47 protein-coding genes and 1 tRNA gene (1 of these 48 running past the window's edge) are annotated in these 57,671 nt (G+C 64.4%); 24 read left to right on the top strand and 24 right to left on the bottom strand.

Going from position 1 to position 57,671, the window contains the following annotated elements:
- Positions 1-320 precede the first annotated feature (320 nt).
- The 16 genes from nuoN to IX761_RS19275 form a co-directional block, all read right to left on the bottom strand.
- Positions 321-1,790 (bottom strand): NADH-quinone oxidoreductase subunit NuoN, encoded by a 1,470-nt coding sequence (nuoN, locus tag IX761_RS19200; RefSeq protein ID WP_194791136.1) that lies wholly within the window; start codon positions 1,788-1,790, stop codon positions 321-323.
- Positions 1,791-1,797: 7 nt separating this feature from the next.
- Positions 1,798-3,330 carry an NADH-quinone oxidoreductase subunit M gene (gene nuoM, locus IX761_RS19205; protein ID WP_194791137.1) on the bottom strand — a complete coding sequence of 511 codons (1,533 nt, stop codon included), beginning with the start codon at positions 3,328-3,330 and terminating at the stop codon, positions 1,798-1,800.
- A gap of 43 nt (positions 3,331-3,373) precedes the next feature.
- Positions 3,374-5,227: an NADH-quinone oxidoreductase subunit L gene (gene nuoL / locus IX761_RS19210; RefSeq protein ID WP_194791138.1), complete on the bottom strand. Its 1,854-nt coding sequence runs from the start codon at positions 5,225-5,227 to the stop codon at positions 3,374-3,376.
- On the bottom strand, positions 5,224-5,532 hold the full coding sequence (nuoK, locus tag IX761_RS19215) for an NADH-quinone oxidoreductase subunit NuoK (protein WP_008096201.1): 309 nt from the start codon (positions 5,530-5,532) through the stop codon (positions 5,224-5,226). The genes nuoL and nuoK overlap by 4 nt, the downstream gene beginning before the upstream one ends.
- 3 nt (positions 5,533-5,535) lie before the next feature.
- Positions 5,536-6,036 carry an NADH-quinone oxidoreductase subunit J gene (gene nuoJ / locus IX761_RS19220; RefSeq protein WP_023631348.1) on the bottom strand — a complete coding sequence of 167 codons (501 nt, stop codon included), beginning with the start codon at positions 6,034-6,036 and terminating at the stop codon, positions 5,536-5,538.
- A gap of 10 nt (positions 6,037-6,046) precedes the next feature.
- Positions 6,047-6,595, bottom strand: coding sequence for an NADH-quinone oxidoreductase subunit NuoI (gene nuoI / locus IX761_RS19225; protein WP_011534620.1), 549 nt, complete (start codon positions 6,593-6,595; stop codon positions 6,047-6,049).
- An 11-nt stretch (positions 6,596-6,606) separates the two neighbouring features.
- Positions 6,607-7,614, bottom strand: coding sequence for an NADH-quinone oxidoreductase subunit NuoH (gene nuoH / locus IX761_RS19230; RefSeq protein ID WP_194791139.1), 1,008 nt, complete (start codon positions 7,612-7,614; stop codon positions 6,607-6,609).
- Positions 7,611-10,325, bottom strand: a complete 2,715-nt coding sequence (gene nuoG / locus IX761_RS19235) for an NADH-quinone oxidoreductase subunit NuoG (protein WP_194791140.1) — start codon at positions 10,323-10,325, stop codon at positions 7,611-7,613. Before nuoG ends, nuoH begins: the two co-directional genes overlap by 4 nt.
- 133 nt (positions 10,326-10,458) lie before the next feature.
- Positions 10,459-11,820, bottom strand: coding sequence for an NADH-quinone oxidoreductase subunit NuoF (gene nuoF, locus IX761_RS19240; protein ID WP_194791141.1), 1,362 nt, complete (start codon positions 11,818-11,820; stop codon positions 10,459-10,461).
- Positions 11,817-12,314, bottom strand: a complete 498-nt coding sequence (gene nuoE / locus IX761_RS19245; RefSeq protein ID WP_194791142.1) for an NADH-quinone oxidoreductase subunit NuoE — start codon at positions 12,312-12,314, stop codon at positions 11,817-11,819. The genes nuoF and nuoE overlap by 4 nt, the downstream gene beginning before the upstream one ends.
- A 2-nt stretch (positions 12,315-12,316) precedes the next feature.
- Positions 12,317-14,098, bottom strand: a complete 1,782-nt coding sequence (nuoC, locus tag IX761_RS19250) for an NADH-quinone oxidoreductase subunit C/D (protein ID WP_046855041.1) — start codon at positions 14,096-14,098, stop codon at positions 12,317-12,319.
- A 79-nt stretch (positions 14,099-14,177) separates the two neighbouring features.
- Positions 14,178-14,855, bottom strand: a complete 678-nt coding sequence (locus IX761_RS19255; protein WP_008096180.1) for a NuoB/complex I 20 kDa subunit family protein — start codon at positions 14,853-14,855, stop codon at positions 14,178-14,180.
- A 9-nt stretch (positions 14,856-14,864) separates the two neighbouring features.
- Entirely contained in the window at positions 14,865-15,278 is a 414-nt protein-coding gene (locus IX761_RS19260) for an NADH-quinone oxidoreductase subunit A (RefSeq protein ID WP_028692461.1), read from the bottom strand.
- A 380-nt stretch (positions 15,279-15,658) separates the two neighbouring features.
- Positions 15,659-16,321, bottom strand: coding sequence for a lysoplasmalogenase (locus IX761_RS19265; RefSeq protein ID WP_194791143.1), 663 nt, complete (start codon positions 16,319-16,321; stop codon positions 15,659-15,661).
- Positions 16,322-16,586: 265 nt separating this feature from the next.
- A complete protein-coding gene (aceA, locus tag IX761_RS19270) occupies positions 16,587-17,912 on the bottom strand; it encodes an isocitrate lyase (protein ID WP_046855043.1) in 1,326 nt (441 codons plus the stop codon).
- A gap of 498 nt (positions 17,913-18,410) precedes the next feature.
- Positions 18,411-19,145, bottom strand: a complete 735-nt coding sequence (locus tag IX761_RS19275; protein ID WP_228533738.1) for a secretin N-terminal domain-containing protein — start codon at positions 19,143-19,145, stop codon at positions 18,411-18,413.
- A gap of 290 nt (positions 19,146-19,435) precedes the next feature.
- On the opposite strand from IX761_RS19275, the gene IX761_RS19280 reads away from it, so the two are divergent.
- On the top strand, positions 19,436-20,878 hold the full coding sequence (locus IX761_RS19280) for a SulP family inorganic anion transporter (RefSeq protein WP_194791145.1): 1,443 nt from the start codon (positions 19,436-19,438) through the stop codon (positions 20,876-20,878).
- 268 nt (positions 20,879-21,146) lie between these two features.
- Here IX761_RS19280 and fusA read toward each other — a convergent pair whose 3' ends face one another.
- Complete coding sequence (gene fusA, locus IX761_RS19285) at positions 21,147-23,258, bottom strand: elongation factor G (RefSeq protein ID WP_194791146.1); 2,112 nt, start codon at positions 23,256-23,258, stop codon at positions 21,147-21,149.
- A 67-nt stretch (positions 23,259-23,325) separates the two neighbouring features.
- Positions 23,326-23,754 carry a hypothetical protein gene (locus tag IX761_RS19290; protein WP_194791147.1) on the bottom strand — a complete coding sequence of 143 codons (429 nt, stop codon included), beginning with the start codon at positions 23,752-23,754 and terminating at the stop codon, positions 23,326-23,328.
- Positions 23,755-23,981: 227 nt separating this feature from the next.
- Here IX761_RS19290 and IX761_RS19295 point away from each other — a divergent pair, with 227 nt between their 5' ends.
- Entirely contained in the window at positions 23,982-24,284 is a 303-nt protein-coding gene (locus IX761_RS19295) for a hypothetical protein (RefSeq protein ID WP_110738050.1), read from the top strand.
- 3 nt (positions 24,285-24,287) lie between these two features.
- Here IX761_RS19295 and IX761_RS19300 read toward each other — a convergent pair whose 3' ends face one another.
- Positions 24,288-25,538 carry an aspartate aminotransferase family protein gene (locus IX761_RS19300; protein ID WP_194791148.1) on the bottom strand — a complete coding sequence of 417 codons (1,251 nt, stop codon included), beginning with the start codon at positions 25,536-25,538 and terminating at the stop codon, positions 24,288-24,290.
- A 188-nt stretch (positions 25,539-25,726) separates the two neighbouring features.
- Between IX761_RS19300 and IX761_RS19305 the strand changes: the two genes are divergently transcribed.
- From IX761_RS19305 to IX761_RS19325, 5 genes are all read left to right on the top strand, one after another.
- Positions 25,727-26,224 carry a PaaI family thioesterase gene (locus IX761_RS19305; RefSeq protein WP_194791149.1) on the top strand — a complete coding sequence of 166 codons (498 nt, stop codon included), beginning with the start codon at positions 25,727-25,729 and terminating at the stop codon, positions 26,222-26,224.
- 281 nt (positions 26,225-26,505) lie between these two features.
- Positions 26,506-26,892, top strand: a complete 387-nt coding sequence (locus IX761_RS19310; protein ID WP_194791150.1) for a DUF4398 domain-containing protein — start codon at positions 26,506-26,508, stop codon at positions 26,890-26,892.
- 11 nt (positions 26,893-26,903) lie between these two features.
- Positions 26,904-27,677 carry an OmpA family protein gene (locus tag IX761_RS19315; RefSeq protein WP_194791151.1) on the top strand — a complete coding sequence of 258 codons (774 nt, stop codon included), beginning with the start codon at positions 26,904-26,906 and terminating at the stop codon, positions 27,675-27,677.
- A 104-nt stretch (positions 27,678-27,781) separates the two neighbouring features.
- Positions 27,782-28,324, top strand: a complete 543-nt coding sequence (locus tag IX761_RS19320; protein ID WP_194791152.1) for a GNAT family N-acetyltransferase — start codon at positions 27,782-27,784, stop codon at positions 28,322-28,324.
- Entirely contained in the window at positions 28,321-29,016 is a 696-nt protein-coding gene (locus tag IX761_RS19325) for a glutathione S-transferase N-terminal domain-containing protein (RefSeq protein ID WP_194791153.1), read from the top strand. Before IX761_RS19320 ends, IX761_RS19325 begins: the two co-directional genes overlap by 4 nt.
- 224 nt (positions 29,017-29,240) lie before the next feature.
- Here the strand turns inward: IX761_RS19325 and IX761_RS19330 are convergent, their stop codons facing one another.
- Positions 29,241-30,839 carry an inorganic phosphate transporter gene (locus IX761_RS19330; protein WP_194791154.1) on the bottom strand — a complete coding sequence of 533 codons (1,599 nt, stop codon included), beginning with the start codon at positions 30,837-30,839 and terminating at the stop codon, positions 29,241-29,243.
- A 127-nt stretch (positions 30,840-30,966) separates the two neighbouring features.
- Between IX761_RS19330 and IX761_RS19335 the strand changes: the two genes are divergently transcribed.
- The 11 genes from IX761_RS19335 to IX761_RS19385 all read left to right on the top strand — a co-directional run bounded on the left by IX761_RS19335 (position 30,967) and on the right by IX761_RS19385 (position 46,403).
- Positions 30,967-31,353, top strand: a complete 387-nt coding sequence (locus IX761_RS19335; protein WP_194791155.1) for a DUF488 domain-containing protein — start codon at positions 30,967-30,969, stop codon at positions 31,351-31,353.
- Between the two features lie 41 nt (positions 31,354-31,394).
- Entirely contained in the window at positions 31,395-31,853 is a 459-nt protein-coding gene (locus IX761_RS19340; protein WP_194791156.1) for a GNAT family N-acetyltransferase, read from the top strand.
- 146 nt (positions 31,854-31,999) lie between these two features.
- Entirely contained in the window at positions 32,000-32,392 is a 393-nt protein-coding gene (locus tag IX761_RS19345) for a helix-turn-helix domain-containing protein (protein ID WP_194791157.1), read from the top strand.
- Between the two features lie 177 nt (positions 32,393-32,569).
- Positions 32,570-33,208: a UvrY/SirA/GacA family response regulator transcription factor gene (gene uvrY, locus IX761_RS19350; RefSeq protein WP_194791158.1), complete on the top strand. Its 639-nt coding sequence runs from the start codon at positions 32,570-32,572 to the stop codon at positions 33,206-33,208.
- 8 nt (positions 33,209-33,216) lie between these two features.
- Positions 33,217-35,040, top strand: a complete 1,824-nt coding sequence (uvrC, locus tag IX761_RS19355; protein ID WP_194791159.1) for an excinuclease ABC subunit UvrC — start codon at positions 33,217-33,219, stop codon at positions 35,038-35,040.
- A gap of 33 nt (positions 35,041-35,073) precedes the next feature.
- On the top strand, positions 35,074-35,634 hold the full coding sequence (gene pgsA / locus IX761_RS19360) for a CDP-diacylglycerol--glycerol-3-phosphate 3-phosphatidyltransferase (RefSeq protein ID WP_194791160.1): 561 nt from the start codon (positions 35,074-35,076) through the stop codon (positions 35,632-35,634).
- A gap of 64 nt (positions 35,635-35,698) precedes the next feature.
- Positions 35,699-35,774, top strand: a tRNA-Gly gene (locus tag IX761_RS19365).
- A gap of 168 nt (positions 35,775-35,942) precedes the next feature.
- Entirely contained in the window at positions 35,943-36,698 is a 756-nt protein-coding gene (locus IX761_RS19370) for an SDR family oxidoreductase (protein WP_194791161.1), read from the top strand.
- A 78-nt stretch (positions 36,699-36,776) separates the two neighbouring features.
- Complete coding sequence (locus tag IX761_RS19375) at positions 36,777-40,856, top strand: NEL-type E3 ubiquitin ligase domain-containing protein (protein WP_194791162.1); 4,080 nt, start codon at positions 36,777-36,779, stop codon at positions 40,854-40,856.
- 74 nt (positions 40,857-40,930) lie between these two features.
- Entirely contained in the window at positions 40,931-45,271 is a 4,341-nt protein-coding gene (locus tag IX761_RS19380) for an NEL-type E3 ubiquitin ligase domain-containing protein (RefSeq protein WP_194791163.1), read from the top strand.
- Positions 45,272-45,419: 148 nt separating this feature from the next.
- Positions 45,420-46,403 (top strand): AraC family transcriptional regulator, encoded by a 984-nt coding sequence (locus IX761_RS19385; RefSeq protein WP_194791164.1) that lies wholly within the window; start codon positions 45,420-45,422, stop codon positions 46,401-46,403.
- Here IX761_RS19385 and IX761_RS19390 read toward each other — a convergent pair.
- The 4 genes from IX761_RS19390 to dkgB all read right to left on the bottom strand — a co-directional run bounded on the left by IX761_RS19390 (position 46,391) and on the right by dkgB (position 51,239).
- A complete protein-coding gene (locus IX761_RS19390) occupies positions 46,391-48,313 on the bottom strand; it encodes a tyrosine-protein phosphatase (RefSeq protein ID WP_194791165.1) in 1,923 nt (640 codons plus the stop codon). The two genes, IX761_RS19385 and IX761_RS19390, sit on opposite strands and share 13 nt — an antisense overlap.
- Before the next feature lie 156 nt (positions 48,314-48,469).
- Complete coding sequence (locus IX761_RS19395) at positions 48,470-48,934, bottom strand: DUF1348 family protein (RefSeq protein ID WP_194791166.1); 465 nt, start codon at positions 48,932-48,934, stop codon at positions 48,470-48,472.
- A gap of 163 nt (positions 48,935-49,097) precedes the next feature.
- Positions 49,098-50,279: an MFS transporter gene (locus IX761_RS19400; protein ID WP_194791167.1), complete on the bottom strand. Its 1,182-nt coding sequence runs from the start codon at positions 50,277-50,279 to the stop codon at positions 49,098-49,100.
- Positions 50,280-50,435: 156 nt separating this feature from the next.
- Positions 50,436-51,239: a 2,5-didehydrogluconate reductase DkgB gene (dkgB, locus tag IX761_RS19405; protein ID WP_194791168.1), complete on the bottom strand. Its 804-nt coding sequence runs from the start codon at positions 51,237-51,239 to the stop codon at positions 50,436-50,438.
- A 355-nt stretch (positions 51,240-51,594) separates the two neighbouring features.
- Between dkgB and galU the strand changes: the two genes are divergently transcribed.
- From galU to IX761_RS19435, 6 genes are all read left to right on the top strand, one after another.
- Positions 51,595-52,434, top strand: a complete 840-nt coding sequence (galU, locus tag IX761_RS19410; RefSeq protein WP_194791169.1) for a UTP--glucose-1-phosphate uridylyltransferase GalU — start codon at positions 51,595-51,597, stop codon at positions 52,432-52,434.
- Between the two features lie 199 nt (positions 52,435-52,633).
- Positions 52,634-53,989, top strand: coding sequence for a glutathione-disulfide reductase (gene gorA / locus IX761_RS19415; RefSeq protein ID WP_194791170.1), 1,356 nt, complete (start codon positions 52,634-52,636; stop codon positions 53,987-53,989).
- 230 nt (positions 53,990-54,219) lie between these two features.
- A complete protein-coding gene (locus IX761_RS19420) occupies positions 54,220-54,918 on the top strand; it encodes a molecular chaperone (protein WP_194791171.1) in 699 nt (232 codons plus the stop codon).
- A gap of 164 nt (positions 54,919-55,082) precedes the next feature.
- Positions 55,083-55,646 (top strand): alkyl hydroperoxide reductase subunit C, encoded by a 564-nt coding sequence (ahpC, locus tag IX761_RS19425; RefSeq protein ID WP_194791172.1) that lies wholly within the window; start codon positions 55,083-55,085, stop codon positions 55,644-55,646.
- Between the two features lie 125 nt (positions 55,647-55,771).
- Entirely contained in the window at positions 55,772-57,334 is a 1,563-nt protein-coding gene (gene ahpF, locus IX761_RS19430) for an alkyl hydroperoxide reductase subunit F (protein WP_194791173.1), read from the top strand.
- 168 nt (positions 57,335-57,502) lie between these two features.
- On the top strand, positions 57,503-57,671 hold the 5' portion of the coding sequence (locus IX761_RS19435; RefSeq protein ID WP_194791174.1) for a hypothetical protein. 23 nt of this gene lie beyond the right edge of the window; the window shows 169 of its 192 coding nt (coding positions 1-169); it begins with the start codon at positions 57,503-57,505; its stop codon lies off the right edge, out of view.

Consider the following 57,671-nt stretch of genomic DNA (forward strand, 5'->3'; position numbering starts at 1 on the left):
GTCTGACGCTGCAAAGGGCAGACGAAGCACAGTGAATGATCTGTAGGAAAGCAACTGGGTCTATGTGCTGGAAAATGAGTCTCAAGCAGCGCAGTGCACTGTAGGAGCGGCCTTGTGTCGCGAAAGGGCCGCAAGGCGGCCCCAATATCTCGGCACCCTACACAATTGCCGGGGCTGCTACGCAGCCCTTTCCGACCGGTCCGGCGCCCCGGCAAGGCCGCTCCTACAGTGGCCTGCACTGCGCGGGAAGTCTGCGGGGTTGTTCCGGACGTAAAAAAACACCCCGCCGAGGCGGGGTGTCTTGTGCTGCTGTCAGCCGATCAACCGATCAGTTGCAGGCCAGCCTGTTGCACCATCTCCAGCAGTGGCTGCGGGTACACACCCAACACGAAGGCGAGGATGGCGATGGCCAGCAGCATCACGCCGCCGGTGCGCTGTTCCCACTTCAGCGGGGCGTCGTGGCGACGCAGGTTCGGCTCGACCAGGTACAGGGTGACCATCACGCGCAGGTAGTAGTACACGCCGATGGCGCTGCCCAGCACCAGGGCACCGACCAGCCACCACAGGTGCGACTCGACGCCGGTGGCGATGATGTAGAACTTGCCGATGAAGCCTGCGGTCAGCGGGATACCAGCCAGCGACAGCATCATCACGGTCAGTACCGCGGTCAGGTACGGGCGGCGCCAGAACAGGCCGCGGTACTCGTACAGGGCGTCGGCGTCACGGCCGGCGTACGGCGAGGACATCAGGGTGATCACGCCGAAGGCGCCGAGGCTGGTGATCACGTAGGTGACCAGGTACACACCCATGGCTTCCATGGCCAGGCCCTTGCTGGCGACCAGGGCGATGACCAGGTAGCCGAAGTGGGCGATGGACGAGTAACCCAGCAGACGCTTGAGGTTGCTCTGGGTCAGCGCCAGCAGGTTGCCGATCAGGATCGAGGCCACGGCGATGACCGCCAGGACGGTGCTCAGCACGCCGCTGCTGGCAGCAGGGGAGAGCATGAACAGGCGCACGACCACGGCGAACACCGCGACCTTGCTGGCGGTGGCCAGGAACGCGGCCACCGGCGCCGGGGCGCCTTCGTACACGTCCGGGGTCCACAGGTGGAAGGGTACCAGCGACAGCTTGAACGCCAGGCCTACCAGCATCATGCCCAGGCCCAGCTGAGCCAGCAGGCTTGGCATGCTGGTGGTGGCCAGGGCCTTGCCGATCTGGTCGAAGGTCAGGCTGCCGGCATCGGCGTACAGCAGGGCCATGCCGAACAGCAGGAAGGCGGAACCGGCGGCCGACAGCACCATGTACTTGATGCCGGCTTCCAGCGAGCGCTTGTTGAAGAACGCATACGCCACCAGGCCGTAGACCGGCACCGACAGCAGCTCCAGGCCGATGAACAGGCCCGCCAGGTGGTTGGCGCTGACCAGCACCAGGCCACCCAGTGCCGACATCAGCAGCAGCAGGTAAAGCTCTTCACGGTTGCCCGGGAAGCCCTTGGAACCTTCACCCAGGTAGGCGTGGGCAAGGGTCACGCAGGCCAGTGTCGCCACCAGCACGATGGCCATGTACAGGCAGGCGAACTTGTCGATGGTCACCAGCGACGTGACCGCCAGTGGCGCGACCTTCAGTGCCGGCAGGATCGACAGCAGGGCGAGATTGAGGCCCACGGTGGACAGCAGGAAGGTCTGCGAGTGGTTGCGCTTCCAGGCGATCGCCAGCATCACCACCACCGTGGTGAGGGTGGTGATCAGCATCGGCGCCAATGCGATGAAGTGTTGAGTGGTGAATTCCATAGCGCTCTTACCGGGCCGAAGCGAGTTGAGTGAAAGCGGAACCGAGCCACTGCTGCACACCGCTCATGGTGGCGGCAGAGGTGTCGAGGAACGGCTGCGGATACACGCCCAGCAGGATCAAGAGGCCAGCCAGGCCCAGCACCATGACCATCTCGCGGGTGTCCATGCCGGCCAGTACGGTGTCGCTCTTGCTTGGGCCGAAGTAGGCACGGTGGATCATGATCAGCGAGTAGACCGAACCGAACACCAGGCCGGTGGTGGCGATCACGGTGATCCACGGTACGTGGGCGAAGCTGCCGATCAGGATCAGGAATTCACCAACGAAGTTGCCGGTGCCAGGCAGGCCCAGCGACGCAGCGGCGAAGAACAGGCTGATGGCCGGAAGATACGCGATGCGGTGCCACAGGCCACCCATCTGGCGCATGTCACGGGTGTGCAGGCGCTCGTACAGCTGGCCGGACAGGATGAACAGCGCGGCGGCCGACAGGCCGTGGGCCAGCATCTGGATCACCGCGCCTTGCAGGGCCTGCTGGCTGCCGGAGTAGATGCCGATCAGCACGAAGCCCATGTGCGAGACGCTGGAGAAGGCGATCAGGCGCTTGATGTCGGTTTGCGCGAAGGCCAGGAAGGCACCGTAGAAGATACCGATCAGGCCCAGGGTCATGGCGATCGGCGCAAACTCCGCCGAGGCGTTCGGGAACAGCGGCAGGGCGAAGCGCAGCAGGCCGTAGGCCGCGGTCTTCAGCAGGATGCCCGCCAGGTCCACGGAACCTGCGGTCGGTGCCTGGGCGTGTGCGTCAGGCAGCCAGGAGTGGAAGGGTACTACTGGCAGTTTCACCGCGAAGGCGATGAAGAAGCCCAGCATCAGCACGTATTCCACGCCAGCCGGCAGTTCGGCCTTGAGCAGGTCGCTGTAGTTGAAGGTCAGCACACCGGTGGTGTTGTAGTTGACCAGCACCAGGCCAAGGATCGCCACCAGCATGATCAGGCCGCTGGCCTGGGTGAAGATGAAGAACTTGGTCGCCGCGTAGATCCGGGTCTTCTTGCCGTCCGACGAACTGTGACCCCAGAGCGCGATGAGGAAGTACATCGGCACCAGCATCATTTCCCAGAAGAAGAAGAACAGGAACAGGTCCAGGGCCAGGAACACACCGACCACGCCGCCCAGGATCCACATCAGGTTGAGGTGGAAGAAGCCGACGTGGCGCTGGATCTCTTTCCACGAGCACAGCACCGACAGCACGCCGAGCAGGCCGGTCAGCAGGATCATCAGCAGCGACAGGCCGTCGAGGGCCAGGTGCACGCTGATGCCGAAGCGCTTGATCCACTCGAACTTGTATTCGAGGGCCCAGTGCGGTTCGGCGCCCGGTGCCGGGGCCAGGGTGTAGTCGCCGTTAGCCCACAGCCACAGGCCGATGCCGAGCAGCAGGGACATGGTCAGCAGCGCGATCCAGCGGGGCAGGGTGGCGCCGAAGCGCTCGCCCAGCCAGCACAGGAGGCCGCCGATGAAGGGGATCAGGATCAGCCAAGGCAAAATCATGACGGGTTGGTTTCCTTTGGCAAAGTCGCAAGGTTCTTCATAGTCATACCGCAGCCACTACCACAGCGCCCAGCACCAGCACGGCGCCGACGGCGATCGAGGCGGTGTACCAACGCAGCTGGCCGGTCTCGGTCTTGCTCATGGCGACGTTGCCGCCGCGAGCCATGCGCGGGATCAGGCCGATGCTGCGGTCCACCGGGTCCTTGCGCAGGATGTGGCAGATCAGCAGGTACGGTTTGACGAACAGCTTGTCGTAGATCCAGTCGAAGCCCCAGGCGGCGAACCACCAGGCCGACAGGACGCGACCGATACCACTGTTGGCGATGGCGCTGACGAAGCGACGCTTGCCCAGGAACAGCACCGCGGCCAGCAGGATACCGGCGATGGCGATGGCGCCCGAGGCGATTTCCAGCGAGTGCTTGGCTTCGCCACCGGCATGGCCGGCGCTTTCAGGCAGCACGCCTGCCAGTGGCGGGTGGATCCAGGCGCCGATGAAGGTCGACAGCACGATCAGCACGCCCAGCGGCAGCCAGTGGCTGATGCCGTGGCCGGCGTGGGCTTCGGTCTTGGCTTCGCCGTGGAAGGCGATGAAGATCAGGCGGAAGGTGTACAGCGAGGTCATGAACGCACCGACCAGGCCGGCGTACAGCAGGCCGGTGTTGCCGCTGGCGAAGGCTTCCCAAAGAATTTCGTCCTTGGAGTAGAAGCCCACGGTCAGGATCGGCAGGGCGGCCAGGGCAGCGCCACCGACCACGAAGCTGGCATAGGCCAGCGGCAGCTTCTTCCACAGGCCGCCCATCTTGAAGATGTTCTGCTCGTGGTGGCAGGCGACGATCACCGCACCGGAGGCAAGGAACAGCAGGGCCTTGAAGAAGGCGTGGGTCATCAGGTGGAAGATCGCCGCGTCCCAGGCGCCAACGCCCAGGGCCAGGAACATGTAGCCGATCTGGCTCATGGTCGAGTAGGCGAGGATACGCTTGATGTCGGTCTGGACCAGGGCGGCGAAGCCGGCAAGAACCAGCGTGACACCGCCGACCACACCGACCAGGTGCAGGATGTCCGGCGCCAGCAGGAACAGGCCGTTGGTACGGGCGATCAGGTACACGCCCGCGGTCACCATGGTTGCCGCGTGGATCAGTGCCGAAACCGGGGTCGGGCCTGCCATCGCGTCGGCCAGCCAGGTCTGCAGCGGCAGCTGGGCCGATTTACCGACCGCGCCACCCAGCAGCATCAGGGTGGCCAGGACCATCCAGGTGTCACCGGCCTGGAACTTCTGCGGTGCCAGCACCAGCAGCTCCTGCACGTTCAGCGTGCCCAGCTGGGCGAACAGGATGAACAGGCCGATGGCCAGGAACACGTCGCCGATACGGGTGACGATGAACGCCTTGAGCGCCGCGTTACCGTTGTTGCGGTTGCTGTAGTAGAAACCGATCAACAGGTACGAGCACAGGCCCACGCCTTCCCAACCGAAGTAGATGAACAGCAGGTTATCGCCCAGCACCAGGAACAGCATGCTGGCGATGAACAGGTTGGTGTACGAGAAGAAGCGCGAGTAACCGGCTTCGCCACGCATGTACCAGGAGGCGAACAGGTGGATCAAAAAGCCCACGCCGGTGACCACACCCAGCATGGTGACCGACAGGCCATCCACGTACAGGGTGAAGTTGGGGGCGAAGCCGTCCACCGACATCCACTGCCACAGCAGCTGGCTGTACGCGCCGCCTTCAGGCGGGGCGACGTTGAACTGCCAGATCACGTAGGCGGCGATGGCCGCCGACAGGCCGACCGAACCGACGCCGATCAGCGCCGACAGGTTCTCGGACCAGCGGCCGCGCGAGAACGACAGCAGCAGGAAGCCGATCAGGGGGAATACGAACGTCAGGAAGATAAGGTTCATCCGCGCATCTCACTGGCAGCATCGATGTCGAGAGTGTGGAAGCGGCGATACAGCTGCAGCAGGATCGCCAGGCCAATGCTGGCCTCGGCGGCTGCCAGGCTGATCACCAGAATGAACATCACCTGGCCGTCGGGCTGGACCCAACGGGCACCGGCGACGATGAACGCCAGGGCAGAGGCGTTCATCATGACTTCCAGGCTCATGAGCACGAAGAGGATGTTGCGGCGGACCATCAGGCCAACCAGACCTAAGCAGAACAGGATGCCGGCGACCGCCAGACCATGCTCGAGAGGGATAGCACCCATGATTTACTCCTTCGCCTCGTTGCGGCCCAGGTGGAAGGCGGTGACGGCAGCGGCGAGCAGCAGCATCGAGGCCAGTTCGACCACCAGCAGGTACGGCCCGAACAGGCTGATGCCGACCTCTTTGGCGCTGACAGTGGTACCGCTGATGGCCGCACCCGACGGGGTGACGAACAGCACGTAGAGCAGCTCCAGCAGCAGCAGGGCGGCGAGGATCACCGGCCCCGCCCAGATGCCGGGCTTGAGCCAGCCGCGCTCCTGGGCGACCGAGGCCGGCCCGAGGTTGAGCATCATCACCACGAACACGAACAAGACCATGATGGCGCCGGCGTAGGCGATCACTTCCAGGGCGCCAGCGAATGGTGCACCGAGGGAGAAGAAGATCATCGCCACGGAAATCAGCGAGATGATCAGGTAGAGCAGGGCGTGCACCGGGTTGGTGCCGGTCACCACGCGCAGCGTGGAGACAACGGCGACACCGGATGCGAAGTAGAAAGCGAATTCCATCTTTCTGTCCTTATGGGAGCAAGCTCTTCACGTTGATCGGCTCGGCTTCGTTCTGTGCAGAGCCTTTCGGCTTGCCAGCGATGGCCATACCGGCAACACGGTAGAAGTTGTAGTCAGGGTTCTTGCCGGGGCCGGAGATCAGCAGATCTTCTTTCTCGTACACCAGGTCCTGACGCTTGAACTCGGCCATTTCGAAATCCGGAGTGAGCTGGATCGCGGTGGTCGGGCACGCTTCTTCACACAGGCCGCAGAAGATGCAACGCGAGAAGTTGATGCGGAAGAACTCGGGGTACCAACGGCCGTCCTCGGTCTCGGCCTTCTGCAGCGAGATGCAGCCGACCGGGCAGGCCACCGCGCAGAGGTTGCACGCTACGCAGCGCTCCTCGCCGTCGGGGTCGCGGGTGAGGACGATGCGGCCGCGGTAGCGCGGCGGCAGGTACACGGGTTCTTCGGGGTACTGCAGGGTGTCGCGCTTGCGGAACCCGTGGGAGAACACCATCACCAGGCTGCGCAGCTGAGTGCCGGTGCCCTTAACGATGTCGCCGATATACTTGAACATGGGTCAAATCCTCACTGGGCCGCGACGGCTGGCGTGTTGTAGAGCACGATCGCAGCGGTCACCAGCAAATTGATCAGGGTCAGCGGCAGGCAGAACTTCCAGCTGAAGTCCATCACCTGGTCATAGCGTGGGCGCGGGATCGAAGCGCGCAGCAGGATGAACAGCATGATGAAGAACGCGGTCTTCAGGGCGAACCAGAAGAACGGTACTTGCGGCAGCAGGTCGAACGGACCGTGCCAGCCACCGAAGAACAGGGTGACCAGCAGCGCCGAGATCAGGATGATGCCGATGTACTCGCCGACGAAGAACATGCCCCATTTCATGCCGGCGTATTCGATGTGGTAGCCGTCGGCCAGTTCCTGTTCCGCTTCCGGCTGGTCGAACGGGTGACGGTGGGTCACGGCGACGCCAGCGATGAAGAAGGTGCAGAAGCCGAAGAACTGCGGAATGATGAACCACAGGTTCTGGGCCTGGTATTCAACGATGTCGCGCATGTTGAACGAGCCCACCTGCACCACCACGCCCATCAGCGCCAAACCGAGGAACACTTCGTACGACACGGTCTGCGCCGAAGCACGCAAGCTGCCCAGCAGGGCGTACTTGTTGTTCGACGACCAGCCGGCGAACAGCACGGCGTACACCGACAGGCCGGCCATGGCGAAGAAGAACAGCAGGCCGATGTTCAGGTCGGCCACGCCCCAGCCCGGGGTGATTGGGATGATCGAGAAGCCGATCAGCAGGGCGCTCATGGCCACGACCGGCGCCAGGGTGAAGATCATCTTGTCGACGAAGGGCGGGTTCCAGTCTTCCTTGAAGAACATCTTCAGCATGTCGGCGGCGATCTGGAACATGCCGAACGGGCCGACCCGGTTCGGGCCGTAGCGGTCCTGCCACCAGCCCAGCAGGCGGCGCTCGACGAAGCTGAGCAGGGCGCCGCAGACCACCACGGCCAGCAGCACCACGATGGCCTTGACGACCTGAATGATCACGTCGATCACTTCGGGGGTGAACCAGCTCATTGTGCTGCCTCCTGCAGGCCTTCGACGGATGCACCGAAGATGGCGGGCGGAATGCCGGCCAGGCCTTTGGGCAACGCAACCAGGCCAGCGCCCAGTTCTTCATTGATACGCAGCGGCAGGCGCAGCGCCACACCGGCCACGTTCAGGCTCAGCATCGCGCCGTCGTTGACGCCCAGGCGGTCGGCTTCGGACTTGGCCAGGCCGACGTAGGCGGCCGGGATGCGCTCCTGCACCGGGGCGGCGCGCGAGGAGGACTCTTCGCTGCCGAACAGGTGGAAGAACGGTACCGCGGTCCAGGTGCCGCGCGCCGGGTTGAACGCGCCAGGGATGGCGGTGAACCAGCTCAGGCGGTCGCCTTGGGATTCGATCAGGCGCACGCCCGGGTCACCGGCACGCAGGTGGCCGCCGACCTCGTCCTGGAACTTGTTCCAGGCTTGCGGCGAGTTCCAGCCCGGCGACCAGGCGAACGGCACTTGCTGGCGCGGTTCGGCCGAGCCCGAGTAGCCTTCCATGGAGAAGGCGAACGCGGTGTCCTTGTCCTGCGGGGTACGTGGTTCGTGCACGCTGATGTTGGCGCGCATGGCGGTACGGCCGGAGTAGCGCAGCGGCTCACGGGCCAGTTTCATGCCCTTGATGCGGAACGCGGCGGAAGGCGCTGCGTTGACGATGCCGGCCAGTTGCGGGGCGGCTTCGGCGCAGGCGCTGGTGACGTGGTCCAGCTGGGTCCAGTCCACCGGCTTGTTGAGCAGGGTGGCACGCAGGGCGTGCATCCAGCGCCAGCCTTCGTGGATCTGGATGCTGCTGTCCAGGTACTGCGGGTCGAACACCTGGAAGAAGCGCTGGGCGCGGCCTTCCTGGCTGACCAGGGTACCGTCGCCTTCGGCGAACGAGGCGGCTGGCAGCACCAGGTGGGCGCGGTCGACCGTCGGGGTTTTCGAGTGGTCGGCAACGATCACCACCTTGGCGGCGGCCAGGGCGGCGTCGACCTTGGCGGCCGGTACGCGGGCGTACAGGTCGTTTTCCAGCACGACGATGGCGTCGGCCTTGCCGCTGATCACCGCGTCCAGCGCAGCGTCGATGGACTCACCGCCCATCATCGCCAGACCGAGGCTGTTGGCCTCAGGCACGACCAGGCTCAGCGAGCCGTTCTTCTCGCGCAGCTTGAGGGCCTTGGCGATGTTGGCGGCGGCTTCGATCAGCGCAGGATCTGCCAGCGAGGTACCGGCAACGACCAGTGGGCGCTGGGCAGCGACAAGGGCGTCGGCGATGCGCTGGGCCAGGGCCTTGGCTTCAGTGTCCAGGCCTTCGACGGCAGGGGCGCTCGGGTCGATGGCGTGGGCCACGGCGAAACCGATGCGGGCCAGGTCGGCAGGCGCGGCGTGCACACACTCTTCGGCCACGTCGTCCAGCTTGGTTTCAGCCAGCGAAGCGATGAACAGCGGGTACAGCGCGTGCTGGCCGATGTTCTTCACCGCAGCGTCCAGCCAAGGCTGTACGCGCATGGCGTCGGCCATGGCCTCGGCCTTGCCCTTGGTGGCCTGGCGTACGGCCAGGGCGACACGGGCGGCAGTTTGCGTGAGGTCTTCACCGAGCACGAACACGGCGTCGTGGTCTTCGATGTCGCGCAGGGTAGGGACGGGCAGTGGGCTGTTGTTCAGCACGTTCAGCGCCAGGCGCACGCGGGCCAGCTCACCGGCTTCCATACCCGAGTAGAAGTACTCGGCACCGACCAGCTCGCGCAGGCCGTAGTTGCTTTCGAGGCTGGCGCGGGGCGAGCCGATACCGACGATGGTGCGGCCGCGCAGCAGGTCGGCGGCCTTGTCCAGGGCGGCGTCCAGCGACAGTTTGCTGCCATCGGCCAGCAGCGGCTGGCGTGGGCGGTCGGTGCGGTTGACGTAGCCATAGCCGAAGCGGCCACGGTCGCACAGGAAGTACTGGTTCACCGAGCCGTTGAAGCGGTTTTCGATACGGCGCAGTTCGCCATAACGCTCACCCGGGCTGATGTTGCAACCGCTGGAGCAGCCATGGCAGATGCTCGGGGCGAACTGCATGTCCCATTTACGGTTGTAGCGCTCGGAGTGAGTCTTGTCGGTGAACACACCGGTCGGGCAGACCTCGGTGAGGTTGCCGGAGAACTCGCTTTCCAGCACGCCGTCTTCAACGCGACCGAAGTACACGTTGTCGTGGGCGCCGTATACGCCCAGGTCGGTGCCGCCGGCGTAGTCCTTGTAGTAGCGCACGCAGCGGTAGCAGGCGATGCAGCGGTTCATCTCGTGGGCGATGAACGGGCCGAGGTCCTGGTTCTGGTGGGTACGCTTGGTGAAACGGTAGCGGCGCTCGTTGTGGCCGGTCATTACCGTCATGTCTTGCAGGTGGCAGTGACCGCCTTCCTCGCACACCGGGCAGTCGTGCGGGTGGTTGGTCATCAGCCATTCGACGACGCTGGCGCGGAACGCCTTGGACTCGTCATCGTCGATGGAGATCCAGGTGCCGTCGGAGGCCGGGGTCATGCAGGACATGACGATACGACCACGGGTGTCGTTCTCGTCGGTGTACTGCTTGACCGCGCACTGCCGGCAGGCGCCGACGCTACCGAGCGCCGGGTGCCAGCAGAAATAGGGGATGTCGAGGCCGAGTGACAGACACGCCTGTAACAGGTTGTCCGCACCGTTGACTTCGAGCGCTTTGCCGTCTACGTGGATAGTGGCCATGGTTCAAAGTTCTTCGTTGGCCCGCGTGAGCGGGCGTGGCTAATGGAAATCGGTGGGCCTGCGGCTCAGCGCCAATCTTTGCGGCGAGCCTGCGAGGCCGACGGGTGGCACGGACCACCCGCGTTCTGTCTTTTTATGCGCCGACCACAATCGGCTTCGCCAGGTTCGGGCGCAGGGTGCCAGCGCTTTCTGGCGCCACACCGGCCTCGAACTCCGAGCGGAAGTACTTGATGGCACTGCCCAATGGCTCGACGGCACCCGGTGCGTGAGCACAGAAGGTACGGCCTGGGCCGAGGAAGTTGACCAGACCCAGCAGGGTCTCGATGTCTTCGGCGCGGCCTTGGCCGTTCTCCAGCGCGCGGAGCATCTTCACGCTCCACGGCAGGCCGTCACGGCACGGGGTGCACCAGCCGCACGATTCGCGGGCGAAGAACTCTTCCATGTTGCGCAGCAGCGACACCATGTTGACGCTGTCGTCCACCGCCATGGCCAAGCCCGTACCCATCCGGGTGCCGACCTTGGCGATGCCACCGGCGTACATCTGCGCATCGAGGTGCTCGGGCAGCAGGAAGCCGGTACCGGCGCCGCCTGGCTGCCAGCACTTGAGCTTGAAGCCATCGCGCATGCCACCGGCGTAGTCTTCGAACAGCTCGCGGGCGGTCACGCCGAACGGCAGCTCCCACAGGCCCGGGTTCTTCACCTTGCCGGAGAAGCCCATCAGCTTGGTGCCGTGGTCTTCGCTGCCTTCGCGGGCCAGCGACTTGTACCAGTCGTTGCCGTTGGCGACGATGGCCGGCACGTTGCACAGGGTCTCGACGTTGTTCACGCAAGTCGGCTTGCCCCACACGCCGACGGCGGCAGGGAAGGGCGGCTTGGAGCGTGGGTTGGCGCGGCGGCCTTCCAGCGAGTTGATCAGTGCGGTCTCTTCACCGCAGATGTAGCGCCCGGCACCGGTGTGCACGAACAGCTCGAAGTCGAAGCCCGAACCGAGGATGTTCTTGCCCAAGAGGCCTGCGGCCTTGGCTTCGTCGATGGCGCGGTTGAGGTTCTTCGCCGCGGTGGTGTACTCGCCACGCAGGAAGATGTAGCCGCGGTAGGCTTTCAGCGCACGGGCGCTGATCAGCATGCCTTCGACCAGCAGATGGGGCTGTTGCTCCATCAGCATGCGGTCTTTCCAGGTGTTGGGCTCCATTTCATCCGCGTTGCACAGCAGGTAGCGGATGTTCATGGACTCGTCTTTGGGCATCAGGCCCCACTTCACGCCAGTGGGGAAGCCCGCGCCGCCACGGCCCTTGAGGCCGGAGTCCTTGACGCTCTGCACGATATCGTCGGCGGACATGTCGGCCAGCGCCTTGCGCGCGGCGGCATAGCCGTTCTTCGATTCGTACTCGGCCAGCCAGACCGGCTCGCCGTCGTCACGCAGGCGCCAGGTCAGCGGGTGGGTTTCGGCCGAGCGCGCAATGCGGTTGGCCGGGCCGAAGGAAGTGATGGTCATACGTAACCCTCCAGCAGCTTGGAGACGCCGGCAGGTTGCACGTCGCCAAAGGTGTCGTCGTCGATCATCAGCGCCGGGGCCTTGTCGCAGTTACCCAGGCAGCACACCGGCAGCAGGGTGAAGCGGCCGTCGGCGGTAGTCTGGCCGAGGCCGATGCCCAGCTCGCTCTGGATCTGGCTGACCACCGACTCGTGGCCGCCGATGTAGCAGACCATGCTGTCGCACACACGGATGATGTGGCGGCCAACCGGCTGGCGGAAGATCTGGCTGTAGAAGGTGGCCACACCCTCGACGTCGCTGGCGGGGATGCCCAGCACTTCGCCGATGGCGTAGATGGCACCGTCCGGTACCCAGCCGCGCGCTTTCTGCACGATCTTCAGGGCTTCGATGGACGCCGCGCGCGGGTCCTCGTAGTGGTGCATCTCATGCTCGATGGCCGAGCGCTCGGTTTCGCTCAGGGCGAAACGGTCGGTTTGGATAAGCGTGTTGTTCATGCTTAGCGGTCCACGTCAGCCATAACGAAGTCGATACTGCCCAGGTACGCGATCAGGTCCGCGACCATGCTGCCTTTGATCACCGAAGGGATCTGCTGCAGGTGCGGGTAGCTCGGGGTACGGATCCGGGTGCGGTAGCTCATGGTGCCGCCATCGCTCGTCAGGTAGTAACTGTTGATGCCCTTGGTCGCCTCGATCATCTGGAACGACTCGTTGGCCGGCATGACCGGGCCCCACGAGACTTGCAGGAAGTGGGTGATCAAGGTTTCGATGTGCTGCAGGGTGCGCTCTTTCGGCGGCGGCGTGGTCAGCGGGTGGTCCGCCTTGTACGGGCCTTCCGGCATGTTGCGCAGGCACTGGTCGATGATGCGGATACTCTGGCGCATCTCCTCGACGCGGACCATGCAGCGATCGTAGGCATCGCCGTTGTGGGCCAGCGGTACTTCGAACTCGAAGTTCTCGTAGCCGGAGTAGGGGCGGGCTTTACGCAGGTCGAAGTCGCAACCGGTGGAGCGCAGGCCGGCACCGGTGGTGCCCCATTCCAGGGCCTCTTTGGTGTTGTACGCGGCGACGCCGATGGTACGGCCTTTGAGGATGCTGTTCTGCAGGGCAGCCTTGGTGTACTCGTCCAGGCGCTTGGGCAGCCATTCGACGAAGTCCTTGACCAGCTTGTCCCAGCCGCGCGGCAGGTCGTGGGCGACGCCACCGATGCGGTACCAGGCCGGGTGCAGGCGGAAACCGGTGATCGCTTCGATCACGGTGTAGGCGCGCTGGCGGTCGGTGAAGGTGAAGAACACCGGGGTCATGGCGCCGACGTCCTGGATGTAGGTACCCAGGAACAGCAGGTGGCTGGTGATGCGGAAGAACTCGGCGAGCATGATGCGGATCACGTCGACTTTCTGCGGCACCTGGATGCCGGCCAGCTTCTCCACCGCCAGTACGTACGGCAGGTTGTTCATCACCCCGCCGAGGTAGTCGATACGGTCGGTGTAGGGGATGAAGCTGTGCCAGGACTGACGCTCGGCCATCTTCTCGGCGCCACGGTGGTGGTAGCCGATGTCCGGGACGCAGTCGACGATTTCTTCACCGTCCAGCTGCAGCACGATACGGAAGGCACCGTGGGCGGACGGGTGGTTCGGGCCGAGGTTGAGGAACATGTAGTCCTCGTTGGCGCCCGAACGCTTCATGCCCCAGGCTTCGGGGTTGAAGCGCGCCGACTCTTCTTCAAGCTGCTGCTTGGCGAGCGTGAGGCTGTAGGGGTCGAACTCGGTGGCGCGGGCCGGGTAGTCCTTGCGCAGCGGGTGACCTTCCCAGGTGGGTGGCATCATGATGCGGCTGAGGTGCGGGTGGCCGGCAAAATCGATGCCGAACATGTCCCACACTTCACGCTCGTACCAGTTGGCGTTGGGCCAGATGCCGGTGACGGTGGGCAGGTTGAGGTCGCCTTCGCTCAGCGACACCTTGATCATCACGTCGCTGTTACGTTCCACCGACAGCAGGTGGTAGAACACACTGAAATCGGCAGCCGGCAGGCCGCGGCGCTGGGTGCGCAGGCGCTCGTCGACGCCGTGCAGGTCGTACAGCATGCTGTACGGCTTGGCGACGTTGCGCAGGAAGCTGAGGACTTCTTTGAGCTGGGCACGCTTTACCCACAGTACCGGCATGCCGGTGCGGGTTTCCTGGGCGACGAAAGCGTCGGCGCCGAATCGGTTGTGCAGTTCGACGACCACATCCTGGTCGTCAGCCTTGTAAGGCGGAATATAAATAGCGTTGTCCGCTGTCATGGTCTCGGTCGCTTTGGGTCAGCGTTAAGAATGAAGCCAGGCCGCCGGCTCCTGTAGGAGCGGGCGGCAGGTCGCTGGATCAGACTTCGTCGGGGCTGCGCAGGTTGGTTACCGCAATGCGCTGTTCGCGACGCAGGTCTTTCTGGGCGGGCATCTCGGCACGGTAGATGCCTTGATCACCAACCACCCAGGAAAGCGGGCGTCGTTCTTGGCCGATCGACTCCTGCAGCAGCATCAAGCCTTGCAGGAACGCCTCGGGGCGCGGCGGGCAGCCAGGCACGTACACGTCCACGGGGAGGAACTTGTCGACCCCTTGAACGACCGAGTAGATGTCGTACATGCCGCCGGAGTTGGCGCACGAACCCATGGAGATGACCCACTTGGGTTCGAGCATCTGCTCGTACAGGCGCTGGATGATCGGCGCCATCTTCACGAAGCAGGTACCGGCGATGACCATGAAGTCGGCCTGACGCGGCGATGCCCGGATGACTTCGGCGCCGAAGCGGGCGATGTCGTGGGGCGCCGTGAAGGCCGTGGTCATTTCCACGTAGCAGCAGGACAGGCCGAAGTTGTACGGCCAGAGGGAGTTCTTGCGACCCCAGTTGACCGCGCCACGCAGCACATCTTCGAGTTTCCCCATGTAGATGTTCTTGTGGACCTGGTCCTCTAGCAGCTGATCGGTGACGGTTTCCCGCTCACCGACCGGATACTGCTCGTTGGGTGCGTCCGGATCGATTCTGGTGAGATTGTATTGCATGCCAAAGCCTCATTGTTTCAGCTTCGCTTGCCGCTTGCGGCGACCTTCGGGAGCCCAATCGAGCGCCCCGACGCGCCATAGGTAGACAAGACCTGCCAACAGAATTGCTATGAAAATGAGAGCTTCGACGAATCCGGTCCAGCCACTTTCGCGGACGGACACAGACCATGCATACAGGAAGAGGGCTTCGATATCGAAGATCACGAACAGCATCGCGACCAGATAGAATTTGGCGGACAGGCGCAGGCGGGCGCTGCCGACGGGCAGCATGCCGGATTCGAAGGGTTCGTTCTTGGCGCGGCCCCAAGCCTTGCTACCGAGCAGGCTGGACAGGCCGAGCATGAAGGCACACAGGCCGACGACACCCAGAAGGAAGATGGCAAAGCCCCAGTTGTGGGCGATGAGTCCTGCCGAATCGGACATGCTAGAAATCCTTATACAGAGACCCAGCTCTGCAGTCTGAAATAAGTAGAGCGGCGACGTGGTGTCGCAGACGCAGTGACCAAATGTCGCAGCTGAATCAATCGCGCTGATTTTATGGGTAAACCCTGTGCAAGTAAAATTTCCGTTGCAAATTTATTCGTAGTTTTAAGAACAAAAACCGTTCGTAACTGGCTGAAAGCCTTGAGTTTCGGGCATTGCGCGTGGTTTTGTTAATTATGTTTCTTGCCTGGCGTAACGACGGTCTAATTGTGTAATGATAATTAATATCATTTAAGTTGAGCTGTAATGTTTTAGCAGTTCTGAGGCTTGCAAAGTTCATCTGCCGGTCTTGCCACTTGCAAATGCGAAAAACTCTCGTTCTAGCAGCTTTGCGGGGCGCGCGCACCGCTCTGGGTCAACACTTCGTTGCGTGTGGCGCGGTCGACCGAGGCGGCGATCAGCCACTGGCCGAGCCAATAGAACAGGATGATCAGGTACTGCGCGGCGGCGAACGGGCTGACGAAGCGGTCGATGCCGATCAGGCTGTCGGAGAATACGAAGGCGCAGGCGCCCAGTGCCGCAACGCCGCCGCAGGCCAGCGCACGCCAGAGCATGGCGCCGATCGCCAATGCGTACAGCGCCACGGGGATCAGCAGCTCGCCCAGGCCATGGCTGGCCAGCAGGCTGAACAGCCCGCCACCGATCAGCAGTGCAGCGGCCAGGGCAGGGTAGGCCGGGCGTAGTGTCAGGGTGCAGTAGCCACGCAGGTAGGCCAGGTGGGCACACAGGAATGCGGCCAGGCCGAACACGAACAGGTCCTGGGGGATGGCCAGGAGGATGTCGCCGAGTACCGAGAAGGCCAGGCCGAGCATGATCCAGTGGCGGTAGCGGGAGACGGGCTTGGTGCTCAGCCAGGCGATCAGGGCGAGTACCGGGATGGGTTTGCTCAGCAGGCCGAGCGCGGCGTTGTCGCTGGCCACTGCATATAGATAGAGGGCAGCGGTTGCGAAGGCGATCAGGATCAGGTGGCTTGGACGGGGCATGGGCGGTCCTTGCTGCTGGGTAGCCACAAGCTTAGACCTGATCCTGGATTTTGCTGGCGGCGCGATCCCTGTAGGAGCGGCCTTGTGTCGCGAAAGGGGCGCGCAGCGGCCCCAGGGTTTTCGCGTTGATGCAAAAATCGCCGGGGCCGCTTTGCGGCCCTTTCGCGACACAAGGCCGCTCCTACAGGAGATCGCGCCTGGCCTGAAAATGAGCAAGGCCCGGGATCCTTGCGGATCCCGGGCCTTGCTCAACAGCTCACACCAATCAGTGGAACTGCTCTTCCTCGGTCGAGCCGGTCAGCGCGGTTACCGACGAAGCGCCACCCTGGATCACGGTGGTCATGTCGTCGAAGTAGCCGGTGCCCACTTCCTGCTGGTGCGCCACGAAGGTGTAGCCTTTGCTGGCGTCAGCGAATTCCTGCTCTTGCAGCTTCACGTAGGCGGTCATGTCGTTGCGGGCGTAGTCGTGCGCCAGGTTGAACATGCCGTGCCACATGTTGTGGATGCCAGCCAGGGTGATGAACTGGTGCTTGTAGCCCATGGCCGACAGTTCGCGCTGGAACTTGGCGATGGTGGCGTCGTCCAGGTTCTTCTTCCAGTTGAAGGAAGGCGAGCAGTTGTACGACAGCAACTGGTCCGGGTATTCCTTCTTGATCGCTTCGGCGAAGCGACGGGCCTCGTCCAGGTCTGGCTTGGCGGTTTCGCACCAGATCAGGTCGGCGTACGGCGCGTAGGCCAGGCCGCGGGAGATGGCCTGGTCGAGGCCGGCGCGGACTTTGTAGAAGCCTTCACGGGTACGGTCGCCGATCACGAACGGCTGGTCGTACGGGTCGCAGTCGCTGGTCAGCAGGTCGGCGGCGTTGGCGTCGGTACGGGCCAGGATGATGGTCGGTACACCGGCAACGTCAGCGGCCAGGCGGGCGGCTACCAGCTTCTGTACGGCTTCCTGGGTCGGTACCAGTACCTTGCCGCCCATGTGGCCGCATTTCTTCACCGAAGCCAGCTGGTCTTCGAAGTGCACGCCAGCGGCGCCCGCTTCGATCATGTTCTTCATCAGCTCGTAGGCGTTCAGTACGCCGCCGAAACCGGCTTCGGCGTCAGCCACGATTGGCGCGAAGTAGTCGATGTAGCCGTCGTCGCCTGGGTTCTTGCCGGCTTTCCACTGGATCTGGTCGGCGCGACGGAACGAGTTGTTGATGCGCTTGACCACGGTCGGAACCGAGTCGACCGGGTACAGCGACTGGTCGGGGTACATCGACTCGGCCGAGTTGTTGTCGGCGGCAACCTGCCAGCCGGACAGGTAGATGGCCTGGATGCCAGCTTTAACCTGCTGCACTGCCTGGCCGCCGGTCAGGGCGCCCATGCAGTTGACGAAATCTTTTTCTGGGCGGAAGGACGGGTGGGCACCTTGGGTGACCAGCTTCCACAGTTTCTCTGCGCCCTGGCGAGCCAGGGTGTGCTCCGGCTGCAGCGAGCCACGCAGGCGAACGACATCGGCGGCGGTGTAGGTACGGGTCACGCCTTTCCAGCGCGGGTTCTCGGCCCAGTCTTTCTCGAGGGCTGCAATTTGCTGTTCGCGTGTCAGTGCCATGGAAATAAACCTCGTCGCATCGATCTTGAGTGTAATTGTGCTGATGCTCGACAAACGCGGCTCAGAAGCCTGGTGGCTGTCCTGTCCGGGGGGAGTGTGACGGCGAACGCGAAAGGCTCGAAGGGGAAAGGGGTGCAGGCCGGGCGAAGGCGTGCGCTGCAGGTTGGCTCGTGGATGCCGTGCTGCGGTGCGACGCGATGACTGGTGACTGCGGTGATGCGCTTCCGTCCCTCGGGACAACTTCTTCGTTGCAGTCGCAATCCCATCGAACCGCCTTTTGGGCCGTATGGACACGAAGCGCCTCCGCGGGTGGTGAGGAGGGCGCTCCGAAGACCCTTGCCAGGGCCTCTGATTAGCGGGAGCGAGGCCATCATGCCTTTGCCAAAAAGAGCCTGTCAACGGTTTTGTAGTGCTTTTTTCTTGTTACTACATCTTTGGTCTAATGCGACTCGACGGTCAGTTTCAAGGCCTTGGGTCGAGGCCTTGAATTGCCTGGGATCAGTCAAGAAGGTCGACTTTGACACGTAGAGTCATGTTTTCACCGCGTTGGGTGCCATAAGTAATACTTGACCCGCTGCGCTCGAACTGACTCTGCTGGTTGAACCCGGCCAGGGTGATCCACTCACCGAGCTTGCCGGTGACGGTCGTGTCGGTGCTTTGTACTTTCACTACATCGGCACGTTCCTGGCTCATTCGATCATTATTGGTGCTGATTTGCAGGCGAACCGTATCGCCGCTCAAGCGTGGGGTGACATAGAAACCCTGGGTGACATTGCGGTATTCGGTGTCGCTCTGGATGCGCCCGTAGCCGTCGGTGGAGGTGCTGGTAATGGGGATGCTCTGGCCCACCTGGATCAGCGCTGGCTGCCCGTCACTGGCTTGTACCTGCTGCAGGCCACCTTCGCGGTTGGCGGTGCCGTAGCGGATGATGCGCGCGTTGCCGCGGTTATCCTGGAAGTTGCTGTCGGTATTGTCGACGCTGATCAGCAGGCGCTTGGGGGCGGTATCCAGTTGTTGCAGCAACGCGCGCAGGTCGTCGATACGTGGTTGCGGCGCGTTGACGATCAGCTTGTCTTCGAAGGTGCTGACAGTGCCATCCTTGCCGATGAACGACTGTGCGGCGGGCAGCAGCTCGGTGCTGCTGCGGTGTTGCAATGGGATGACCTCGGTGGCGGCCTGGGCGGTGAGGCTGGCGGCCAGCAGCAGCGAGGCGAGGAGGGGGCGTAGCGGCATGTCCATGATCTCCGCGGGTGGAATCAACATGATGGCAAATTTGTCGGCATCTTGCCGGGTGTGGATCACAAGGCTGTGAATGAATGCGCGGTGGCCGCTGCAAGGCAAATTCCGTAACATCGCGACCCTCGATTTCAGCCACGCCTGCGAAGATTACGCAGATCCTGTGGGAGCGGGCTTGCCCGCGAAGGCGTCGGCAAGGATGACACTGTTGCCGGGTCGTACGCCTTCGCGGGCAAGCCCGCTCCCACAGGGCCTGGGTTGCCTGCGCATCCTGTCATAGGACCCTCATGAAACCCGCTCGCCTACGTGCCGACCTGCTGGCCGGCCTCACCACCTCGTTCGCCCTGGTGCCCGAGTGCATCGCCTTCGCCCTGGTGGCGCACTTGAACCCGCTGATGGGCCTGTACGGTGCGTTCATCATTTGCACCCTGACCGCGCTGTTCGGCGGTCGCCCGGGGATGATCTCCGGCGCGGCCGGCTCGATGGCGGTGGTGATCGTTGCTCTGGTGGTGCAGCACGGTGTCCAGTACCTGCTGGCCACGGTGTTGCTGGGCGGGGTGGTGATGATCCTGTTCGGCGTATTGCGCCTGGGCAAACTGGTGCGCCTGGTGCCCTACCCGGTGATGCTCGGCTTCGTCAACGGCCTGGCCATCGTCATCGCCCTGGCCCAGCTGGAACACTTCAAGGACGGCGAGCGCTGGCTCAGCGGCGCGCCGCTTTACCTGATGATCGGCCTGGTGGCGTTGACCATGCTGGTGGTCTATGTGCTGCCAAAGCTGACCCGCGCTGTGCCGCCGGCGCTGGTGGCGATCCTTGGCGTCGGCTTGCTGGTGTACCTGCTCGGCCTGCCCACCCGCACCCTTGGCGACATGGCGCACATCGCCGGTGGCCTGCCGCAACTGGCTCTGCCGGACGTGCCGTGGAACCTCGAGACGCTGAAGATCATCGCGCCCTATGCGCTGCTGATGGCCATGGTCGGCCTGCTGGAAACCCTGCTGACGCTCAACCTCACCGACGAGATCACCGAGAGCCGGGGCTACCCAGACCGCGAGTGCGTGGCCCTGGGTGCGGCCAACATGGTGTCGGGGTTGTGCGGCGGCATGGGCGGCTGCGCGATGATCGGCCAGACCGTGATCAACCTCAGCTCCAATGGTCGTGGTCGGCTGTCGGGCGTGGTGGCGGGTGGCATGATCCTGTTGTTCGTGCTGTTCCTGTCGCCGCTGATCGAGCGCATCCCGCTGGCGGCGTTGGTGGGGGTGATGTTCGTGGTGGCCCAGCAGACCTTCGCCTGGGCGTCGCTGCGGGTGCTGCACAAGGTGCCGGTGAGCGATGTGCTGGCGATCATCGCGGTGACGGTGGTGACGGTGTTCACCGACCTGGCCACGGCGGTGCTGTTCGGCATCGTCATCGCCGCGATCAATTTCGCCTGGCAGCATGCCCGCGAGCTGTACGCCGACAGCCATGTCGATGCGGCAGGCGACAAGCATTACCAGGTGCATGGCACGCTGTTCTTCGCCTCGACCACGCCGTTCCTGAACCAGTTCGACCCGGCCGGTGACCCGGCCAAGGTGACCTTGGATTGTCAGCATCTGAGCTTCGTCGATTACTCAGCGATCGCGGCGCTCAAGACTTTGCGCGAGCGTTATGCCAAGGCGGGGAAGCAGTTGCGGGTGGTGCACTTGTCGGAACGCTGCAAAAAGCTGTTGAAGCGGGCAGGTGAGCAGCACTGAAGGCAATGGTCGCCAGCATCGGCCCTATCGCCGGCAAGCCCATCTGGTGTCTGCATGCGCCCCCTGTAGGAGCGGCCTTGCCGGGGCGCCGGACCGGTCGGAAAGGGGCGCGCAGCGCCCCCAGGATCTCGACTACACCTCAAGATCGCCGGGGCCGCTCTGCGGCCCTTTCCGACCGGTCCGGCGCCCCGGCAAGGCCGCTCCTACAGAGACCGCGCAAGATGTGGGAGCCGGCTTGCCGGCGATAGGGCCGTTATAGGAGAACGGCTTACTCCCCGCGGTTCTTCTTCACAATGCCATCGGCAATGCTCGCCGGCGCCTCGGCATAGCGGGTGAACTCCATCGAGAAGCTGGCCCGGCCCTGGGTCATCGAGCGCATCGAGGTGGCGTAGCCGAACATCTCACCCAGTGGCACTTCGGCGCGGATCACCTTGCCGGCCGGGGTCTCGTCGCCATCCTGGATCATCCCGCGGCGGCGGCTCAGGTCGCCGAGGATGTCGCCCTGGTACTCCTCAGGCGTCACCACCTCGACCTTCATCACCGGCTCCAGCAGCACTGCGCCACCTTTCTGCGACAACTGCTTGGTGGCCATCGACGCGGCGATCTTGTAGGCCATCTCGTTGGAGTCGACGTCGTGGTATGAACCGTCGAAAACAGCTGCCTTCAAGTTGATCAGCGGATAGCCGGCCAGCACGCCGTTCTTCATCTGCTCCTCGATGCCTTTCTGGATCGCCGGGATGTACTCGCGCGGTACCACGCCACCGACGATCTCGTTGACGAACTCCAGCCCCTCCTTGCCCTCGTCGCCAGGCGCAAAGCGGATCCAGCAGTGGCCGTACTGGCCGCGCCCGCCGGACTGGCGCACGAAGCGGCCTTCGATCTCGCAGGTGTTGCGGATCTTCTCGCGGTAGGCCACCTGCGGCTTGCCGATATTGGCCTCGACGTTGAACTCGCGACGCATGCGGTCAACGATGATGTCCAGGTGCAGCTCGCCCATGCCGGAGATGATGGTCTGCCCGGTCTCCTCGTCGGTCTTGACCCGGAACGACGGATCTTCCTGGGCCAGCTTGCCCAGGGCGATACCCATCTTCTCCTGGTCGCCCTTGGTCTTGGGCTCCACCGCCACCGAGATCACCGGGTCGGGGAAGTCCATGCGCTCGAGGATGATCGGCTTGTCCATGTCGCACAGGGTGTCGCCGGTGGTCACATCCTTCATGCCGATCAGCGCGGCGATGTCGCCGGCGCACACGTCCTTGATCTCGGCGCGCTGGTTGGCGTGCATCTGCACCATGCGGCCGATGCGCTCCTTCTTGCCCTTTACCGAGTTGAGCACGGCATTGCCGGAGCTGAGTACGCCCGAATACACCCGGGCGAAGGTCAGGGTGCCGACGAAGGGGTCGGTGGCGATCTTGAAGGCCAGGGCCGAGAACGGCTCCTTGTCGTCGGCGTGGCGTTCCAGGTGCTTCTCTTCGTCGTCCGGGTCGGTGCCTTTGATTGCCGGGATTTCCGACGGGGCGGGCAGGTAATCGATTACCGCGTCGAGCATCAGCGGCACGCCCTTGTTCTTGAACGACGAGCCGAGAATGGTCGGGACGATCTCGTTGGCGATGGTGCGCTGGCGCAGGGCAGCTTTGATTTCATCGACGGTCAGCTCCTCACCTTCGAGGAACTTCATGGTCAACTCGTCGTTGGCCTCGGCGGCGGCTTCGATCATGTGCGCACGCCATTCGTCCGCCAGTGCTTGGAGCTCGGCCGGAATCGCTTCTTCGCGGTAGCTGGTGCCGTGGTCGGCGTCATTCCAGTAGATGGCCTTCATCTTCACCAGGTCGATCTGGCCGATGAAGTTCTCTTCGCTGCCGATGGCCAGCTGGATGGGCACGGGATGGTGGCCCAGGCGCTGGTCGATCTGCTTGACCACTCGCAGAAAATCCGCGCCCTGGCGGTCCATCTTGTTGATATAGGCCAGGCGCGGCACATGGTATTTGTTGGCCTGGCGCCAGACGGTCTCGGACTGCGGCTCCACGCCATCGGCGCCGCTGAATACCACCACCGCGCCATCGAGCACGCGCAACGAGCGCTCCACCTCGATGGTGAAGTCGACGTGGCCGGGGGTGTCGATGATGTTGAAACGGTACTTGTGCTCGAACTGCTTGGTCGAGCCCTGCCAGAACGCGGTGGTCGCCGCCGAGGTGATGGTGATGCCGCGCTCCTGCTCCTGGGCCATCCAGTCCATGGTCGCGGCACCGTCGTGCACTTCGCCCATCTTGTGGTTGACCCCGGTGTAGAACAGGATCCGCTCGGTGGTGGTGGTCTTGCCGGCATCGACGTGGGCGACGATGCCGATATTGCGGTACAGCTCGATGGGGGTCGTGCGGGCCATGGCGGGTCACCTGCGGGTGAGGGTACTCCCAACTTAGCAGAGCGGGAGAATCCTGCCGTGGCGGCCGTCAGTCGGCGAGCACTTGCAACTGCCACTGGCCGTCGACTTCCCGGGCCAGGCCGCTGGCCGGCAGCAGGGCCAGCAGGCGCGAATGCAGGCTGGCCTCGGTGAAGGACTTGAGGGTGGTCATGTCCAGTGCGCCGACCGTGACCAGGTCGTTCTTGGTGTAGGACAGCCAGGCTTTCTTCAGCATCAGCAGTACGTCACTGCCGGCGGTGTTGGCGAAGCGGCGATTCAGCGTGCGGCCTTCCAGTTCGAAGGTGTGGCGGTGGCTGTAGGTGCTTTCGTCGCCGTTACCCTCGACGCAGCGGTGGCAACGGCAGGCGCCCTCGCCGAAGGCATTGCGCAGGTAGCTGTTGAAGTCCACGACGGGCTTGAGGCTCAGACGTTTATCGACCTCGAACAGGTCGGCGATCAGGGGTTGTTCGGCGCTCACTCGGTATCCTCGCGTGGTGTGGCGTGCATCGGCGGGCACCCTAACAGATCAGGGCAGGGGAGACCATGTAGATCATCGGCTTCATCGCGGGGCCAGCCCGCTCCCAGGAACCCGTGACCACCCGTGGGAGCGGGCTGGCCCCGCGATTGGGCGGCTACAGACAACAATGACCGGCTGCCGTACTCTATACGCCGTTCCGCCAATCACTCCTACCGAGGTAACCCCGCTTGAGCACCAAGTACCCCTACACCGCCACCGTGACCATCAGCGCCGAAGACCGTGGGGGCGACACCGAGGCCTCTGAGAACACCAACATGCGCGTAGGCCTGGAGGCGGTGACCGAGGTGCTGAAGAAAGTGCATTTCGTCGGTACGCTCGCGGCACCGGAAAAAGGCGCCACGCACATCTGCGTCACCCTGGAGAACGGCCTGACCTACTACGGCCTGATCGTCAACGGCCACGCCGAACTCGAAGGCGGTTGGATCGCCTTCGAATGCGACATGCCCACCCCCGAAGAGCTGGGCCTGTAACCCTCAATCCAGCTCCGCCAGGCACTGCTCGAGGATATCCAGCCCTTCCTCGAGCACTGCTGGCTCGATGGTCAGCGGTGCCAGCAGGCGGATGATGTGCCTTGCCTTGCCGCTGGGCATCAACAGCAAGCCCTTGTTTCGCGCCGCCTCCAGCACCTTGGCCAGCACCGCTGGCGCCGGGCTGCCGTCGGTGTTGACCAGTTCGATGCCGCGCATGGCGCCGGTCCCGGTCAGGCGCCCCAGCGAGGTGCATACCCCTGAGGCCTTCCAGCGTGCATGGCGCGCGACGATGGCCTGTTCCTGGCGCTCGCCCCAGGTGGCGAGGTTGGCATCGGTCATCTGCGCCAGGCTCGCCAGGGCCGCTGCGCAGGCGATCGGGTTGCCTGAGTAGGTGCCGCCCAGCCCACCCTTGGGCAGCGCATCGATGATGGCCCGGCGACCGACCACCGCGCCCAGCGGCATGCCGCCGGCGATGCTCTTGGCCAACAGCAGCAGGTCCGGTTCGATGCCCAGGCGAGGGAATGCAAAGCGCTGCCCGGTACGACCGAAGCCCGACTGGATCTCGTCGATGATGATCAGGATTGCGTGTTCGTCGCAGAAGCGCCGCAGCGCCTGGGCGAATGCCGGGTCGAGGGCGAGAAAGCCGCCTTCGCCCTGTACCGGCTCGACGATGAACGCCGCCACGTCCTCCACCGCCAGCTCGACGCTGAACAGCCGCTCCATGGCCTTGAGTGCCTGCTCGCAGGTCACCCCGGTATCGACGCTGGGGTAGGGCAGGTGATAGACCGGGCCGGGCAGCTCGCCCACGCGTTGCTTGTAGGGGGCGACCTTGCCGTTGAGGTTGAGGGTGGCCAGGGTGCGGCCATGGAAGCCGCCGTCGAAGGCGATGATGGCGCGCTTGCCGGTGGCGCCGCGGGCCATCTTCAGGGCATTTTCCGCCGCTTCTGCGCCGCTGTTGGTGAGCATGCCCGCCAACGGGTAGCTGACCGGCACGAACTGCCGCAGGCGCTCCATCAGCTCCATGTAGGGGTCGTGGGGCGCGGCGTTGAACGCATAGTGGGTCAGGCGCGTGGCCTGCAGTTGGATCGCCTCGACCACCGCCGGGTTGCAATGGCCCAGGTTGAGCACGCCGATGCCACCGACGAAGTCGATGTAACGCTTGCCGACGGTGTCCCAGACTTCGGCATTACGGCCATGGGAGAGCGTGATCGGGTGAACGATGGCGATGGACTGGCTGATACTTTCCGGGGTCATGTGCGAGGCCTGTTTGTTCGCTTTTTCTTCTATCCAAGCGTGTCTCGCCGAGCGAGCGCAAACGAATTGTCCGATTGCTGTCATTCCAATAGTTCCTGATGTGGGGCGCATTGGTGCTGCCATTGGCGCAGGCTGAGCGCTACCATCGGTTGGCAGTCTCCTTCCCACCTCAACGGCACAGGACGCGTATGACCGAGCAAGCCCTTTCCCTGCAACAACTCGCTGCCCCCGAAGGTATCTGCTACGGCTGCGGCAGCGCTCACCCCAGCGGCCTGCATGTGCAGAGCCATTGGCACGCCGATGGCATCCACCTACTGTGCCATCACACCCCTGACGAGGCCTTCACAGGGTGGCCGGGCCTGGTTTATGGCGGTCTATTGGCGATGCTGGTCGACTGTCATAGCAACTGGGCCGCCATGGCCTACCACTACCGCGCCGAGGGGCGTGAGCCGGGTAGCCTGCCGCGTATCGACTGTGTCACGGGCCAGCTCGGCCTGACTTATCTCAAGCCCACGCCAATGGGCGTAGAACTGCTGCTCAAGGCGCGGGTCGAGGGCGAGGTGGGGCGCAAGAGCCGGGTAATCTGCGAGGTCTGGGCCGGTGACGTGCTCACCGTCATTGCCGATTCGGTGTTCGTGCGGGTCGATACCGAAAAGCTCAAGCTGAAGGCGCACGGGCAAGGCTGATACCTGCGCAGGCGGGCGCGGCTTGTTGAAAAACCTTACAACCTCCGTGGAACTCATCTGATGGGAAGGCCCAAGAGCCAGGAATAGTCTTGCGTGGTTTTCATCACTGGCTGTCTCGGGTGCTCCTGATTTCCCACAAGTTTCGTCGTAACCGACAGATCTATGCCGTCGGTTCGCGAGCGGGCATCCCAGACCCCATACCACGTTTGCATGCCCACCCACGCGGCCACGCTGACAAGGCGAGCCCGCCAGCAGGCATGCGCGGTCCACGGAGTCTTTCCATGCGTACTCGCAACATCCTACCGATTGCCGGCCTGGCGTTGGTGCTGACTGGCTGCGCCAGCGTCACCGTGCCCAGCGAACAGATCGAACTGACCCGCAGCGCCATCAGCCGCGCCGTGTCTGCAGATGCCACCCAATACGCCCCGGTCGAAATGCGCGCGGCCCAGGACAAGCTCGTTGCCATGGAGCGTGCACTGGGTCAGCAGGACCTGGAGCAGGTCCGTCTGTTCGCCGAGCAGGCCGAGGCCGATGCCCGCCTGGCCGAGCGCAAGGCCATGGCCGCCAAGGCCCGGCAGCAACTGGAAGTTGCGCGCCAAGGGATCGAGGTGCTGCGCCAGGAACTGCTCGACGCCCCAGAAACCGATGCCGCTGCGCGCGCCCATTGAGGAACCGAACCATGTCGAAAATGAACCTGCTACCGACCGTTTCGGTATTCGCCTTGCTGCTCGCAGGCTGCGCGGCCACACCCGAAAACCCCAAACTGCTTGAAGCCCGCGAGGCCTTCAGGGCCTTGCAAGGCAAACCTGATGCTAGCCGTATCGCGGCCTTGGAAACCCAGGACGCCCAGCGTGCGCTGGAGAAGGCCGAGCACGCCTCGTTGCAGGATCGTGAAGGCCCAAGCGTCGAACAACTGGCCTACCTCGCCGGGCGCAAGATCGAAAGCGCTGAACAGAGCATCCTGCTGCGCCAGGCGGAGATCAGCCTGCAAGGTATCGAGGCCCAGCGCACCCAGGCGCGTCTGGATGTGCGCACAGCCCAGCTCAAGGCGCTGCAAGCGCTCAAGAGCAAGCAGACCGAGCGCGGTACCGTGGTGACGTTCGGCGACGTGCTGTTCGACACCGGGCGTGCCGAGCTGCGCCCGGGCAGCCAGCGCGATGTCCAGCAATTGGCCGATTACCTGCGTGACAACCCGGAGCGCAAGGTGCTGGTCGAAGGGTTCACCGACGCCATCGGTTCGGACAGCTTCAATCAGCAGCTCTCCGAGCGTCGCGCAGGCACCGTGGCCAACGCCCTGCGGCGTCAGGGCATCGCTGCCGAGCGAGTTGTCAGCGCCGGCTATGGCAAGGAGTATCCGGTGGCGAGTAACGCCAACGCCCAGTCGCGCCAACTCAATCGCCGGGTTGAAGTGATCATTTCTCATGGTGCCAAGCCGGTGGCACCGCGCTATTGAAGTGAGCGGGCAGTGCGGCGAAGGCCGCGCTGCCTTTTCATTTGCAGTGCCCGAGCGTGGCTGGCATTGTCGGACTTGATCCGGATGACCAACAGGATGTTGCCATGCCCTACCAGATCCGCCCGGCTTGCCGCGACGACTGCCTCGTCCTGAGTCAGATCGGCCAGGCCACCTTCGCCTTGGCCAGCCCCCCCGACAGCGCGCCTGCCGCACTGCAGCACTACATCGACCATCACCTGCAACCCGAGCATTTTGCCGTGCACCTGCACCACCCACACAAGCGCCTGCTGGTGGTGGGGCAGGGTGACCAGGTGCTGGGCTACAGCATGCTCGACCTGGCGCCAGAACCGTTGGGTATCGCCGTCGCCGACCGACTGGTGGAAATCTTGCGGTGCTACGTATTGCCCTGTGCACACGGGCAAGGTGCGGCGCAGCAGTTGTTGGCGGCGACCCTGGCACAGACGCAAGGCGCGGTTCGGTTGACGGTGAACGAGGGCAACGCACGGGCCATCCGTTTCTATCAGCGCAACGGCTTCAGCAAGGTGGGCGAAGCCACTTTCATCTGCGGTGACGAGAGGCACCGCGACTGGGTGATGGTGCGCCTGCCGCTGAATCATCAAACCCTATTGGCAAAGGCGTTCCCATGACCGATCTGTCCGCTTTCCCGATTACCCGCAAATGGCCGGCCCAGCACCCTGAGCGGCTGCAACTGTACTCGCTGCCCACGCCCAACGGGGTAAAGGTGTCGATCATGCTCGAGGAAATCGGCCTGCCTTACGAAGTGCACAAGGTCAGTTTCGACAGCGACGATCAGCTGAGTCCCGAATTCATTTCGCTCAGTGCCAACAACAAGATCCCGGCGATCCTCGACCCGGATGGGCCGGGCGGTAAACCGTTGCCGCTGTTCGAGTCGGGGGCGATCTTGCAGTACCTGGCGGAAAAGAGCGGTCAGCTGCTGAGCCAGGACCCGGCGCAGCGCTACCAGACAATTCAATGGCTGATGTTCCAGATGGGCGGTGTCGGGCCGATGTTCGGCCAGGTGGGGTTCTTCCATTTCTTTGCGGGCAAGCATTACGAAGACAAACGTCCGCGTGACCGTTACGTCAATGAGTCAAAGCGTTTGCTGGGCGTACTGGACCGGCACCTGAAGGGCCGCGAGTGGATGGTCGACGCGTACAGCATCGCCGATATCGCTATCTTTCCGTGGGTGCGCAACTTGGTCGAAAGGTATAACGCCCGCGAATTGGTGGGGTTCGAAGAGTTTGAAGAAGTCGGGCGGGTACTGGCGGCGTTCTTGAAACGGCCTGCCGTACAGCGTGGGTTGCTGATTCCCGAATGAGCTGTATAAGGGGGTTGGTCGAACTCTGAAACGTAGAGAGTTCGATCAGCCACCGTATCATGGGGATCTGATAACCAATCGGGTTGTACTGATCCTCAGGGTCTTAATACCCAATGTGAAGGATAGGTCTTTGATCGTGGCTCTCTGCAGTTGGAGAAAGGGGAGGCGAGACGCGGTGGTTTCGAAACACCGATAAGTGTGACTGGCCCCTACAAGGCGCGCCCTCAGAGCAATTGATTGAGGATCCAGTAGAGGCTTCCTGCCAACAGCATCGCCGCCGGCAATGTAAGCACCCAGGCCATCAGCAAATTGATCAGCGTGCGCTTCTGGATCCCCGACCCGTTGGCCACCATGGTCCCGGCAACACCTGAGCTCAGCACGTGGGTGGTCGACACTGGCAGCCCGAACATATCCGCCGCCCCAATCGTGCACATCGCCACCACTTCCGCCGAAGCCCCTTGCGCATAGCTCAGGTGTGTCTTGCCGATTTTCTCGCCCACCGTCACTACGATACGCCGCCAGCCGACCATGGTGCCCAGCCCGAGGGCAATGGCCACCGCCACCTTGACCCACAACGGGATGTAGCGGGTGGCATCGTCCAGCTGGCGCTTGAACAGCTGCACATGGCGGGTGGTGTCGGTGTCGAAGGCCACCAGCTGGTTCTTGTCGATCAGGCGGATGGCTTCGCTGGTCAGGTACATGTCATTGCGCACGTTGGCCATGGCCTCTGCCGGCACACGGTTGAGCGAACCGTAGCCCTTGACCTCTTCACCGATCATGCCAGTCAACGCTGCCAAGGCGGGCACCAGTTCAGGGCTGGCCTCAGGTTCGGTGATGAAGGCGGTCAGGGTTTGCCGCGGGTCGTTGGGTGGCGCTTGCGGTGCGCTGCGCACCAGGGCCTGGCGGGTGACTTCGGCGACCGCCGAAAACTGCAGGGATTGTTCGGTGGGCATGGTCTTGTTCAGCGCATAGGCCATCGGCAGGGTGCCGACCAGGATCAGCATGATCAGGCCCATGCCTTTCTGCCCGTCGTTGGAGCCGTGGGCGAACGACACACCGGTACAGGTCAGGATCAGCACGCTGCGGATCCACCACGGTGGTGGAGTCTGGCCTTCGGGGGCCTGGTACAGCTCGCGGCGCTTGACCAACACGCGCAAAGCCAACAGCAACAGGGCCGCGCAGGCAAATCCGATCAGCGGCGAGAACAGCAAGGCATAGCCAACCTTGCTCGCCTGGCCCCAGTCCACCCCGCTGGTGCCGTCGCGCCCATGCATCAACGCGTTGGCCACGCCCACGCCGATGATCGAGCCGATCAGGGTGTGCGACGACGAGGCCGGCAGGCCAAGCCACCAGGTGCCTAGGTTCCAGATGATCGCCGCCAGCAACAGCGCGAACACCATGGCGAAACCGGTGCCCGAACCCACTTGCAGGATCAGCTCCACCGGCAGCAGGGCGACGATGCCGAAGGCCACCGCGCCGCTGGAAAGCAGCACGCCGAGAAAATTGCACAAGCCCGACCATACCACCGCCACTGGCGCCGGTAGCGAGTGGGTGTAGATCACCGTGGCCACGGCGTTGGCGGTGTCGTGAAAACCGTTGACGAATTCGAAGCCCAGGGCGATCAGCAGGGCCAGGCCCAGCAGCAGGAAGGGGGTGAACGTGGTGACCACGGTGCCGCTGGCGCTGACATCCTGCTTGAGGCTCCAGAAGGTGTAGGCAAGGCCGGCCAGCAACAGGCCGAAGAACAGCGCCAGGGTGGTTTTGCCAGGACGGGCGTCGAGCTTGGGCAGCGCGCCCTGGCTGACCATCGAGGGGGTTGTCATGCAGGCTCCGGGGCGCATCGTCGGAAGGAACAGGCTTCCAATCCTAGAAACAATTCGTTACCGGGGAGTGACCTCGGTCAATGGAAGCTCTAGTCTGGAAGCTCGTTCCCGAGTGCCAGGCGCCCCCATGATCCATTGCAAGCGTGTCTATGAACCGGCTGCCCCCGGCGATGGCCAGCGGGTGCTGGTCGACCGCCTGTGGCCGCGCAACACGCGCAAGGAGGCGCTGCACGGCCAGTGGCTGCGCGAAGTAGCGCCTTCCGAGGCTTTGCGCAGGGCGTTCCATGCCGGCGAGCTGGACTTCGCTGGGTTCACCCAGCGTTACCAGCAGGAGTTGGCTGCCCATCCTGAGCATTGGTACCCGTTGCTGGATCTGGCCAGCAAGGGTGACCTGACCTTGCTGTATGCCGGCAAGGACACCGAGCACAACAATGCCCAGGTACTCGCCCAATGGCTGGAGGATGAGCTGGAACGGCGCGGGCCGGGAAGTTCACCAGTGTGTTATGCCCGCTGAGGTGTGCCGGCAAGCTGGTTGCTACGGGGAAACGCAATAGCATGAGCCTCGAACTGATTCCCGCTACCGACGCCCACCGGGATTTCGCCCGCGACCTGACCCGTCGCGCCATGTTGGCGTACTACCGCGAATTCGACCTGCTGTGGATCGAAGAGGCCTTCGATGAGGCCTGGGGCTGGCGCGAGCAATGGCTGGTGGTGGAGGAGGGCGAGGTGCTTGGGTTCTGCAGCCTCAGCCAGGATCGTCAAGCCTTGTTCATTCGCGAGTTGCACCTGTTGCCCGAGCATCGCGGGCGTGGCGTGGGCGGTCGGGTGCTCGAGGCGCTGGCTGGCTGGACCGTGCAGCGACGCTTGCCCTTGCTGCGCCTGATGGTGTTCAGCAGCAACCCGGCACGGCGCCTGTATCTACGCCACGGCTTCGTCGAAGTGGGCGTGGATGAATGTTTCGTGCGCATGCAGCGCGCTGTGTTGCCTGCTGGCGCCGTCAACAACGGGGTGTGAACGGGTAACTCGGGACAACCGGGCGGTATCGCGCAGCGGTGGCTTGCCATGATTGGATCCAATAGGCATAGTGCCGGGCGAATGCACGTGTATTCACTCGGGTGCGGGATTGTACCCGGGCTGGCTTATGCAGAGGAGGCAAGCAAATGAATGGATTCGGCCCGCGCCTGAGAGAGGAGCGTGAGCGCCTGGGGATGACCCAGCGTGTGTTTGGCGATGTCGGCGGGGTGGAGCCCAATGCCCAGGGCAAGTACGAAAGCGGCGAGCGCACCCCCCGCATGGACTACCTCGCCGCCGTGGCGGGCAGAGGTGTCGATGCGCTGTACGTGTTGACCGGGGTACCCACCCCCGCGCCACTCGATTGCCTGACCCACGACGAAGATCGATTGCTTGGCGCCTTCCGCCGCCTGCCGGCCGCCGACCAGGCCGCCGTGTGGCACCTGCTCAATCGCCTCGCCGGAGAGGGTGCAGGTCAGGAGGCCCTGCGCATGCGTCTGCCGGAGCGCCAGGGGTATTTCCACGACGGTCTGCGTGGCTGACTCGGGCGTGTACCACGCTGAGCGGGCAAGGGTGCCGGTGGCTGGCCACCGCACCTGCCTGGCAAGCGATCGAGTGCAGATTCGAGGGGCGGAATTTACTGTGCAGGTCACTAGGTTGCTCGTGAAAAATTTTGTTAAGGTGGCGGGATCCAATCGCCCCACTGACGAGGTGTCTGCTTGATTAGGGTCCTGGTGGTCGACGATCACGATCTGGTGCGTACCGGCATCACCCGCATGCTGGCCGACATCGACGGCCTGCAGGTGGTGGGCGAGGCGGACTCGGGTGAGGCCGCGCTCAAGCTTGCCCGTGAGCTAAAGCCGGACGTGGTGCTCATGGACGTGAAGATGCCAGGGATCGGCGGCCTTGAAGCAACCCGCAAGCTGCTGCGCAGCCACCCGGAAACCAAGGTGGTGGCAGTGACGGTGTGCGAGGAAGACCCGTTCCCCACCCGCTTGATGCAGGCGGGCGCGGCGGGCTACCTGACCAAAGGGGCCGGGCTCGACGAAATGGTCCAGGCCATCCGCCTGGCCTTCGCCGGCCAGCGCTACATCAGCCCGCAGATCGCCCAGCAGTTGGCGCTCAAGTCGTTCCAGCCGCAGGGTTCGCCGTTCGATGCCTTGTCGGAGCGGGAAATCCAGATCGCCCTGATGATCGTCGGCTGCCAGAAAGTGCAGATCATCTCCGACAAGTTGTGTCTGTCCCCCAAGACCGTCAATACTTACCGTTATCGAATCTTCGAAAAACTCTCGGTCACCAGCGACGTCGAACTGACCTTGCTGGCCGTCCGCCACGGTATGGTCGACGCAAGTCTGTAAACACACTCATGTCACAACCTTTTGATGCCAGCGCGTTCCTGGCGACCTGCAGCGGTCGCCCGGGCGTGTACCGGATGTTCGACGCCGAGGCCCGTCTGCTCTACGTGGGCAAGGCCAAGAACCTCAAGAAGCGTTTGGCCAGCTATTTCCGCAAGACTGGCCTTGCGCCCAAGACCGCCGCGCTGGTGGGGCGTATCGCCCAGGTCGAAACCACCATCACCTCGAACGAGACTGAAGCGCTGCTGCTCGAGCAGACGCTGATCAAGGAGTGGCGGCCGCCCTACAACATCCTGCTGCGCGACGATAAGTCCTACCCGTATGTTTTCCTGTCTGACGGCGAATTCCCACGTCTTGGCATCCACCGTGGCGCGAAGAAGGCCAAGGGCCGCTACTTCGGTCCCTACCCCAGCGCGGGGGCCATTCGCGAAAGCCTGAGCCTGTTGCAGAAGGCCTTTTCGGTGCGCCAGTGCGAGGACAGCTACTACGCCAACCGCACCCGGCCGTGCCTGCAATACCAGATCAAGCGGTGCAAGGGGCCGTGCGTGGGGCTGGTCGAGCCCGCCGAGTACGCCGAGGATGTGCGCCACTCGGTGATGTTCCTCGAAGGCCGCAGCCAGCAGTTGGGCAACGAGCTCAACGTCGAAATGGAAAAGGCCGCCATGGCCTTGAACTTCGAGAAGGCCGCCGAGCTGCGCGACCAGATCGCACTGCTGCGCAGGGTCCAGGACCAGCAGTACATGGAGGGCGGCTCCGGCGACGTCGACGTGGTGGCGGCCTTCGTCAACCCGGGTGGCGCCTGTGTGCACCTGATCAGCGTGCGCGGCGGGCGGGTGCTGGGCAGCAAGAATTTCTTCCCCCAGGTGGGCATCGAGGAAGAAGTGGCCGAAGTCATGGCTGCATTTCTCTCCCAGTACTACCTGGGCAATGCCGAACGCGAACTGCCGGGCGAGCTGATCGTCAACGTGGTGCATGAGGACTTCGACGCGATAACCGAAGCCCTGCAGACCCTGCGTGGCCGTGAACTGACCATCAGTCACCGGGTGCGTGGCACCCGGGCGCGCTGGCAACAGTTGGCGGTGACCAACGCCGAACAGGCGCTCAACGCCCGCCTGGCCAACCGCCAGCACATGGCGTCACGCTTCGAGGCGCTGGCCCAGGTGCTGGAGCTCGACGAAGTGCCGCAGCGGCTGGAGTGCTACGACATCAGCCACTCCAGCGGCGAGGCCACCGTGGCCTCGTGCGTGGTGTTCGGCCCCGAAGGCCCGCTCAAGTCCGACTACCGCCGCTTCAACATCGAGGGCGTCACCGCCGGCGATGACTATGCCGCCATGCACCAGGCCCTGCTGCGCCGTTACGGGCGTATCAAGGACGGCGAGGGCAAGCTGCCCGACGTGTTGCTGGTGGACGGTGGCAAGGGTCAGCTGAACATGGCCCGCGAGGTGATGCAGGAACTGGGTTTCGCCGACCTCACCCTGCTTGGCGTGGCCAAGGGCGTGACCCGCAAGGCGGGTTTCGAGACCCTGTACCTCAACGATGTGGCCCACGAGTTCACCCTCAAGGGCGACAACCCGGCGCTGCACCTGATCCAGCAGATCCGCGACGAAGCCCACCGTTTTGCCATCACCGGCCACCGCGCCCGGCGCGGCAAGGCCCGCCGTACCTCGAGCCTGGAGGACGTCGCCGGGGTCGGGCCCAAGCGTCGGCGCGACCTGCTGAAACATTTCGGCGGCCTGCAGGAGCTCAACCGCGCCAGTGTCGATGAAATCGCCAAGGCACCGGGCATCAGTAAAAAGCTTGCCGAGTCGATTTATGCCAGCCTGCATAGCGAGTAGAATCCCCGGTTCAACTCGCAGCCAGTCGTACCGATGAATATTCCAAACCTGCTCACCGTTCTACGCGTCCTGCTCATTCCGATCTTCATCCTGCTGTTCTATGTGCCCTATCACTGGAGCTACATGGCCGCCAGCACGGTGTTCGCCATCGCCGCCGCCACCGATTGGCTGGACGGCTACCTGGCGCGTCGGCTGCAGCAGAGCACGCCCTTCGGCGCCTTCCTCGACCCGGTGGCGGACAAGTTGATGGTCGCCGTGGCCCTGGTGCTGCTGGTGCAGGTGCACGCCAACTTCTGGCTCACGCTGCCGGCGGCGGTGATCATTGGTCGCGAGATCGTGGTGTCGGCGCTGCGCGAATGGATGGCCGAGCTGGGGGCGAGGGCGCATGTGGCCGTGTCGAACCTGGGCAAGTGGAAGACCGCCGCACAGATGCTGGCGTTGGTCATCCTGCTGGCCAACCCGCCGCTGCTGACCTTCTGGGTGGTGCTGGGCTACGGCCTGCTGCTGGTGGCCGCCGGCCTGACCCTGGTGTCGATGGTGCATTATCTTCTGGCGGCCTGGCCGCACCTGCGCGAAGGCTCGGAACAGAAATAAAAACTTTTTTGAATCAAGGGGTTGACGCCATTCGACAATTCGCTAGAATGGCCCCCATCACGACGCGGGAATAGCTCAGTTGGTAGAGCACGACCTTGCCAAGGTCGGGGTCGCGAGTTCGAGTCTCGTTTCCCGCTCCAAATATCGTTTTGTGAAGCTTTCACGAAACACGCAAAAAGGACCTTCGGGTCCTTTTTGCGTTTCTGCGTGCGCGCTTGTGCCGAATACTGAGCAAGAAACGGAGTGGCGACAGGGCCTGCAACCTCCAGACTGCGTGGGAATCATCACGCGTCCTGGAGGGCGGCAACATGCAGTTGTCAGGGAAGATCGCCATCATCACCGGCGCCAGCTCCGGTATCGGCCGGGCCGCGGCACGGCTGTTCGCAGAGGAGGGCGCGTGCCTGGTGCTCAATGCGCGTAGCCAGCCGAAGTTGCAGGTGCTGGTTGACGAACTGGGGCCGCAGCGGGCCATCGCCGTTCCCGGCGACGTGTGCGAGCCGCAGTTGGCGGAGGCGCTGGTGCAGACCGCCGTCAGGCATTTCGGGGGCCTGGACATCGCCTTCAACAATGCCGGTACCCTCGGCGAATCGCGGCCGTTGCCCGAGTTGCCGCTCGAAGCCTGGCACCAGGTCCTGAACACCAACCTCACCAGCGCTTTTCTCGGCGCTCGTGCGCAAATTCCCGCCATGCTGGCGCGTGGCGGCGGCTCGCTGATCTTCACCTCCTCCTTCGTCGGCCACACGGCGGGCTTTCCCGGCATGGCCGCCTACGCCGCAAGCAAGGCCGGGCTGCTGGGCCTTGTGCAGGTGATCGCTGCCGAGCATGGCGCCCAGGGTATTCGTGCCAATGCCTTGCTGCCCGGTGGCACCGACACGCCCATGGGCCGGGTTGCGGCCAGCACCCCCGAGGCGCGTGCCCATGTCGCCGCACTGCATGCGCTCAAGCGCCTGGCGCAGCCGCAGGAGATCGCTCGGGCGGCACTGTTCCTGGCCAGTGATGCCGCCAGCTTCGTCACTGGCAGCGCGCTACTGGCCGATGGCGGGGTGTCGATCTTGCGGGGATGATCGTGCCATACATGGATACCACCACGACGTAGTCGCGAGCTGGCTTGCTGGCACCTTTGCGACCGACAAAGGTGCCCCATGCCGACCCAAGCCTTGCCTGACGACTCCATCGATACCCTGATCGCCAACCAGCTGCCGCAGTGGCTGCTCGATACCCCCGCGCCACACAGGGCGGCGCTGCATGCGGCGCTTATCGCCCAGGAGCAGGCACAGGCGCGGTTGCGCCAGATCCTGGCGGCGGTAACGCCGTTGGACGAGTTCGCCGCCCCATTGCTGGCCGCGCGGTTGCAAGCGGTGACCGGGCGAACGCTCGATGTGCGCCGCAGTCGGTTGCAGAAGGTCCTGGTGCTCCCCGACCCGCCGCCGTTGCCTGGCCGACCCGCAAAACGCGTTCGACGTTTCGCGACACGCCAGGACCTGCTGAGCTGTGCCTTGCACAACTACTTGCCCGGCGATGCGTTCTCCCCGCAAAGTGCGCTGCTCGACGAGCACGGCAAGCGTCTCGAGCTGGCGCCTGCACAGTTCGCCGAGCTGTGCCGTAGCCTCGATATCGGCGCGCGTTACCAAGCGCACCTTGAAGCATGCCTGCGGCCTGCGAGCGTGCAGCCGGCGCTGGCCGCCGCCTACCAGGCCAACCTCGAGGCGGCGGCGCATCTGGCGCATCGCCGCGGCACCCTGAGGGCAACCGCCTACCAACGTCTGCAACGGCTATTCAGTCCCGCGACGCCAGCCCAGGATGACCTCGCGCTGGAGGCCCGGGCGTTGCGCCTGCTGGGCAAACCCGTGGTGGGCGTGGTGGTGGTCGAGACCAGCGTCGGCGGCGTTGCCGACGGGGTACTGACCTGGATCGCCGACGACCCTGTCAGCCCGTTCAACTGGCACCCCTCGTGGCCGGCGCTGTACACCGCCTTGGCAGGGCGCCTGGCCGATCCCGCCTACCAGGCGTTCTTCCAGCGGTTTCTCGCCGAACACGACCGCCACGATTTCAACCGACGCCTGGCTGGGTTGCTGGCGGCCGCCGGGCCGGTCACACCGGTCGAGCTGGATGGGCGTCATGCAGCCATCGATGGCACGCTGTTCAACCACCTGGCGCGCGAGCAGATCGAGCGGATGATCGCCGACGCCAGGGTGCTGGCGGTGCCTACCGATGACGAAGACCGCGCCGCCCGCGATCAGCGCCTGCGCGGCTATGCCGAAGCCGGCCTGACCGTGCTCGGCCTGGCCTCGCTGTTCGTCCCGGCATTGGGCGTGGTGATGCTGGGCGTTACCGCGCTACAGGTGGCCGCGGATGTGTACGAGGGCTACCAGGACTGGCAACTGGGCGACCGCGAGCAGGCGCTCGGCCACGTGTTCGATGTCGCCGATATCATCGCCAGCAGTGTGGCCTTGGGCGCTGCCGGCCACGTGGTGGGCAAGGCATTGCCGCGCCGGGCCTTCGTCGATGGCCTGACACCCGTGGCAGGGGCTGCCGGCAAATGGCGGCTAGGGTACGAGCGCCAGGCCTTGGATGAACCCCGGATGTGGCAGTCGCCGGGCCGGTTCTTGCAGCACTTGGGGGGCGACCTGTCGAGCGTCAGCGAAGCAGAGGCAAGCAGCCTGCTGGAGAGCACCGGGTTCACCCTTGACCGGCTGCGCCGGCTACACCTCGAGCAAGCGCCTGCCCCCGCGTTGCTGGAAGATGCCATCGCAAGATTGCGCCTGCGCCAGCAATTGCCTGGCTTGCACGGCGAGGCCTTCGAGGCGCACCTGGTGGCCCAGCAGGCGCAGCCCGATGCCGCGCAGGCGGTGCTGTTGCGCGACTTTCCCGGCTTGACCCAGCGCGGAGCCCGCGAGTTGGTCGAGCAGGCCACGCAGACGCAGCTCGACAGCCTGCTCGAGCAACAGCGCGTGCCGCTGGCGCTGGCCGAGCGTGCGCGCTGGCTGTTGCACGATGGCCGGGTCAATCGAGCGTGTGCGGGGTTGCGCGAGGCTGGGCTCTTGGCCCCGGACAGCGAACGCCTGGCGCTGGCCATGTTGAATGAACTGGCCCCTTGGCCAGCCAGTGTGCGAGTCGAATTGCGCGAGGCATCCGCGGATGGCCGCTTGCTGGCCCATGCCGGCAAGCAGGGCGCCGCCGAAAAGCGTTTGATCCTGCGTGGCAAGGCCGGATACCTCTGCGTCGACGGCATGGGTAGCGCCCTGGCGGATGCCAATGCCAGCGACAGCCTCGCCCAGGCCCTGCTGCTGCAATTGGACCCGGCCCAGCGAGTACGCCTTGGCGGTGTCCGGCTCAAGGCCGGGCAACTGGACGATGCCCTGGCACGGCACGCGCATGACCACCGTTCGCAGGTCGCCGCCGCACTTGGCATGGTCACCCCGGGCGGGGGCATACGGCCACCGGTGCGCCTGTGGGACGGCCGCTTTGGCTACCCCTTGAGTGGTCGGGCCGAAAGCAGCCGGCAAGCCTTGCTGCGCGGTTTCTGGCAGATCTACCCGACCTTGAGCGAGAGCGAGCTCGAGGCCTACCTCGAAAGCGTGCGCGCGCGGGGCATCGACCTGTGGGGGCATCTGCACCGGTTGCAGGGGCAGTTGGGCGAGTTAAGGGCCGCGTTGGGGGCCTGGAGCATGCAACCCAGCGGCGTTTTCCGCCTGCTGAGCCGGCGCCGGGTCGCTGACCACATACGCCATTGCTGGCAGCGCAACAGCGCTTACCGGCAAGGCGCCGGGCAGCGCCTGTCACTCGATGGCGAGCACATTGGCGAGCTGCCATCGTTGCCCGAGGGGCTGACCTTCGAGCATGTCACCGAGCTGACCCTGCGCAACATGGCGCTAACTGGCGTGAATATGGATTTTCTCGGGCGATTCCCCAACCTGCGCACGCTCAACCTGCGGCATAACATGCTCAGTCGCTTCCCGGCTGGCCTGGAGCAACTGACAGCGTTGCAGGACCTGCGCCTGGGTGACAACCAGATCGTCCTGGACGCCGACGGCGAGCAGCGCCTCGGCGCGCTGGCCGGTTTGCGGCGCCTGGACCTGAGCAACAACCCGCTGCGGCGCGAACCCGCCCTGGGCGGGTTGCGCCAGTTGCGCCAATACTCGCTGCGCGGTTGCCAGTTGCGCGAGGTGTCGGGCGCTGCGGCCCATCCGCCGTTGCTGGAGCACGCCGACCTGCGCGACAACCAGATCAGCCAGTTACCCCCCGACTTGCTCGCATTGCCGCAGCAACGTCTGCAGCGCCTGTCCTTGCACGACAACCCTCTGCCTGCGGGCAGCGAGGGTACGCTCGCCCATGCCGACGATGGCGCCGCCAGCCGTGCGCTCTGGCTGGGCGAGCAGGGCGATCCGCTGCGTGCACAGCGCTGGGAGCGCTTGCGTCAGGCGCAAGGCTCGGCGGACTTCTTTCGTTTTCTGGCCGACCTTGGCCATTCCACCGAGTTTCGCCGCAACCAGGCCGCGATGCGGGCGCGTGCCTGGGCGATCATCGAGGCCTGCGAGCAGAACCAGGAGATCCGCCAGGCAGTGTTCCTGGAGGCCGCAGGGGAAAGCAGCTGCAGGGACCGCCTGCTGCTGGTGCTGAGCAACATCGAAGTGCGGACACGGCTGGTCCGGCGGCTTGCACACCTGCCCGCCCAGGGCGCTGAGCGCGAGATGCTGCTGGAGGGGAGGGCCTTGTTCCGCCTGGATGAGGTGCAACGTATCGCCGGGCGCCACTACCAGCAGGCCCTGCAGGTCTGGCGCAGCGCCCAGGCCACCGTCCCCGCCCCGGACGACGTCGAGATCTTCCTCGCCTACCGGGTCAACCTGGCCGAGCGCCTGGGCTTGCCGGACCAGCCCCAGGGCATGTATTACGCCGACCACAGCGGGGTGAGCCTCGAGCAGATCAATGCCGCCAGGCAGGCCGTGCTGGCTGCGGAATCGCCAACGGCGCTGAGCCGCTCGCTCCTGCAGCGGGAATTCTGGACGGACTATCTGCGACAGGTGCATGAACAGCGCTTCGAGCAGATGAACGCACCGTTCCACGAGCAGCTGGAGGCGCATGCCGATGCCGCCAGGCACGGGCCGGAGCAAACCTTTCTGGTGGCCATCGAGCCACTGTTGCGCCAGCGCGAGGCTGCTGAAAAGGTGTTGCTGCGAGAACTGACGGAGGCAGCCATTGCCCGGCACCGGCTACTGCGCTGACAGCCTTGCAATAAGTAACGACCTGGGCGGGGCGGGGGATGGTCAGCTGACGGTCCATTATCAAGGAGTTTTCCATGGACACCCCGATCATCACCGCCGACTCCGTCGACGCCCTGGTTGCCGAACACCTGCCAGCCTGGTTGAGCACGGCCGCCGCCGAACAGCGCAACGCGCTGCACCGGGCACTGGTTGCGCAGCAGCGTGCCCAGGCCGGGTTACAAGGGCTGCTGGGCAAGGTCAGCCCGCTGGATAGCTTCGCCCAGGGCCGGCTGACCAAGGCCCTGGAAGATCTGCAACCGGCCGTCGATGTGCGTAGCGCCAGGTTGCGCCAGATCCTGGAGAGCTTCGCCCCCCTGGTATCGCCGGCCGTACCCGCGCAGCGGGTCTACCTGACGAGCCAACAGAGCTTGCTGGCCGCCGCCTTGCACAACTTCGAGGCCGATGAGCCATTCCACTCGCTCAGCCAGGTCGTGGATGCATCGGGTCTGGCCCTGAGCTACGTCGACATCGAGGGCGCCACGGTAACCTTGACGCCGGCCAAGTTCGCCCAGGTCTGCCGCGAGCTGGACATCGGCGGCCAATACCAGAACCATCTGGCCATGCATTTCAGCCCGCAAGACCCCGCGAAACTCGCGGCGCTGAACGCACAACTGGAGGAGGTACAGCGCGGCAACCTTGAAGTGCAGGCGCGGCTGGCCAGCCTCAAGGGCGAACTGGACGAGCGGGGTTTCCGGCAGCTGTTGCCGGTGTTCTCCAGCTCAAGCGTGGTGCCGGGTGACACCGCAGTGCTCAAACCCTTCGAGTTGCGTGTGCTAGGCAAATCGGTGGTGGGGGTAGTGGTGTTCGAAGTGCGCAGTGGCACCGCCGCCAATGCCGCGCTGGAGGGGGTCATTGCCTGGGTGCCGGGCGACCCGCACGCAGCGTTGAGCCAGCACCGATCCTGGAGCGACCTGTACCAGGCACTGGGCAAGCGCATGCGCAAGCCTGGCTATGCGCGCTTCTTCGAGCGTTTCATTGGCGAGGCCGACCGTGCGGTCTTCACGCGCAAACTGGCCGAGCTGCTGGCAGAGAAGGGCGATACAGCGCTGGTACTCGACGCACGCAACCAGGCAATCAGCGGTGCGCTGTTCGCCCACCTGCGCAAGGCCCAGGTCGACAAGATCCTCGGTGACGCCCGCAGCCTGGCGGTCCCTACCGAGCAGGTCGATGTCGCCGCCCGGGCGGTGCGCCAGCAGGGCTACCTGGATGCCAGTCTCGACCTGCTCAACCTGATCGGGCTGTTCGTGCCCGGGCTGGGGCTGGCAATGCTCGGGGTCGCGGCCCTGCAACTGACCCACGAGCTGTACGAGGGCTACGAGGACTGGACGCTGGGCGACCGTGAGGGTGCGCTGGGGCATGTGTTCGGTGTAGCCGAAAACGTCGCCGCCATGGCGTTGTTCGCCACGGGCGTGAAGGTGGTGGGCAAGGCCCTCGAGCGCGTGACATTCGTCGATGAGCTGGTGCCGGTGGAGGCCGGGCCGGGGCAACTGCCGCGCCTGTGCCACCCTGACCTGGCCGGGTATCGCATGGCTGTCGGCGAAGAGCTACCCCAGGGGCATGGTGTGGCGATAGAGGGCGCTCGCTATCGAACAGCGCTCGATGCCCGTCGCAATCAGCCACGTATCGCGCACCCCACACGCCAGGCTGCTCATCGCCCGGCGCTGCTGGGCAACGGCGCAGGCGGTTGGCGCCATGCATTGGAAAGTCCGCAGCACTGGGAAGGCGCGGGTTACCTGATGCGTCGCCTGGGTACGGCACTGGTCGATGTTTCCGATGAGGCTGCCAGTGTCCTGGCCGAGACCACCGGTTTCGACGAAGCTTGCCTGCGCCGCTTGCACATCGACCAGGCACCGGCGCCGGCACGGCTGCTGGACGCGTTGGAGCGCTATCGCCTGCATGCCCTGCAACCAGCCCTCGACAGTGCGAGCTTCAACCAGCGCCTGGCAGCCTTGCAACCGACCGTGGACGCGGCGGGGCAATTGTTGCAGCGCGACTTCCCGGGGCTGACGGCGCGTTGCGCCGAGGCGATCGTGGCCCAAGCCAGCGACGCGCAACGGCAGGTGCTGCAGAGCAGCTCGCGAGTACCGCTGGCGCTGGCCGAGCAGGCGCGCTGGGCGCTGCGCGACAGCCGTCTGGACCGGGCCTGCGCAGGCCTGCGCCAGGCGTCAGCGCTCAATGACGATGGCTACAAGCTGGCCCTGGGCATGGTCGACCAACTGGTGCCGTGGGCCGACGATGTACGTATCGAGATACGCCAGGGGACGGCCAAGGGTAGCCTGCTCGCGTCCCTCGGTGCGGCACAGGCCAGTGACGTGCGCACCCTGGTCAAAGCGCCGGCTGGATATCTGTCGGTCGGGGCGGAAGGCACCGCCCGGCCCGGCGCCAACCCCTCCGATGGTCTGTTCCAGGCGTTGCTGTTGCACATGGATCCGCTGCAGCGCATCGAGCTGGGCGCATCGAATCCCACCGGCCAAGCGCTGGCCGACCGCGTTGTGGCCCGGGTGGCCGGCGACCGTGAAGCCGCCGCGCGCCTGCTCGGCATGGCAGCCGTGGGTGGCGGCATTCGCCCCCCGGTACGCCTTGGCGACGGGCGCCTGGGGTATCCGCTCAGTGGCCGCCAGCCTGGCGGGCGTCGGGCGGTCTACCATGCATTGCGGCGCATCTACCCAGGCTTCGATGACGATCAGGTGCGCCTGTACGTGAGTGAGCGGATCCAGGAACGGGTCAACATCTGGCAGCATGTCAGCGCCCTGCAATTGCAGGTGACCTCGTTGGAGGAGCATCTCGCCCTGTGGCAGGCCGATGCCCTGGACCGCCCCTTGCGTGCCAGCCGCACGCGGGTAGCCAGCCAACTGCTGGCCGGTTGGCGCGAGCAGGCGGTGCGTCCCAGCGCCACCGAGCATCACCTGCGTATCGAGGATGAAGCCATTGGTGCCTTGCCGGCGCTGGCCGAGCCGTTGATCTTCGCCAATGTCACCCACTTGCGCTTGCGCGGGCTGGGGCTGGCCAGCGTGGGGAACGACTTCATCGGTCGTTTCCCGCGGCTGCAGCATTTGGACTTGGCCGGCAACATGCTCACCGAACTGCCCGAGTTACTCACGCAATTACCGCAGTTGCGTACCCTGGACCTGTCGGGCAACCGCATCGTGCTGGGGCCAGAGGGCAACCGCCGACTGGCCGGGCTGACCCAGTTGCAACGCCTGAACCTGAGCCATAACACCCTGGTCGCCTCGCCGCAGCTGGGTAGCTTGCGCCGTCTGCGCCAGGTCAACCTGCGTAGCGCCGGGCTCAGCCGTATTCCCGAAGGCCTGATGCAGCAGGCCGAGCTGGAGTACGCCGACCTGCGCAACAACCGCATCGCCACCCTGGATGCCGATTTCTACACGCAACCCGCGCGCGCCTTGCAGCGCATCCATTTGCATGACAATCCACTGGACGCGGTCAGTCAGGCGCGGCAGGCCAGCTTCCAGGCGCAGGGCGAGGCCAGGGTGAACACCCTCAGCCGCCATGCCCCATCCGGCGACGTCAACCGCGACAGCTGGCTGGCGAGGCTGGACGGCGACCAGCAATTGTCCAGGCGCCAGCAATGGAGCAGTCTGGCAAACGAGGAGGCAAGCGAAGACTTTTTCCAATTGTTGGGTGACTTGCGCGATACCGAGGACTATCTGCTGCAGCGCGACGATATGAGCCGCAGGGTGTGGGAGGTGATCGAGGCCTGCACGCAGAACAGCGAGCTGCGTGAACGACTATTCGAGATGGCCATGCACCCGGTTTCCTGCGCCGACAGTGTGGCGCTCACCTTCAGCCAGTTGGAGGTACAGTCCTGGGTGTACCTGCGCACTGCCGGGTTGAGCGGCGCGCAGGCCGAACCCGAACTGTTGCGCCTGGGGCGCGCGCTGTATCGCCTCGACGCCGTGGACCGCGCCGCGGCCGAGGATATCGAGCAGCGTATCCAGGTGCGCGACGATGTCGACGAAATCGAGGTGCGCCTGGCCTATCGCGTGCGTTTGGCCGAAACACTCGGGCTGCCAGGGCAGCCAACGACCATGCGCTACCCAATGGCCGCGCAGGTTTCCGGTGCGCGATTGCTGCAAGTGCGCGGCCAGGTACTCACCACCGAACGCACGCAACTGGCACCGTCGCTGGCTGCGCGAGCGTTCTGGCAAGCTCATCTGCGCCTGACCTACGGCCCGCGTTTCGAAGCCCTCGACCTGCCGTTTCACCTTGATCTCGAGGCGCTCGACGCCCGTGCCGCCAGCTTGCCCGAGGGCAGTTACCTGAATGAGGTCGAGGGCATTGCGTCAAGGCGCGATGCCGCGCAGACCGAATTGTTCGAAACATTGACCCAGGAGGCGATGGCGCGTTATCCGCTGTAGGTTGCGGCCTGGCATCGTCCGGATTGGCGATGCACGGGCGGTGCAATAGCGGTAATGAGTTGAAAACCGCGGCTGCACGGCGTCACAACGCTGTCATCGCGCATCGGTACCGTGCTGGCGCCGCGTGTCGCTCAAGGAGAACCTGAACGTGTACAGCACCACCCCCCGCAGACGGATCCTCGTCAGGGCCGACGCCATGCACAGCGAAGCGTTCGCCGCGCAGTTCGCCCAGGTGTTCGGCACGCTCTACGCCGACCTGCCAGCACTGCCCGGCGGCATTGTCATTGGTGGGGTTTACGGGCGCCACGAGGGCATCAGTTTTCGGTGCATGCAGTACCGGGGCGACTTTTCCATCACGTTCCCGGCGCCGCAGGATGAAATTACCTTCGTCTTGCCCAGCGCCGGGAAGGTGATCGTCGAGCATCACGGCGAATCGGTGGGGCATGCCCGGGTGGGCCTGGCGATCGACAAGGCACAGATCCGCTCGATACGTTTCGCCGATGACCATGCCCAGTGCGGCATGTCGATACGTCGCGGCTTGTTTGGTGAGCGCCTGGCCGTGCTGTTGGGGCGGCCCTTGCATCAGCCGATTCGTTTCGAACCGGTGATCAACCTCGATAGCGCCGCGTTCCGGGGTATCCGGGCCTTGCTTGAAATGGCCACGGGCGACAGCTTCGAAGCCCTGATCAGCACCGGCGCGCTGCTGCCGACCCGCTTGCAGGAGATGCTGGTGGATACCCTGCTCGAAGCCTGGCCGCACAATTACAGCGAGGCGCTGCAGCGGCCTGCGCCGGCCATCGTGCCGCGGCATGTGCGCCTGGCCATGGCGTTCATGCGCGAGCACCCCGAGCAGCAGGTCAGTGGCGCACAGTTGACCGCGCTGACCCATGTCAGCCTACGTGCGCTGCAGGACGGCTTCCGCCGTTTCGCCGGTAACTCGATTGCGGGCTTCCAGCGCCAGGTGCGCTTGGAGCGGGCTTACCAGGTCTTGGCCAGTGGCGAGGCAGCTGGGGTGGGGGAGGTGGCGTTGCGTTTCGGGTTCAGCAACCCCGGGCGCTTCGCCCAGTATTTCCAGCAGGCCTATGGCGTGCGCCCCACCGAGGTGAGGCGCGGCCTGGCTCAGAAGCTGTAGCTGGCCTTCAGCCCGCCGCTGACGCCATGGCTGTCGCCGCCGCCCATGGCGGCGAGCTCCGCACCCAGGCTCAGGGCGCCCAGGCTGGCGGTCAGGTTGACCGCCCCCAGGAACTGGTCACGGTTGTCGAATGCCGCTCGCTGCTCGATGTCCAGGCCCAGCAGATGGCCCTGGCTGTCGACCTGCTGGTCGCCCAATGCGTGTTCGTAACCCACCTCTACGCCGGGTATCAGTTGCCAGCCAGCAGGGAGCGCAACGGGGGCGAAGGCGGCCTTGAGGTTGGCGGTGGCGCTGCGGCGGGTCTGCTTGAGATCGTCGACTTTCAGTGCCAGCTCGCTGCCTTTTTCGTTGAAACCGGAAAGGTCCACGTGGCTGATGCGCAGGCCCAGGCTTGGCTCGAGCACCATGCCCTGCATCGGCAGGCGATAACCCAGTGCCAGGCTGCCCCCGGTGAGGGTGCCGTGGCTGTCGCCCTTGGCCGTGCCCAGGCCGCCACCCAGCTCGCGCTTGCTGCTGTAGTCGAGCCAGCCGGCGGTGGCGCCAGCCTCGATGAACAGGCCCTGGTCAAGGCTTTGCGTGGCCAGGCGGGTGCCCAGGGTGAGGAAGGTCAGGTCGGTGTCCGCCTCGCCACTGGCCGCCCCGACCGTGCCCTGGCTGTAGCCGAAGCCGGCATGGGCGCTGAACTGCTCGGAGAAGCGCCGGGTCGCACCGACCATCAGGCCCTGGCTGTGTTCGTTGCTGCTGCGCGCCTGGGCCGAGCCATCGGTGCCCAGGTAGCCGGCCAGCGCGGTACTCCATAGACGCGTCTGGCCAATCTTCAGGTCGGTGCCGCTGGCGTAGGGGGAAGCCGCGCGGTCGAGCTGGGTGGTCTGGCGCAGCAGGAAACTCGCCGCGTCGGCATGCACCTGGCCGCCCACGGTCGCCTCGACACCGCCCAGGCTGCCGGCGTCGATGGCCGATTGCAGGTAGTAGTTGTAGGCGCTGTAGGTGCCGGACAGGTCGCTGTCCTGCAAGGCTTGCAGCAACGATGCGCCAGCGGCGGCGTTGCCTTGCAGGCCGGCCTGGCCGGGCAGGCTGTTGAAGAACACCATCTTGCCGCGCAGCACGTAGATCGTTTCCTGGCTCAGGCCCAGGCCCTGCTTGAGGTAGTTGTCCATGCTGCCGTACTCGGCGACCACCTGGTCGAGGCCGGCTTGCAGGTAGCTGGCCTCCACCCCCAGCAGCGGTTGGTAGATGGCGGCCATGCCCGGTGGCAGGTGCGCCAGGGTCGCGGCCATGCGCGCCGCGGTGTAGTCGTTGGTGGCCAGGTAGTTGGCCATGATGGTGGCATCGTCCACCCCGGCAATGCTCTGCAACACGGCGGCGGTCCAGCCAGTGCGGTCCTTGCCGGCGGTGCAGTGGAACACCGCGGCGCCGTCGGCGCTGGCCAGTTCGTTGAACAGCACGCCGAACTGGCTGCGCATGCCGGCGTCGCTGACGAAGGCGCGGTTGGTTTCCAGCATCATCTCCCGGGCCTGGGCGGCGCTGGTGAAGGCGACGGTGGTGATGTTGGCGCCCGAGGTGGTGTTGCCGATGATGTCGATGTTGCGGTAGTTGGCGCCGGCCGGCAGGGTGTCGGGGGTGGCGGCGATTTCGCTGGGGGTGCGCAGGTCGAACACCTCGCGGATACCCAGGCCATTGAGCGTGTTCAGGTCCGACCCGGTGGGGGTGAACGCGTTGGAGCGATAGAACACCCCGGCGCGCATCACCCCATCGTGGCGGGTGGTGTACGCCGTGGTGGTGCCGGCTACGTCGCGGAAGTTGTCCATGCCCCTGAGCCGGGGGGTGTCGAGGTTGACGGGCTCGGCGGCCTGAGCGGCGGCAATGGACAGGGTGAGCAGGGAAAACGAGCGGATGAATGGCTGGAGCACGACAGTGACCTCGTTGGGATGCAGTGAGGGGACTACTGTCGGCAGGGGACATGAAACGGAATGTTTCATGTAACCCTGCAAGGTCAATACCTGCGCAGGCTGTCTGCAAACTGCGCGCAGTGTCTGTTCAGCTCAGGGCCAGGGGCCGCTGGCCGCTCAGAAGCCGAAGTCGCTCAGCCCCGGATGGTCGTCTGGGCGACGCCCCAGCGGCCAGCGGAACTTGCGCTCGGCTTCGCTGATGGGTTGCTCGTTGATGCTGGCATGGCGGTTCTGCATCAGGCCATCTTCGGCGAACTCCCAGTTCTCGTTGCCGTAGGCGCGATACCACTGGCCGCTGTCGTCGCGGTACTCGTAGGCATAGCGCACGGCGATGCGGTTGTCGGTGAAGGCCCACAGTTCCTTGATCAGCCGGTATTCCAGTTCGCGGTTCCATTTGCGAGTGAGGAAGGCCTGGGCCTGTTCACGGCTGTTGCAGAACTCGGCGCGGTTGCGCCAGTGGGTGTCGAGGGTATAGGCCAGGGCGACCTTGGCGGGGTCGCGGCTGTTCCAGCCGTCCTCGGCGAGGCGGACTTTTTCGATGGCGCTTTCACGGGTGAAGGGGGGCAGCGGTGGGCGGGACATGGTGCGGTTCCTCAGGTGAAGGCCTGGAGTGGCCTGGCTGAAGCAAAGACTACGCCCGATGTTTTTTACCGGGAATCAGCAGCCGCGGCACAACTTAATTGCGCCCTGCGGAACAATCGCCGTCAGGTATTGACCCCTTCGCTGGCGAAGGGGCCGGCCGCCGTTACGCGACCTTGTTCAGTGCCACATGGGTACTTTTTGCACGACCACCGAGCCACACCAGCAGCAGGCCACCGGCCGCCAGCACGCCGCCGGCCATCGGCACTGCGGCATAGCCCAGGTCCAGGCTGATCACCGCGCCACCCAGCGCGGCCCCCAAGGCATTGCCCAGGTTGAACGCACCCACGTTGATCGACGAAGCCAGGCCTGGGGCCTCGACGGCGGCGGTCATCACCCGCATTTGCAGCGGCGGCACCACGGCGAAGGTGAACACCCCCCACACCAGCAGGGCGATGGCGGCGCCGATATGGCTGCCCAGTACCAGCGGCATCAGCAGCATGATCAGCGCGAGCGTGCCAAGGAAGATCTTCGCCGCGCCATCCAGCGACCAGTCCGCCAGCTTGCCGCCCAGGCTGTTGCCGAGGGTGAAGCCAACCCCGATCAGCACCAGGCCGAGGGTGACGAAAGCGTGCGAAGCGCCGGTCAGTTCACTGAGCACCGGTGCGACATAGGTGTACAGGGTGAACATGGCGCCGGCGCCCAGCACCGTGGTGGCCATGGCCAGCAACACGCTGGGGCGGGCGATCACCGCCAACTCCTTGCGCACGTGCGGCACCTGGCCCCGCTCACCTTTCGGCAAGGCGTACCACAGCGCGGCGATGGCCAGCACACCGAGCACGGCGGTGCCGGCGAAGGCCATGCGCCAGCCGACCTGCTGGCCGAGCCAGGTGGCGGCGGGCACGCCGCCGATGTTGGCGATGGTCAGGCCCATGAACATGGTGGCGATGGCGCTGGCCTGCTTGTCCTTGGGCACCACGCTGGCGGCGACCACCGCCCCCAGGCCGAAGAATGCGCCGTGGTTGAGGCTGGTGATCAACCGCGAGGCGAGCAGGGTGTAGTAGTCCGGCGCCAGGGCCGAAAGCAGGTTGCCGACGGTGAAGATGCCCATCAGCATCATCAGCGCGGCGCGCTTGCCGAAGCGGCTGAACAACAGGGTCATGATCGGCGCACCCACCATCACGCCGATGGCGTAGGCGGTGATCAGCATGCCGGCGCTGGGGATGCTGGCGCCGACGCCATCGGCGATCACTGGCAGCAGGCCCATGGGGGTGAATTCGGTGGTGCCGATGCCGAAGGCGCCGATGGCCAGGGCGAACAGCACCCGTTTGGGGTGAGGCGTGTTCATTGCAAACTCCGCAGTTCAAGTGTCATGAATGGCGCGGGTGGGCGTGCCGCGCAGGGAACCTGCGTGGGAGCGGGCTTGACCCGCGATACCGGCGTAGCCGGTGCCATCTGTCGCGGGTCAAGCCCGCTCCCACGAAGCCCATATCGGAAAAGTAGGTCAGTCCCAGACCGGCGCCAGGCCGTCCGGGCTGACTTCACGGCCGTTGCGTTCCAGCGTGGCGATGCGCGCCATGTCTTCGGCATCCAGGCGCAGGCTTTGGGCGAGCAGGTTGCTGGCCAGGTTCTCGCGCTTGGTCGACGAGGGGATCACCGCGTAACCCAGCTGCAGGGCCCAGGCCAGCGCGACTTGCGCCACGGTGGCCTTGTACTTGTTGGCGATCGCGGCCAGTACCGGGTCCTTGAGCACCTTGCCGTAGGCCAGGGTCATGTAGGAGGTGACGGTGATGCCTTGCGCCTTGAGAAACGCGGCCAGCGTGCTGTTTTGCAGGTAGGGGCTGAGCTCGACCTGGTTGGTGGCGATCTCGCCCTGACCGACCACGGCGATAGCCTGGCGGGTCAGCTCGATGTTGAAGTTGGAGACACCAATCTGCCGCGTCAGGCCCAGCTTCTTGGCTTCGGCCAGCGCGCCCATGTACTCCGGCAGCTCGACGCCGTTGCCCGGGGCCGGCCAGTGGATCAGCAGCAGGTCGACATGGTCGGTGCGCAGTTTCGCCAGGCTTTCACGCAGGCTGGGGATCAGTTTGTCGGCGGCGTAGCTATCGACCCAGATCTTGGTGGTGATGAACAGTTCGTCACGGGGAACGCCACTTTCGGCGATGGCCTGGCCGACTTCGGCTTCGTTCTTGTAGATCTGTGCGGTGTCGATGGCACGGTAGCCCAGGGCCAGTGCCGACTTGACCGAATCGATGACGGCCTGGCCGGTGAGGCGGAAAGTACCGAGGCCGAAGGATGGAATGCTCATGGGGCTGCTCCTGGAAAGTGAACGACGGACCGAACCTGGCGGTTGCAGTGCATGCCAGGCAGTGTGCGGCTTTCAGCAGGCCGGATTAAGCGCCGATCCAGTCAAAGTCCTTTAACCTGAAGTCACGAATCAGCGGGCAGCCCGTGATTTGGCTGGTTGAATCAAGCCGTATGGCGCGGGTCGATTGGGTGCTTCTGGTCCGGCAATCGGTGAATAATCCCGATGCTCAGGAACTAACTACACTGAGATATCTCTATGATGGCATCGGCCAACAGAGGCGGGGCATTGTAAGGTGACTGCCGCCTGATTAGACTGCGCCGAATTTCGTACGCAAAGCCCTTCGTTAAGGACGTTTATGATCAAGAAATGCTTGTTCCCGGCAGCCGGTTACGGCACCCGCTTCCTGCCCGCTACCAAAGCCATGCCCAAGGAAATGCTGCCGGTGGTCAACAAGCCACTGATCCAGTATGGCGTTGAAGAGGCACTGGACGCCGGCCTGAACGAGATCTCCATTGTTACCGGCCGCGGCAAGCGCGCCCTGGAAGACCACTTCGACATCAGCTACGAGCTGGAAAACCAGATCAAGGGCACCGACAAGGAAAAATACCTGGTCGGCATCCGCCGCCTGCTGGACGAGTGCTCGTTCGCCTACACCCGCCAGACCGAAATGAAAGGCCTGGGCCACGCCATCCTCACCGGCCGCCCACTGATCGGCGACGAGCCGTTCGCCGTAGTGCTGGCCGACGACCTGTGCGTCAACCTCGAGGGTGAAGGCGTGCTGGCGCAGATGGTCGCGCTGTACAAGAAGTACCGCTGCTCGATCGTCGCCATCCAGGAAGTCGACCCGCAGGAAACCAACAAGTATGGCGTTATTGCCGGTGAAGAGATCAAGGACGGCATCTTCCGTGTCGACGCCATGGTCGAGAAGCCAAAGCCGGAAGACGCACCGTCCAACCTGGCGATCATCGGTCGTTACATCCTGACCCCGGACATCTTCGAGAAGATCGAGCAGACCGAGCCGGGCAAGGGTGGCGAGATCCAGATCACCGACGCACTGATGAAGCAGGCCGCCGAGGGCAACGTCATTGCCTACAAGTTCAAGGGTCAGCGTTTCGACTGCGGTGGCGCCGAAGGCTACATCGAAGCGACCAACTTCTGCTTCGAGCACTTCTACAAGACCGGCAAGGCTTACTGATAAATCCTTGATGGTCTGAATTGGGGCTGCTCTGCAGCCCATCGCGGGCAAGCCCGCTCCCACAGGTACAGCGCACACTTGAAACTGCGCGGTCACTGTGGGAGCGGGCTTGCCCGCGATGGGTCGCAGAGCGGCCCCAATGCGTTTTCCGCAGCCGCCAACAGCGCTATGCTGGGCGCCTGTCCAGGAGACTCATTGCATGGCTTACGATTTTGATCTGTTCGTGATTGGCGCCGGTTCCGGCGGTGTGCGTGCGGCGCGCTTCGCTGCGGGCTTTGGCGCAAAAGTGGCGGTGGCCGAGAGCCGCTATCTCGGCGGTACCTGCGTCAATGTCGGCTGTGTGCCGAAGAAGCTGCTGGTGTACGGCGCCCACGTCGCCGACGAGCTGGAGCAGGCTGCCGGGTTCGGCTGGACCCTGGAAGAAGGCCACTTCGACTGGGGCACCCTGATCGCCAACAAGAACCGCGAGATCGAGCGCCTCAACGGCATCTACCGCAACCTGCTGGTCAACAGTGGCGTCACCCTCTTGACCGGCCACGCACGCATCACCGGCGCCAACGAAGTGGAAGTGGAGGGCCAGCGCTACAGCGCCGCGCACATCCTCATCGCCACCGGCGGCTGGCCGCAGGTGCCGGATATCCCCGGTAAAGAATTGGCGATCACCTCCAACGAAGCGTTCTACCTCAAGGACCTGCCGCGCCGGGTGCTGGTGGTAGGCGGCGGCTATATCGCTGTCGAGTTCGCCGGCATCTTCCAGGGCCTGGGTGCCAACACCACGCTGTTGTATCGCGGCGACCTGTTCCTGCGCGGTTTCGACGGTTCGGTGCGCACGCACCTGAAAGAGGAGCTGGAAAAACGCGGCATGGACTTGCAGTTCAACGCCGACATCCAGCGTATCGACAAGCTCGACGATGGCAGCCTCAAGGCCACCCTCAAGGATGGCCGCGAGTTAGTGGCCGACTGTGTGTTCTACGCCACCGGCCGCCGGCCGATGCTGGACAATCTGGGCCTGGAGAACACGGGTGTGGAGCTGGACGAGCGCGGTTTCATTCGCGTCGACGAGCAGTACCAGACCACCGCACCGTCGATCCTGGCCATCGGTGACGTGATCGGCCGCGTACAGCTCACCCCCGTGGCGCTGGCCGAAGGCATGGCCGTGGCCCGCCGGCTGTTCAAGCCCGAGCAGTACCGCCCGGTGGATTACCAGAACATCCCCACCGCCGTGTTCAGCCAGCCACCGATCGGCACCGTCGGCCTCACCGAAGAGCAGGCACTCAAGGCCGGGCACAAGGTGCAGGTCTTCGAAAGCCGCTTCCGGGCGATGAAGCTGACCCTCACCGACATCCAGGAGAAAACCCTGATGAAGCTGGTGGTGGACGCCGAGACCGACAAGGTGCTGGGCTGCCACATGGTCGGGCCCGATGCCGGGGAGATCATCCAGGGGCTGGGGGTTGCGTTGAAGGCCGGCGCCACCAAGCAGCAGTTTGACGAGACCATCGGCGTGCACCCGACGGCGGCCGAAGAGTTCGTGACCATGCGCACCGTCACGCGCTGATCCCTGAAGTGTTTCCGGGGCGCTGACAGTTGGCCCCGGATGCCACAAATGGCGAATTTTCTTACGTACAACGGCGCGTATTGCCCGAGAAGTCCTGCTTTTTCCTACAGAGCAGATGCGTTGGTCTTTTGATACTGCCCCGGCACCGCGTTCGTGATGCCGACCTGGGTGAAGCAGGTCGTAACCCGCTATCCAGAAAAGACCCTATGAAAACCCTTCACCAGCGCGCTGTGCTGCTGGCAGTTTGCCTGTTGGTTACCTGCCAGGCCCATTGCAGCGTAGTCATCGCCAGTAACCCCCTGGTATTTCCCGCAGGTCAGCAGGAAGTCATCGTCAGCCTGCGCAACGAAGGCAGCCAGCCATCTTGGGTGCAGGCCTGGATCGACGGTGGCCAGGCGCAGACCGACGACCGGCATCCGTCGTTGCCTTTGCGCCTGACACCGTCGCTGTCGCGCCTCGAACCGGGGCAGGGCCTGCGCTTGCGGGTATTTCATGACGGCGCAGCGATGCCGGTTGATCGCGAAACGCTGTACTGGCTCAACCTCCTCGACATGTCGACCCGGGATGGCGGCAATGTACCCAAGCGTTGCCAGCGCAGCCGTATCAAGTTGCTGTATCGCCCATCCGGCCTGCCAGCCAGCGCGGATGACGCGCACCAGGCGCTGGTCTGGCGCGTCCGGAGCAGGAACGGGCACCCGCTGTTGCAAGCGCAGAATCCCGGGCCCTATGTCGTCAATCTCGTAGCTGTCGCGATACGTCGCAAGGAGGGGCAGTTGATCGGGCGCGCCCTGCATGTGTTGCCATTCTCGAAACAACGCTTTGCCTTGGAAGGGCTGGACAGTGAGCTGCCGGCCAACGCGCAGGTGGAATACTCGTATATCGACGACCGGGGTGTCGAGCGAGGCGCCACCGCGACATTGCAACAGTGACTCGCTTAGGAATGAAAAACGCTATCGATCCCGCTGGCTTATAGCCAAAACCAATGGCGAGCATGAGGTTTGCCAATGAGCCTTAATGGCGACCAGCGGTTAGGATTCTCTCCGTCAACTGATTTCAACCCTTTGAAATTCAACCCCATGAAGGAGCGTCTCTCATGCCTATCATCAACAGCCAGGTCAAACCGTTCAACGCCACCGCCTACCACAACGGCGAATTCGTCCAGGTCAGCGAAGCCGACCTGAATGGCAAGTGGTCCGTCGTGTTCTTCTACCCAGCCGACTTCACCTTCGTCTGCCCGACCGAGTTGGGCGACCTGGCCGACAACTACGCCGAGTTCCAGAAACTGGGTGTGGAAATCTACGGTGTGTCCACCGACACCCACTTCACCCACAAAGCCTGGCACGACACCTCGGACACCATCGGCAAGATCAAGTACCCGCTGATCGGTGACCCGACCCACGTCATTTCGCGCAACTTCGACGTGCTGATCGAGGAAGCCGGCCTGGCCGACCGAGGTACCTTCGTGATCAACCCGGAAGGCCAGATCAAGATCGTCGAAATCAACGACGGTGGTGTAGGCCGCGACGCCAGTGAATTGCTGCGCAAAGTGAAAGCCGCTCAGTACGTTGCCGCCCACCCAGGCGAAGTCTGCCCGGCCAAGTGGAAAGAAGGCGAAGCCACGCTGGCGCCGTCGCTGGACCTGGTCGGCAAGATCTAAGTCGATGTGCAAGTCGCGGGCGGTAGACAGCCGCCAAAGCTGAAGTACCTACCGCCCCGTAAAGCGCCCGGGCGACCTCGCCTGGGCGTTTTTGTATCTGAAGTTTGAAAAAAGGAATCGCCCGTATGTTGGACGCCACGCTTAAATCGCAACTGAAAACCTACCTGGAGCGGGTCACCCAGCCGATCGAGATCGTTGCCTCCCTCGACGACGGCGCGAAGTCCCGCGAATTACACGACCTGCTGGTGGAAATCGCCGGCCTGTCGAACCTCATTACCTTCAGCGCGGACGGCAGCGACGCCCGTCGTCCTTCGTTCTCGCTGAATCGCCCAGGGGCTGACATCAGCCTGCGCTTCGCTGGTATCCCCATGGGCCACGAATTCACCTCCCTGGTGCTGGCGCTGCTGCAGGTTGGCGGCCACCCCTCCAAGGCCAGCGCCGAAGTGATCGAGCAGATCCAGGGCTTGCAGGGTGAGTTCACGTTCGAAACCTACTTCTCGCTGTCGTGCCAGAACTGCCCGGACGTGGTCCAGGCGTTGAACCTGATGGCGGTACTCAACCCCAACGTTCGCCACGTGGCCATCGACGGCGCGCTGTTCCAGGACGAAGTCGAAAGCCGCAAGGTCATGGCGGTGCCAAGCATCTACTTGAACGGCGAAGTGTTCGGCCAGGGCCGCATGGGCCTGGAAGAGATCCTCGGCAAGATCGACACCAGCGCCGGCGCCCGCCAGGCGGAGAAGATCAACGCCAAGGACGCCTTCGACGTGCTGGTAGTGGGCGGTGGCCCGGCCGGCGCTGCGGCGGCCATTTACGCCGCGCGCAAGGGCATCCGTACGGGTGTTGCCGCCGAACGTTTCGGCGGCCAGGTGCTCGACACCCTGGCGATCGAAAACTTCATCTCGGTGCAGGAGACCGAAGGGCCGAAGCTGGCCATGGCGCTGGAAGAACACGTCAAGCAGTACGACGTCGACATCATGAACCTGCAACGGGGTGAAGCGCTGATCCCGGCCACCGACGGTGGCCTGCACGAAGTCCGCCTGGCCGGTGGTGCCTCGCTCAAGGCCAAGACCGTGATCCTCGCCACCGGTGCCCGCTGGCGCGAAATGAACGTGCCGGGCGAGCAGGAGTACCGCGCCCGTGGTGTGGCCTACTGCCCGCACTGTGACGGCCCGCTGTTCAAGGGCAAGCGCGTGGCGGTGATCGGTGGCGGCAACTCGGGTGTGGAAGCCGCCATCGACCTGGCCGGTATCGTTGCCCAGGTCACCCTGATCGAGTTCGACAGCCAGCTGCGCGCCGATGCCGTGCTGCAACGTAAGTTGCACAGCCTGCCGAACGTCAAGGTGATCACCCGTGCCCTGACCACCGAAGTGGTGGGCAATGGCGAGAAGGTGACCGGCCTGCGCTACAAGGACCGCAGCACCGACGAAGTGCATGACCTGGCGCTGGAAGGCATCTTCGTGCAGATCGGCTTGTTGCCCAACACTGATTGGTTGAAGGGTACTGTCGAGCTGTCGCCGCGGGGCGAGATCATCGTCGACGCCAAGGGCCAGACCAGCATCCCCGGTGTGTTCGCCGCCGGTGATGTGACCACGGTGCCGTACAAGCAGATCGTCATCGCCGTGGGCGAGGGCGCCAAGGCTTCGCTGGCGGCGTTCGATCACCTGATCCGCACTTCGGCGCCGGCGTAAGCCTGTACCGGCCTCTTCGCGGGCAAGCCCGCTCCCACAGGTTCATCACAGGCTTCGAAAACTGTGACAACCCTGTGGGAGCGGGCTTGCCCGCGAATGCGGCGGGACTGGCGAAACGGAGTCTGCAGGGTGTCTATGATTACAGCAGACACCCTCGGAACCACAGCCATGACCCTGATCAGCCGCGAACCCTGGTGGCTCGTGCCACCCCAGCCCGGGCAGAAAGAGCAGGACCTGCACTGGGGCTACCTGGAAATCTACGAAGGCGGCCACACCGTGTTCGTCGACCAGCGCCCCAGCGACAAGGAGCTGGCCGAACGCAAGAGCTGCCGCCACT

Source organism: Pseudomonas sp. UFMG81, from assembly GCF_015354575.1.
GTDB lineage: Bacteria > Pseudomonadota > Gammaproteobacteria > Pseudomonadales > Pseudomonadaceae > Aquipseudomonas.

Bases quoted from the DNA above. Each gene is read 5' to 3' on its own strand.
- nuoN (WP_194791136.1), bottom strand. From the start codon at position 1,790: ATGGAATTCACCACTCAACACTTCATCGCATTGGCGCCGATGCTGATC.
- nuoM (WP_194791137.1), bottom strand. From the start codon at position 3,330: ATGATTTTGCCTTGGCTGATCCTGATCCCCTTCATCGGCGGCCTCCTG.
- nuoL (WP_194791138.1), bottom strand. From the start codon at position 5,227: ATGAACCTTATCTTCCTGACGTTCGTATTCCCCCTGATCGGCTTCCTG.
- nuoK (WP_008096201.1), bottom strand. From the start codon at position 5,532: ATGGGTGCTATCCCTCTCGAGCATGGTCTGGCGGTCGCCGGCATCCTG.
- nuoJ (WP_023631348.1), bottom strand. From the start codon at position 6,036: ATGGAATTCGCTTTCTACTTCGCATCCGGTGTCGCCGTTGTCTCCACG.
- nuoI (WP_011534620.1), bottom strand. From the start codon at position 6,595: ATGTTCAAGTATATCGGCGACATCGTTAAGGGCACCGGCACTCAGCTG.
- nuoH (WP_194791139.1), bottom strand. From the start codon at position 7,614: ATGAGCTGGTTCACCCCCGAAGTGATCGACGTGATCATTCAGGTCGTC.
- nuoG (WP_194791140.1), bottom strand. From the start codon at position 10,325: ATGGCCACTATCCACGTAGACGGCAAAGCGCTCGAAGTCAACGGTGCG.
- nuoF (WP_194791141.1), bottom strand. From the start codon at position 11,820: ATGACCATCACTTCCTTCGGCCCGGCCAACCGCATTGCGCGCTCGGCC.
- nuoE (WP_194791142.1), bottom strand. From the start codon at position 12,314: ATGAACAACACGCTTATCCAAACCGACCGTTTCGCCCTGAGCGAAACC.
- nuoC (WP_046855041.1), bottom strand. From the start codon at position 14,098: ATGACAGCGGACAACGCTATTTATATTCCGCCTTACAAGGCTGACGAC.
- IX761_RS19255 (WP_008096180.1), bottom strand. From the start codon at position 14,855: ATGCAATACAATCTCACCAGAATCGATCCGGACGCACCCAACGAGCAG.
- IX761_RS19260 (WP_028692461.1), bottom strand. From the start codon at position 15,278: ATGTCCGATTCGGCAGGACTCATCGCCCACAACTGGGGCTTTGCCATC.
- IX761_RS19265 (WP_194791143.1), bottom strand. From the start codon at position 16,321: ATGCCCCGTCCAAGCCACCTGATCCTGATCGCCTTCGCAACCGCTGCC.
- aceA (WP_046855043.1), bottom strand. From the start codon at position 17,912: ATGGCACTGACACGCGAACAGCAAATTGCAGCCCTCGAGAAAGACTGG.
- IX761_RS19275 (WP_228533738.1), bottom strand. From the start codon at position 19,145: ATGCCGCTACGCCCCCTCCTCGCCTCGCTGCTGCTGGCCGCCAGCCTC.
- IX761_RS19280 (WP_194791145.1), top strand. From the start codon at position 19,436: ATGAAACCCGCTCGCCTACGTGCCGACCTGCTGGCCGGCCTCACCACC.
- fusA (WP_194791146.1), bottom strand. From the start codon at position 23,258: ATGGCCCGCACGACCCCCATCGAGCTGTACCGCAATATCGGCATCGTC.
- IX761_RS19300 (WP_194791148.1), bottom strand. From the start codon at position 25,538: ATGACCCCGGAAAGTATCAGCCAGTCCATCGCCATCGTTCACCCGATC.
- IX761_RS19305 (WP_194791149.1), top strand. From the start codon at position 25,727: ATGACCGAGCAAGCCCTTTCCCTGCAACAACTCGCTGCCCCCGAAGGT.
- IX761_RS19310 (WP_194791150.1), top strand. From the start codon at position 26,506: ATGCGTACTCGCAACATCCTACCGATTGCCGGCCTGGCGTTGGTGCTG.
- IX761_RS19315 (WP_194791151.1), top strand. From the start codon at position 26,904: ATGTCGAAAATGAACCTGCTACCGACCGTTTCGGTATTCGCCTTGCTG.
- IX761_RS19320 (WP_194791152.1), top strand. From the start codon at position 27,782: ATGCCCTACCAGATCCGCCCGGCTTGCCGCGACGACTGCCTCGTCCTG.
- IX761_RS19325 (WP_194791153.1), top strand. From the start codon at position 28,321: ATGACCGATCTGTCCGCTTTCCCGATTACCCGCAAATGGCCGGCCCAG.
- IX761_RS19330 (WP_194791154.1), bottom strand. From the start codon at position 30,839: ATGACAACCCCCTCGATGGTCAGCCAGGGCGCGCTGCCCAAGCTCGAC.
- IX761_RS19335 (WP_194791155.1), top strand. From the start codon at position 30,967: ATGATCCATTGCAAGCGTGTCTATGAACCGGCTGCCCCCGGCGATGGC.
- IX761_RS19340 (WP_194791156.1), top strand. From the start codon at position 31,395: ATGAGCCTCGAACTGATTCCCGCTACCGACGCCCACCGGGATTTCGCC.
- IX761_RS19345 (WP_194791157.1), top strand. From the start codon at position 32,000: ATGAATGGATTCGGCCCGCGCCTGAGAGAGGAGCGTGAGCGCCTGGGG.
- uvrC (WP_194791159.1), top strand. From the start codon at position 33,217: ATGTCACAACCTTTTGATGCCAGCGCGTTCCTGGCGACCTGCAGCGGT.
- pgsA (WP_194791160.1), top strand. From the start codon at position 35,074: ATGAATATTCCAAACCTGCTCACCGTTCTACGCGTCCTGCTCATTCCG.
- IX761_RS19370 (WP_194791161.1), top strand. From the start codon at position 35,943: ATGCAGTTGTCAGGGAAGATCGCCATCATCACCGGCGCCAGCTCCGGT.
- IX761_RS19375 (WP_194791162.1), top strand. From the start codon at position 36,777: ATGCCGACCCAAGCCTTGCCTGACGACTCCATCGATACCCTGATCGCC.
- IX761_RS19380 (WP_194791163.1), top strand. From the start codon at position 40,931: ATGGACACCCCGATCATCACCGCCGACTCCGTCGACGCCCTGGTTGCC.
- IX761_RS19395 (WP_194791166.1), bottom strand. From the start codon at position 48,934: ATGTCCCGCCCACCGCTGCCCCCCTTCACCCGTGAAAGCGCCATCGAA.
- IX761_RS19400 (WP_194791167.1), bottom strand. From the start codon at position 50,279: ATGAACACGCCTCACCCCAAACGGGTGCTGTTCGCCCTGGCCATCGGC.
- dkgB (WP_194791168.1), bottom strand. From the start codon at position 51,239: ATGAGCATTCCATCCTTCGGCCTCGGTACTTTCCGCCTCACCGGCCAG.
- galU (WP_194791169.1), top strand. From the start codon at position 51,595: ATGATCAAGAAATGCTTGTTCCCGGCAGCCGGTTACGGCACCCGCTTC.
- gorA (WP_194791170.1), top strand. From the start codon at position 52,634: ATGGCTTACGATTTTGATCTGTTCGTGATTGGCGCCGGTTCCGGCGGT.
- ahpC (WP_194791172.1), top strand. From the start codon at position 55,083: ATGCCTATCATCAACAGCCAGGTCAAACCGTTCAACGCCACCGCCTAC.
- ahpF (WP_194791173.1), top strand. From the start codon at position 55,772: ATGTTGGACGCCACGCTTAAATCGCAACTGAAAACCTACCTGGAGCGG.